Raw genomic sequence first — 54,955 nt, forward strand, 5'->3', positions numbered from 1 at the left:
AGCCCGGCATGAAGATCTCGAATGTGAGGTTCGGCGGCAGCCGGCCCGAGGCGATCTCGGCCCGGATCAGCGGTTTGAATTCGGTGCTCGTGACGACCGTCACCGCGTGGCCCAACCGCGCCGTCTCAAGGGCCCAGTTCCAGCCGATGCCGGCCTCCGAACCCTGGCCCGGGCCACACGAGAAAGCGCTCATCAGGATCTTCATCACCGTTTTCCAGGAGAGAGGCCGCGCCTTGCGCGAACCGATTCATCGCGCGCCGGAGCCGCCGATGACGGCGGGGATCGTCTCGAGAAGGATGTATAAGTCGAGCCAAATCGACCAGTTGTGAATGTAGAACTTGTCTTGGTTCTTCTGTACGGACAGGTCGCCATTGCTGCGCGAGGACACTTGCCATAGTCCGGTCAGGCCCGGCGGGACGCTCTGCCGGAGCGCTTGGAAAGGGGCGTCGAAGCCCTCGTAGTGGTAGGACGGGAACGGCCTCGGTCCGACGAGGCTCAATTCGCCGCGCACGACATTCCAGAGCTGCGGGAGCTCGTCGAGGCTTGTGCGGCGGATGAAATGGCCGATGCCGGGGAGGATCCGAGGATCGCGGGTGAGCTTGAAGTAGCGCTGCCACTCGTTGCGCGCCTCGGGGTCGGCGGCGAGATGGTCCCGCAGCCTATGTTCCGCATCACCGTACATGCTGCGAAGCTTCAGAACCTGGATCAGACGGCCCTGCCGCCCCACCCGCTGATGCGTGAAGAAGGCCGGACCGGGATCGACGATCCGGATCGTCACCGCGACCGCTGCGATCACGGGTGCGGCGATCAGAAGGGCGGGCCAGGCCAGCATCAGGTCGACGATCCGCTTGATGCGCCGGTTGCGGTGCCGATAGAGATCGCGTCGCAATTCGAGCCCGAGCCCGCTGCCCAGCGTCCGCGTCTGTATCCAGAGGCTCTGGAGATCCTGCGTCTGTTGAGCGACGACGACTCGGGGGAACGGCAATGGGCCGGAGCCGGCGAGATCGTTCAGGACGAGTTCGGTGCAGGAGCACACGACCGCGACCTCGATGTCGTCCCGCTGCGTCGCGTCGCCGATCGATCCCAGGATCGGCAATCTCGTCCGCGCCGCCTCACCCGGGTCGCCCGACGCATCGAGGACGAAGCCAATCGGCTTCAAGCCGAGTTCAGGCTGCGATAGCAGCGTATCGGCGAGGACGACGCCGCAGGCATCGGTGCCGAGGATCGCGGTCCGACCGCCCCACAGCCCGCGCCGGATCAGGAACGTCCGGGCCGCGACCTCGGCGTAGAAGCCGGCGACGAGAAGGAGAAGCCCGGTCAGAGCGAGGCCTGCGACCGACGCCGACGTCGCTCCGAGCCCAGCCGAGAAAACGAGGCAGCCCATCGTCAGGGCGAACACGCAGCGGGTGCGAAGGCGCAGCCGTTCGGCGGGACCGGGCCCGTAGCCGTCGTAGAGCCCGACGGCTGCGAAGGCTACGCAGGCGAGAACAGGCATTGCAACGACGTCCCACCCGCCGAAGCAGTCCATTCCCGTCAGGACGGACCCGGCGAGGACGGCGACCGCGGCAGCCGCGGCGTCGGTGGCCGCCAGGACGGCGATCACCTTGAGGCGCCGCGCGAATCCTGGCGGTGCCCGCGCAGCGAGGGCCTGCCGATCCGGCACGATGAATGGGCGGACGACGGCGTCCATCTGCGACTTCGCGGCGGACGTGCTCATGTCACGACATCTCCGTACGCGTGCGGCGTTCGTGGCGGGCGGCCCGGAACCGGAATCCCGGACCTGGGCGCCAGCTTCGTGCATGAGGCCGCGCCGAACGATGCGGGCGCGGCTACTCCGCCGCGACGGCCGAGATCGCCTGCGCGGGCTCGGACGGTACGCCGAGTTCCGACGCGATCCAGCGGTAGGTCGGCACAAGCCCTTCCGCGAGCAGGATGCGCGGCTCCCACCCCAGGACTTCCCGCAGCCGTCCATTGTCGCTGTTGCGCCCACGCACGCCCTGGGGGCGCGACAGGTCATGGCGCTTGGAGAGGTGCTTGCCGGCGATGTCGCTGACGAGATCGACGAGGCCGTCGACGGAGATCAGCTCGTCCGTCCCGAGGTTCAGCGGTTTATGGTAGCCGGATTCCATGATCCGATAGATGCCCTCAACGCAATCGTCGACATGCATGAACGAGCGTGTCTGAAGGCCGTCGCCCCAGATCTCGATCTCGCCACCGTCCGGGCTCAGGGCGACCTTGCGGCAGATCGCGGCGGGCGCCTTCTCCTTGCCGCCGTCATAGGTCCCGAGCGAGCCGTAGACGTTGTGGAAGCGCACCACCCGCGTCTCGAAGCCGTGATCTTCAGTGACGTACTGGCAGATCTTCTCCATGAACAGCTTCTCTAAACCGTATCCCTCCTCTGGATCGGCCGGAAAGGCATCGTCTTCCTTCAGCGGCGTCACATCGGCATCGCGCTGCAGGTATTGGGGGTAGATGCAGGCTGAGGACGAGAACAGGAACCGCTCGGCGCCTGACCTCCACGCCGCATCGATCATATGAACGTTGATCTTGGTGTTGTTGAGAGTGATGTCGGCGTGAGAGCCGGTGATGTAGCCGATGCCCCCCATGTCGGCGGCGAGGTGATAGACGTCTTGGACACCGGCAACCGCCATGGCGCAGGATTCCGCTTGGCGAAGGTCCATGACCCAAAACTCGTCCGCGGCCGAATCTTCGTATTCAGGTCGCTTAATATCGACACCTCGAACCCAGATATTCTTGCTCTTGAGAAATTTTACTAGGTGGTGCCCAATAAATCCACCGGCGCCGGTTACGAGTGCTCGCCTATCAGACATTTGGCATCTCCTCGGGCTCAAATAACAAGACTATGTATCTATAATCATTGGCGCTTTGCTATGGATTAGGGGTAGTAAGCCATTTTCGCTACTCTCCGCACCTGAGCGTAATACCGTCGGTTTTTGGGGTGGTACGCCTGCTCTACGGAAGACAGGTTTGGGTGCCACGTCGGACGGGAATCGCAATTCCCCCGGAAACCCCGTGGTGGAAGGGCGCGCGACCCTCCGGCGGGCAGCCGACGTCGCCTTGCCGGCACCGCTGCCTAACCTCTGATGCGGACCGCGCCACGCCGGTGGGCCAGTTGCGCCCCGGCCAAAACGAGGAAGCTCGGAACGATCGTGGCGTAGCGGCGCCAAAGCCGCCGCGGCTCGGAGGCGAGCCGGAAGGCCCATTCCAGACCGCTCCTCTGCATCCAGAGGGGCGCCTGCCGTTTGGTTCCAGCGAGGAAGTCGAAGGCGGCCCCGACGCCGATCATGACGGGAGCTTCGATGCGGTCGCGGTGGGCGCTCATCCACCGCTCCTGCTTCGGGGTACTGAGACCCACCCAGACGATGTCGGGCTTGGCCGCGTTGATCGCCTGCACCATCGCCTCGTCCTCCGCCTCGCTCGCGGGCCGGAAGGGGGGGCTCAAAGTCCCGACGACTTGGATGCCGGGATAGGCTGCGCGCTGCTGCGCCGCGAGTGCGTCGGCCAGCCCGGGCCCGCCCCCGAAGTAGAAGTGCCGGTACCCGCGCTCTTGAGAGAGCCAGCTGACCTCCCGCATCAGGTCCGGCCCGTAGACCCGGCGGACCCGATCGAACCCGAGCCGGTGCGCCATCCAAACCAAGGGCATCCCATCCGGAGTGACCAGCCCGGCCGCGCGCAGGATACCCCTCAGCTCGATGTCGCGCCGGCATTCCATGACGCCGTGCACGCCGGTGATGCACACGAACTGTCGCTGCCGCTGATCGATCCAGCGATCGATGGTGGCGACCGCATCCTCCATGTCGATCGCGCTGATGCCGACGCCGAGGATGTTGACGCGTATGGACGAGATCGACGCGCTCATCAGCTGGCCTGCTGGAGCGGGAGTACGGCCGACCGGCCACGCGTCAGCAAGGCTTCGAAATAGGCGATCGTGCGCTGCAATCCCCGGTCCAGCGGCACCCTGGGTTTCCACTGCAGCAGCTCGGTCGCCCGCGCGATGTCGGGGCGCCGCTGCATCGGGTCGTCCTGGGGGAGGGGGTGATATTCCACGACCGAACGCGAGTTGCACAGCGCGATGATGCGTTGCGCCAGTTCCTCGACGGTGATCTCGATCGGGTTGCCGAGATTGATCGGCGCAGCCGTCTGGCACTCCATCGCCATCAACCGAACGAGCCCTTCGACCAGATCGTCGACGTAGCAGAACGAGCGGGTCTGGCGACCAGTGCCGTACAGGGTGATCGGCTGCCCGGTGAGCGCTTGGATGATGAAATTGGACACCACGCGCCCGTCCTGCGGATGCATGTTCGGTCCGTAGGTGTTGAAGATGCGGGCGACCCGGATCGGCAGCCGGTGCTGCCGCTGATAGTCGAAGAACAAGGTCTCGGCGCAGCGCTTGCCCTCATCGTAGCAAGCCCGTGGGCCGGTGATGTTGACTCGGCCGTGGTATTCCTCAGGCTGCGGATGGACATCGGGATCGCCGTAGACCTCGCTTGTAGAAGTCTGAAGGATCCGCACGCGCAGGCGCTTCGCCAGCCCGAGCATGTTGATGGCGCCCATCACGCTCGTCTTCGTCGTTTGGACTGGATCGCGCTGGTAGTGAATTGGAGATGCCGGACAGGCGAGATTGTATATTTCGTCCACCTCGACGTAGAGGGGGAAAGTCACGTCGTGCCGGAGGATTTCAAAGGAAGGATTTTTGAGAAGCTCCGCAACGTTGCTGCGCGAGCCCGTATAGAAATTATCGACGCAGAGTACCTCGTTTTTCTCCCTCAGGAGCCGCTCGCACAGATGCGAGCCGATGAACCCCGCACCACCTGTCACGAGAACACGCTTCGCCATAACCAGTCTCCCAGCTTTGAAGCCGATCGAGAATGATCCTCAAATGCAGATCGATTTTCGATATCGAGATTACTCGCAAGCAGCCCGATCAACGATGCGCGATCCAGAGATCAGCCACCTCGACTTCGATCGATTTTTAGTGATGATCGTTCAAGCTGCAATGGATGCATCAGGATGCTACTGCTCTGGAAATGTACCATTGCGTACTAATGCTTTCAGAACGGGAATCCGTTGGTGTTCGGATCGTCAGCGCCATAGCGGCCAACACTGGGCGCACCAGCGTGAGGGCATCGCCCTAGGCTCGGTGGAAATTCTGGCTACAACCAATTTGCGCGACTGATATCCAATATTTACCCCCACATACCGGACTAATGATTTATCGATTTCGTATCGCGCAGTGAGCGATCGTAGAGTTCAGGTCAGACACCAAACTGTCTGTAGGCATTGTAAAAGATGCCATTTTGAAGAACCTGTTCCCATAATAACAATAACGATCGCATGCTACGCCCCGGACCGGGAGCAATATCGCTTGGTCCTGACTTCGCCCCAACCGAACACCGGTTCCACGCCAAATCCATCTCTCGACAGAGGGCCAGCCATGCAGCCCATAGACTTCTCCCTGGCGTTGTGCGGTTTCGGGCCGGCGAATTCGGGATTGCTCTTCAGCTTGGCGAAGAGCGGCACTCTCACCGCTGTCGCCCCTCGGGGCGTCCTGATCATCGAGCGCGGTCGCTCGCTCGGCAGCGGGAGCCTGTCACGCTACAAGATCCCGTCGAACACGCTCGCGGACGTCATCCTGGAATGCGTCTGCGATGAGCGCCTTCCGGCGGCCATGACGCGGCTGCGACAGCGATCCTCCACCATCGCGCGGCTCGAACGCATGAGGGGAGAGGCACCGGACCTCGATCTCGTTTCCGAATGTCTGTCGGACGCGGCCGAATTGCTCGTCTCCGACCTCTCGCAGCGCCACCGGATCGCCCTGCGGCGCGAGCATCGCATCGAGGCCGTCACCGTGCGCGATGATGGAATGTTCGATCTCGTGCTGCGGTCGCGCTCCGGCGAGCAAGTCAGCGCGCGGGTCGCTACCCTCGTCTTGAACCTCGGTGGGACGCAGGCCGACGAGAGCGGCGCGAGTCTACGGGATCTCCTCCACGGCGTCCCGCCCGGCAACGTGCCGGTCCTGCATTCCGACCCGATTCTGCAGTATTCCGAGTCCGATCTGCTCGCACGTCTCTCACCCCATATCGGGGCGCGGCGCACCCTCGTCGTCGCCGGAAGCTCGCACAGCGCCTTCTCGGTGATCGAGCGGCTGGCGCCGGTCTCCGAGAGGTTGGGCCTCGCACGCATCGTCCTCGCCCATCGCTCGCCCCCGCGCTTCTACTACCGGGATGTCGCGCAGGCGCAGGCCTTCGGCGAGCACGTCGATGTCCAGCAGGACGTCTGCCCCCTCAGCGGCCGGGTGAACCGACTCGGCGGCCTACGCTTCCGCACCGCCGATGTGGCGCGCCAAGTCTTCGAAACGCAGCGGTTGGATCGGCACCGCATCGCGATCGAGCCCAGGCACGTCGCCATCGGACGCAGCGCCCCCGGCGCCACCGGAGATCTCAGCGACGTGGCGGCCATCATCACCTGCTTCGGCTACCGGCCGCGGCTCCCGCTGCTATGGGACTCTGCCGGCGCGCCGTTGCGGCTGGCGGAGGATGAGCACGGCCTGACGACCGATGATGTCGGGCGCCCGATGCGCGACGACGGACGCGTCATCCGCGGTCTGTTTGCCTTCGGCCTCGGCTCCGGCATGAGCATCGGCACCGAAGTCGGCGGAGAACCGAGCTACCGGCGGCGGCTGGACGGGATATGGCTCTATCACAATCACGTCGGCGCCAAAGTGACGACAGGCATGCTGCGCGATATTCATCGAGACGATCGCGGTATTTCGGCAAATATTACGGTTGCCAGTCGCCTCGAGACGCGTTGAGGAGCGGCCGTGATCGGTCCCCACGGGGCCATCCGAGTCACAGAGCTGAAACAGGGCTGGTCCCTGCTCCACGGGCCGCTTGGCCGGCGGAGCCTATGGGGTGAGCGCAGCCGGCCAAGGCGTGGAAGCGGGCAGCAATCTCCCCGGGGCCGGCGGGCGGCAACACAGCGCGCCGTACGGCCTGACTGTGTTGTCGTGATGCCGCCAAATCTCGGTCAGGTCTGCGCCTCCATCAGGGTGCAGAACACTTCACCACCTGAGATTCCATTCCGCTGACGCGCGTTAAGCTTTCGTCGTAGCCATTCTCCCACGACGCTCCGACCCTGCGCGATCCGCACGTGTGCCTGCCGCAGCTGGGCGATGATACCTTCAGGCTTATGCTGCCGCACTCCCATCCGTCCGCTCTCGTCCTGGCCCAGCAGCCATGCCGCAAGGGCGGACCACGCACCGGGAGCGGATCGGTCCTAGGCCGATCTTCTGTTCGCTTCGCAGGGACAGGTGCGGGAACCGACCGACGGCTTGTCGGTTAGATCTGCAGATTGGATCTGTTCTAATTCGCATTGCGGTGGCAGGTCCGCCCACCAACTCCCGGAGCATCCCCATGGCGAACGCCAAGTGCGAGAGCTGCAAGTTTTTCGACGAGCACAAGGTCAACGGCGCGGTCGCGCAGCACGATGAGGGCTTGTGCCGCTTCAACCCGCCGGTCAACCAGCCTGGCCCGGATGCCCACGGCCTGTGGCCAGTGGTCGGCTCGTCTGACTGGTGCGGGCACTACACCCCCGAGATGACCGCCGCCGAATAAGGCGTCGCACCGCGTCAGCTCGCAAAGGGCTAGCCGAGAGGCTGGCCCTTTTTTCGTGGGCGGTCTCAACGAAACGGGCCGAACCGCATCCCATTCGACTCTATGGACCTTATCGACCGCTGATTATGCAGAGCATCGATCCATATTATGAAAACTGCCAATTTGATTCATGAGGCTACTGTCAGCACATTCCTCTTCACGAAGCGACGGCGCCCCGCCGCAAGAAAATGAAGAGGCTGAATGTCATGACCAAGCAGATCATTACGCGGGCCGCCGCCGGCCTGGCGCTGACCCTCCTCGCCACCGGCGCCTTGGCGGGCGAGCCGGCGAGCGTCGACAACACCAAGACGGTTGGTGCCCTCACCCTGGAGACCCAGGGGCTCGCCACTGACACCGGCTCGGTGCACCGTCAGGGTGGCTACGCCCTTCCCGGCGCCGTCCAGTGGAAGGTTCCGGCCGCCGACGATCGGGTGAAGCAGGCCGCTGCCTTCTAACTGCGCCTTATGGAAGCCCCAGCCCCGCCGCCCGATCTGCTCACGGGCTGGCGGGGCGTGTCGTGTCCGCACGACGCTGAGCCGATACGCGACGTGGCTCGGTGCCACCATGCCGAGGATGGGTTAGCCGGGGATCAACCCTGCCCCAACCCGCGCGTCCCATTTCTACCCCGCGGCCGTCATCATCTCGAGGATGCCCAATCTGTCCAAGGAGCCGTACACGCCCTATGCCAAAGCTTCAGGGTGCAGAGCCTCCGTCCCGTTGAAACGGCGCGGTATCAGGCGGCAACCGTCATGCAGCTTGCGATGCTGCAGGCTGATCCTGGGCTCGCTCGTGTAGCTGCCGGCGGTGATGACCATGCCGTGGCAACACGGACACCGCTTCGGCCTTTCCCGATGATTTCGATGCGCCTCATCGGCAGGGACGCGGAGCCACGTGCCCTCGACCTTGACCTCGCAGACAGGTGAGGAGCGCTTGACCATTTTCCACCCCATCATGAAGATCTCACGGCGCCGACGCCATCCGGTGAAACGACCTTCCGGGCGTTGAGAGGGCGACCCCTCAAGGCCTCAAGGGTCTGTAGCCGCCCGCGTAGGCGCGCCAAGCCGTCCAATTCGTGGAACAACGCTTGCTCGGCCCTTGCGGTGTCGCTTTCGGTCACCAACAAGGTCCGCACCGTCCCGGCTTGTATGGATGCCCTGTGCTCTGCAGCCGCAATCTCGGCACGCACGGTCGTCATCAACTCGATCCAGGGCATCGTCGCACGATCGTCCAACCGCCCACGAACTCAGGCGTCGGCCGGTAACGCATCTGAACGGCTAAGGTTCGCTCAAGCCAGCGATCCCGCCCTCTACGTATGGGACGAAGAACAGCCGCTCATTCGGTGTGGCCTCCGAGAATGTCGGAAACCCCAATTCGACAAGCTGTGAGAGTAGGGGCACGTCACGCACGCCCTGATGCTTGCCGACGCGCGTTATACAATCCGCTGGCACAGCCCGCCGCAGATGGTAGACGCCATTTTTAGGATGCTACCAAGAACGCGTCGTCACCAACGCCATTTGCACCACCCGTTAGTACTACTCGGGCAGCCCTAAATCGCTGATACTGTTGTTTGCTTTGGTAACTCAGCGGCTTAGCCAGCTGATGGTGCCCAGGAAAGGACTCGAACCTTCACCTCTTGCGAGACTGGTACCTGAAACCAGCGCGTCTACCAATTCCGCCACCTGGGCGCCGGGTCGTGTCCGACCGGCGATGGGGTTCGTTTAGGGGGCGGCGGCCGAGGCGTCAATCGCTGTTTCGCGTCGGTTTGCAAAAAGCTGAACCGCTGCGCCGGGACGGCAGACGCGCGTGGCTCTCACCCAACGGCATGCCGCGCGGGAAGAACAGTCGAGGCCCCGCGCGGCACGCCCATTCGTCTTCAGGCGTCCCCTCGGCGCCGAGGGTCACCCTGCAATCGGCGCGGGGCGTTCTCAGCCGCGCCAGTCGCGGATATCGACGAAGCGGCCGGCGACGGCCGCCGCAGCGGCCATGGCCGGGGAGACGAGGTGGGTACGCCCGCGCGGTCCCTGGCGGCCCTCGAAGTTGCGGTTCGAGGTCGAGGCGCAGCGCTCGCCCGGCCGGAGCTTGTCGGGATTCATCCCGAGACACATCGAGCAGCCCGGCTCGCGCCAGTCGAAGCCCGCATCCTTCAGGATGCGGTCGATCCCTTCGGCCTCGGCCTGCGCCTTCACCAGGCCGGAGCCCGGCACCACCATCGCCGAGACCCCCTCGTGGACCTTCCGGCCTTCGACGATCTGCGCGACAGCGCGCAGATCCTCGATCCGCCCGTTCGTGCACGAGCCGATGAACACTCGGTCGAGCGTCAGGTCGGTGATGCGCGTACCCGGAATCAGGCCCATATATTCCAGGGCTTTCTCCTTGGACTGGCGCTTGTTCTCGTCGGCGATGGCGGACGGATCCGGAACCGTGCCGGAGATCGAGACCACGTCCTCCGGGCTCGTCCCCCAGGAGACGATGGGCGGGAGATTGGCCGCGTCCAGCCGCACCTCGCGGTCGAAATGCGCCCCCTCGTCGGTGGCGAGGCTCTCCCAGTAGCGCCGCGCCGCGTCGAATGCCGCGCCCTTCGGAGCCTTTGGCCGGCCCTGAACATATTCGTAGGTGATCGCATCGGGAGCGACCATGCCGGCGCGGGCGCCGCCCTCGATCGACATGTTGCAGATCGTCATCCGCCCCTCCATCGAGAGGGCGCGGATCGCCTCGCCGGCATATTCGATGACGTGGCCGGTGCCGCCCGCGGTGCCGATCTCGCCGATGATCGCCAGGATGATGTCCTTGGCGGTCACGCCCGGCGGCAGGGTGCCGTCGACGGTCACCCGCATGTTGCGGGCCTTGCGCTGGATCAGTGTCTGGGTGGCGAGCACGTGCTCGACCTCCGAGGTGCCGATGCCGTGGGCGAGGGCCCCGAAGGCGCCGTGGGTCGAGGTGTGGGAATCGCCGCAGACGATCGTTTGCCCGGGCAGGGTGAAGCCCTGCTCCGGCCCGATGATGTGGACGATGCCCTGGCGCCGGTCGAGGGCGTCATAGAATTCGATGCCGAAGTCGCGCACGTTCTCGGCGAGCGCCTCGAGCTGCGTGCGGCTTTCCGGATCCTCGATGCCCTTGGAGCGGTCCGAGGTCTGGACGTTGTGATCGACGACCGCGAGCGTCTTGCCCGGGGCGCGGACCTTGCGGCCGGCCACGCGAAGTCCCTCGAAGGCCTGGGGGCTCGTCACTTCGTGCACGAGGTGCCGGTCGATGTAGAGGAGGGCGGAGCCGTCCGGCTGAACATCGACGACGTGGTCGTCCCAGATCTTGTCGTAGAGAGTGCGCGGCGCGGTCATGGCGAGACGTGTCTGACAGTTGCTGGACCCGCCTGGAAACGTCCCCTTCGAGTCGCCGGAGAGGGCGACGGGCAAGCGGGGACGATCCGGCAGGAGAACCCTTTAGTAATACCCCCGCACGGGTTTCGGAAGGGTGGAGGCGCACATCGCCTCCGCCCCTCCGGCGTCGGCCCCGCTCAGGCCGCTTCGTCCGGGAAGAGCGCGGTTTCCGGCACGCGCACCGCCTCCTCGATCGCGACGGGGCGGCCGAGCAGGTAGCCCTGGGCACAGGTCACACCGATGTCGCGGAGCGCCGCGAACTCGGCCGGCGTCTCGATCCCCTCGGCCACGACCTCGCAGCCGGTGCGACGACCGTAGGCGGTGATGGATTCAGCGAGCGCCCGCCGGGCCGTATCACGGTCGATGGCGCGGATCAGGCTCATATCGAGCTTGATGTATTCCGGCGACAGTTCGAGCACGTGCCGGAAGGTCGAATGCCCGGCCCCGACATCGTCGATGGCGAGCCGCAGCCCCTGCGCCCGCAGGGGCGCCAGCGCCTGCCGCAGCCAATCGTAGGATTCGACGCCCGCATGCTCGGTCAGCTCGAGCACGATACGGTCGAGCGGCGCGTCCGCGAACAATTCGGGGAAGCGCGGGCTCACGATCCGCGCCGGCGACAGGTTGACCGTGAGCTTGAGCCCGGGATCGAGCCAAGCGAATGCGGCTAGGGCGCGTTCGGCGGCCAGGAATTCCAGGGCTTCGTCGAGACCGAACTGGGCGGCCTCTGCGAACCACGCCTCCGGCCCGCGCATCGGCTCATCCGGGAATCGCGCGAGGGCTTCGAAGGCCTTCAATCGGCCATCGCGGAGGCTGTAGATGGGCTGATAGGCGATCTGGATGGCGCCGCCTTCGATCACCGCGTTCAAGCGTGCGCGCCGCATCTCCCATTCGGAAGCGGCACAGCGTTCCCGTTGCAGGATGGTCCCCACGAGATCCGCGCAGAGCCGCAGCAGGCCGAGATCGCGGGTGGTGAGCGAACGATCGGGGGTGAAGCTGAAACAGCAGACGGAGCCGTAGGTCGTCCCATCGGAATGCCGCAGGGGCACGCTGAGATGGGCCCCCACCGGAAGATCGTGGGTGACCGGCAGCTGGAGTGCGGTCGGATCCTCGCCGGCATCGTGCATCAGTTCCGGCATCATGCCGCGGGCCACGTAGTAGCAGAAGCTCTTGTCCAGCGGATCGGACGCGCCGACCGTGATCGGATGGCCGGACGCTTGGCCGTCTGTAAAGCGGAAGACGCGGCGTCCGCTGACGAATTCGGACACGAACCCGACATCCATCGCCAGATGGCGGCGTACCGCCTGCAGCACGGACTGAACCTGCTCGCCGGCCGTTCCGGGGCCAGCGTCGAAGAGGGGTGCGAGCGACACGCGGGTGGGTCCGAGCGGTGAAGGCCGGCATTTCCGAAGGCCCAGGCCGAACACCCGCGAAGCGTCCCGCCGGTCGGCGATCCGTCGGCGGGCAAGGCCGGAACACAACCACACGATAGCCTCAGGAAATCTCTTCCCGCAAGTGAAGCCCGAACGCTGCACGGCGCGGAAACTTGCTGGATTCGGATGGAAACGAGTTTTCAACGCAGATGAGCCGCGTCGGTCGGGTTTCTGAAAGGCGCTGGTGCTTCGCGCCCGAACCGCCGGTCCGACGACGAACTCTTTCGTCTGTCATAGAAATCCCGGCGCAAGCGTGCGGATGGCCTCACGCGTTCCCGGCCAGGCCATGAGCCCGCCTATACGATGTTGTGATCGCCTCTGCGGTCGTTTCGAAGCGCAGCTCTGACCGGACTGGAAATTGTCCCGTCCGACCCCTTCGACTGAGGGTACGCCGTCCGCCTCTCGCGGGAGGGAACGGTGCGGCGGGCGCTTCGGGCCGCGCCGCTTGGGAGCGGACCAGCGAGAGGGGGTCCTGACCGCTCGACCTGGCGATCGACCGCGACAAGACCGCCAGCGGCTGCGTCTGCAGCGGCTTCAGGACAGGGCGACGAGCATGACGCCTGCGATCATCAGGCCGCCGCCGACGAGACGCATCGGCCCGGCCGCATGGACCTCGAAGCCGACGAGACCGAAATGGTCGAGGGCGATCGAGGTGACGACGCCCGCGGTCACGAGGATGGCCAGGAACGGCGCCGCCCCCACCCGCTGCGCCACGAAGAGCTGCGCGATCAGGAGACCGACGCCGACCAAGCCGCCGATCCAGGCCCACCAGGGCGCCTGACTCGCCTGCTGCGCGCTCGGCACCGTGAGATGTCCCGAGATTAAGCCGATGGTGAACATGCCGAGGGTGCCGACGAACATCGAGATGAGCCCCGCGGTGAAGGGCTCTCCGAGCGACTTGGCGAGTTGTGTGGTCTGCCCGGGCTGGATCGCGTTGGCGATGCCGGCGATGAGGACGGCGCCGTAAAGGAGGATCATGGTCGCGGCATCCGTGCGGGGCCGCCACCGCGGGCGGTGCGATGGAGCGGCGAGGGGAGGGCGAGCTTTTCGCCCGGAGGCGCGGAAGCGGCGGGACCGGGGTAACCATGAAACCGGGGCGCGGCCTGGCCGTTTCCGCGGCAAAGTCCCTCAGCCCCGGTTCATCGAGCGTGGCTAGAACCGCCGCACGACCATCGGCGATTCGCCGGAAAAGCCGGTCGCCCTCGGCCGATCCTCTCGGAGCCCCTGCGTGCCCTCCGTTCTCGACACCGTCATCGCCGTGCCTGTCCGCAACGAGGCCGAACGGATCGTGGCCTGCCTGCGGGCGATCGATGCGCAGACCGGCCTCGCGCCGGGGCGTCTCGGGCTCGTGCTGTTCCTCAACAATTGCAGCGACGGCACGCCGGACATCGTCGCCGACCTTCTGCCTCGCCTCACGCTCCCGGTGCGGGTGATCGAGCGGACCTATGCGGGCGCCCATGCCGGCTGGGCCCGCCGGGCCGCGATGGACGCCGCCGCCGCTTGGCTCGACGAGGTGGGAGCGTCGGGCACGCTCCTGACCACCGACGCCGACAGCCGCGTGCCGCCGGACTGGGTCGCGGCCAATCTCGCCGCCCTGGATGCGGGCGCCGATGCGGTCGCCGGCCGGGTCGAACTGATCCCGGAAGAGGCGGCGCTGCTGCCGCCCTCGCTGCCCGCCCGCGGCCGGCTGGAGGATGCCTACGACGCGCTCATCACCGAGATGGAAGCGCGCATCGATCCCGATCCGTCCGATCCGTGGCCATGCCACCGCACCACCATCGGCGCCTCCCTCGCCGTCCGCCGCTCGGCCTATGGGGCGGTCGGCGGCATGCCGGAGATTCCCCTGGGCGAGGACGGCGCCTTCGTCGCCGCGCTCTTGGAGCAGGGCTTTCGCGTCCGCCACGACCGGGCCGTGATGGTGTGGATCTCCGCCCGTCTCACCGGCCGGGCACCGGGGGGCGTGGCCGACACGATCCGCTCTCGCTGCGAGGAGCCGGATGCGCTCTGCGACGCGCGGATGGAGGCGGTGCCCCGCGCGCTGCACCGCTACGCCTGGCGCGCGCGCCTGCGCCGCCTGCACGGGCAGGGCCGGTTGGCCCACGATCTCGCCTGGGCGCGCCGCCTCGCCATCCCCGATGCGGAGGCCCACCGCATCGCCGCCCTGCCGCGGGTCGGCGAGATCGTCGCCGCGGTGGACCGCGCCAGCCCGCGCCTCGCCTATCGCCCGCTGATGCCGCGCCAGCTGCCCGGCCAGATCCGCCTCGCCCGTCTCGTCCTGCCGGTGCTGCGACTGGCGCTGCGGCTGCGCCGCGCGACCCCGGCCCTCCCGCCGGTCGCAACGGTGCCCTCGGCCACCGCCGACGCCTGAATGCGAGGTTTCGAAAGGACACGTCCTTTCGCGGGTCCAGGGCGGAGCCCTGGCTTTGGAGGGAAACCGGGGCTTTGCCCCGATACCCCGGCAAAGGGATGATCCCTTTGCGATCCCAGATCTACGCTTCGTCCCGCGTCTCGCCGAAGATCGGCTCGAAGGCCGCGCGCAGGGCCATGTCGACCTCGGGCAGGCTCACGATGCGTCCGAGATCGGCGAGGCTGGTGACGCCGTGCTCGCGCACGCCGCAGGGCACGATGCCGGAAAAATGCGACAAGTCCGGCTCGACGTTGAGACTGAGCCCGTGCAGGCTCACCCAGCGCCGCACCCGGATGCCGATCGCCGCGATCTTGTCCTCGACATGCGGTCCCTTCTCAGGCCGGCGGACCCAGACGCCGACGCGGTCCTCGCGCCGCTCCGCACGAACGTTGAACGCATCCAGCGACGCGATCAGCCACGCCTCCAGGCTCGCCACGTAGGCCCTGAGATCCGGCCGGCGGCGGTTGAGGTCGAGCATCACGTAGGCGATGCGCTGGCCCGGCCCGTGATAGGTGTATTGCCCGCCCCGCCCCGTCTGATGGACCGGGAAACGTTCCGGCTCGACGAGATCGGCCGCCTTCGCCGAGGTGCCTGCGGTGTAGAGCGGCGGATGCTCGAGCAGCCAGACCAGTTCGTCCGCCTCGCCCAGGGCGATGGCCGCCGCCCGCGCCTCCATGGCGGCCACGGCCTCGTCGTAGGGCACAGGCGCATCCGAGACGCGCCACATCACGGGCGGAGCACCGGCCCGCGGCAGGAAGGCGGCGGGCGCCGTCGCGAGCCGGGGGGAGGGGGGAACGGGGGCGTCGTTTACCAAGGCTTCACCATCCCTCGTGAAGGATTCCCCGAGCGGTCGAGCTGGAGCATGCGCGCGTGGCGGTCCTGGACGAACTGAAGGTCGATCTCAAGGTCGTGCTGGGGCGCAGCCACATGCCGCTGCACATGCTGCTGCGCATGGGCCGCGGCGCCGTGATCGAACTCGACGCCACCGACAGCGATATGGTCGAGATCCTCGCCAACGACCACCCGATCGCCCGCGGGCAGATCGTGGTGACGGGCAACCGCATCTCGGTGGAGGTGACGGAATTGATCCGCAAGGCGGAGGTCGTGCGCACGCCCGGCGTGACCATCGGCGAGGGGGCGGTGCCGGTGCTGGAGCAGGCCGACCCCGTGGCCTGATCGGCCGAACGGGCGGCTCGCGGACAAAGAAGCGATCCGGCGCTTGTGCCGGCCCCAAGCTTCTGTTATCCGCTGCGCCGCCCACACGAAATGCCGGCCCGCCAGACGGACCGGCGGCAAGGGCGGCCATGGCGGAATTGGTAGACGCGCTAGCTTGAGGTGCTAGTCCCGCGAGGGGTGGAGGTTCGAGTCCTCTTGGCCGCACCACTCTCTTTCTCATCGAGACGGAGAGATGTGCTTTGAAAATCGCCGAATGACCGATTGTTGCTGGGTGATCTTCGAGCGATTGCTTCGATCACCTGATCGCCGACAGCCTGTCTCTCGGGTTGCGTGGTGCGCCTGAAGCCATCACCGCTGCGGCATCCTACTGATCCTAAGCCGTCCAGGTCTCGCACCGATGCGGACCGGGCAGTGCCATCGGCATCTCATGAACCGTGGATGCGCTGGAATCGGGCGGCGATGGGGTACCCGGCACATTTCGACGCTCACGCCTCAAGCGTGCTTGAGCCGTTCAACAGCCCTTCGCAACTCTTCGACGGCCAGCCCTGCGGCTCGGTTGCGCCTCCATGCCGGGCCCGGCGGATGCCCCCCCGCTCGACGGGAGGGGTCCGGGCCGAGCGCTCGGACGAACGCGGACGAGCCGCCCATGGCTCTCGCGACGACGGGGCCGGAGCGTTTCAGGCCCGGACAGTGCGGGCGTGACGCAGCCGGATCAGCAGGCCGAGGGCCACGGTGATGGCGAGGCCGGCGGCGGCGAAGGCATAGTGCAGGGCGTGCTCGTCCATCGGCACATAGGCCTTCACGTAGCTGTCCGAGGCGATGATGCTGCCCGCGACCCAGCCGAGCAGGGCGGCGCCGGCCCAGATGAGGATGGGGAAGCGCGCGAGGAGGCCCGAGATCAGCGCGCTGCCGGCGATGACGATCGGGATCGACAGCAGCACGCCGAAGGCCATGAGGTAGATGTTGCCGTGGGACAAAGCGGCGATGGCCAGCACGTTGTCGAGGCTCATGCCGGCATCGGCGATGGCGATGGTGGTGACGGCGCCGAGCAGCGTCGTGCTGGCCTTCGCCTCCTCGTCCTCCGCGCCGTGATCGATCACGAGCTTGGCCGCGACCCAGAGCAGGAACAGGCCGCCGATCAGGCTCAGGCCCGGCACCGCCATCAGCCACGCCACGCAGAACGCGAAGATGATGCGCAGGCCCACCGCCGCGGAGGCGCCGAGGATGATGCCCATCCGTCGCTGCGCCGGGGGCAGCCGCGAGCACACCATCGCGATCACGACGGCGTTGTCCCCCGAGAGCAGGAGATCGATCCAGATGATGCCCGCGAGGGCGGCCCAGAAATTGGCGTCCATTTCGGTCCCCTCGGGCAAGAAAACGGCGGCCCGAAGGCCGCCCGCGCCGAACCCGGCCTCGGCGCCGTCATTCATTATACCAAGCGCCGATGCAACCGGCCCCGACCGGAGTCGTGGGCTCCGCCGTTACAGCCGCCGCAGGGCGACACTCTCGATGCGATGGCTCGCGCCCTTGGCCAGGATCAGGCTCGCACGCTGGCGCGTCGGCAGGATATTGTCGCGCAGGTTGGGCAGGTTGATCGACGTCCAGAGCCGGTCGGCGATCTCGAGCGCCTCCGCCTCGGTCACCTCGGCATATTTGCGGAAATAGGAGAGGGGATCGCGGAACGCGGTCTGGCGCAGGCGCAGGAAGCGGTTGACGTACCAGCGGTGCAGGTCGTCCTCGTGCCCGTCGAGATAGATCGAGAAGTCGAAGAAGTCCGAGACGAAGGGGATCGCCGTGCCGTCCCGCGGCAGGCGGGCGGGCTGCAGCACGTTCAGCCCCTCGACGATGAGGATGTCGGGCGATTCGATCACCTGCTCCTCGCCGGGCACCACGTCGTAGACGAGGTGGGAATAGACCGGGGCGGCGACCCGCCGATGCCCGGCCTTGATGTCCGCCAGGAAGCGCAGCAGCGCCGTGCTGTCGTAGCTCTCCGGGAAACCCTTGCGCTCCATCGCCCCCATGCGCTGAAGCTCGGCATTGGGGTGCAGGAACCCGTCGGTGGTGATGAGATCGACCTTCGGCGTGTTGGGCCAGCGGGCCAGCAGGGCCTTCAGCACCCGGGCCGTGGTTGATTTGCCGACGGCGACGGAGCCGGCGAGCCCGATGATGTAGGGGACCTTGGCCTCGCGCTCCGCCAGTAGGAAGCGCTGGGTCGCCTTGAACAGGCCCTGGGTGGCGGCGACGTAGAGCGAGAGCAGGCGCGAGAGCGGCAGGTAGATCGCCACGACCTCCTCGATGGAGATCGGATCGTTGAGCGATTGCAGCCGGCCGATATCCTCGGCGGTGAGCGTCAGCGGCGTGTCGGCACGCAGTTGGGCCCACTCGTCGCGGGAGAAGATCCGGTAGGGGGAGAGGCGCCCCGGTCCCTCGCCGGTCACCGGGTTCTGCCGCTCCTCGGGCTCGATCCCGGACGACGGGATCGGGGCCCCGATCACGTGTGCCTCCGCGCCGCCTTCTCGGCCAGACCGCTCTGTGCCGTGCGGCGCTGCAACTCGGCCATCACGTCGGAGAGCGGAACGCCCCCCGCCTTCAGGGTCACGAGCAGGTGATAAAGGACGTCCGCGGCCTCCGAGACGAGGGCCTTGTGGTCGCCCTGCACGGCGGCGATCGCCGCCTCCACCGCCTCCTCCCCGAGCTTCTTGGCCGCCTTGGCCGGCCCCTCGGCGAGAAGCTTTGCCGTGTAGGAGCTGTCGGGGGGCTGGCCGGCTCGGCTGTCCACCAGGGCGGCAAGGTCGTCGAGGGTGAACTGTGTCATAGAGTCCGGCGCTTGGGCCCGTCCGCTGCGGCATCGAAGGGTCGGATGCCGGCTCAGCGGACCCTGCTCAGGGGCGGCGCCCCGGTCAAGGGCCGCGCGGCGGCGATGCTGACGGATCGCCGCGACTGATGTGGAAGTTCGCAAGGCCGGAGGACCTTTGGCCGCCATTCTCCCGCCCCGAGCGCCGGATGTCGGACCTCCGGCAGGCCGAGATCGGGTCGTCGGTCCGCTCGGACCAAAGCCGCCATGACAATTCCGGTTGATCTGTTCGGGACGCGGATTTGGGCCTCGATCGAGCGGAGAGCCGGATCAGACCGCCCGCAGTGGAAGCGAGCGGCTCGGCTCCCGGCCGTAGCCGCGGATGTCGATCCGATCGGTCAGGATTTCGACGACGGCGAAGGCCGATGTGTCGGGCGTGTCCACCATCCCCCTAAAATTGACGAAATGGATGCCGTGGGCCTGCCCGTAATTACCCGCGTGGTTGTGCCCGTTAAAATAGGCGACGACGTTGGGAAAGCGGGCGAGCAGCGCGACGACCTCGCCCGAATCCCACTGGTTGTGCGGATTCTCCGGCAGGACCGGATAATGGTTCAGGACGACGACCCGCTCGCCCGCCGCCTGCGCCGCGGTCAGCGTCCGCTCCAGCCAAGCGACCTGCGCCGGCCCGAAGGATCCGTTCCACGGCTTGGCGTTCGGCAGGTCCGCGGCCTTCGCCCGCGCGAGGCGATCCTGGGCGAGCTGCCACCGCGGGTCCCCCTGGGGCGGGGCGAAGAGCGACACGTCGTTGCCGTCGAGGACGACGAAGCGCAGCCCCAGTACGGCGAAGTCGTAATACGGCCCCGTCATGCCGAGCCGGCCGACGACCCGATCGAGATCCTGCGCGCCGACCTCGAAATCGTGGTTCCCGAGCACGAAGCGGGTCTCGTGCCGCAAGGTCCGATAGATCGGCAGGATGCGATCGAAGCTCGCGAAGTCGCGGTCGATCACGTCGCCGAGGGTCACGACGAAGCGGAGATCCTGCGCGTTCAGCACCTCCACCGCGGCGGCGAGCTTGCCCAGGCTCTCGGCGTAGTAGCGGCCCATCGCGGTGTTCGGCGGCGCGTCGGCATATTGCGGATCGGCGATCACGCCGAAGCGCAGCGGGCGCGGCTCGGCCCGCCCGGGCGCGGTGAAAAGCGCGGCGCTGCCGGCGAGGACGGATCGGCGGGACAGCATGGCGGCCTCTTGCGGCAACGATGATTGCGGAACGCTCGCGCCGCCGCATGACCGGGTGATGACGCGGGCGGGCGTTTCCGATGGCGGGGCATGCGACGACGCCCTTTCCCCGAGGGGCGGAACCACACTACAAGGCGGGCCGGACGGATCGATCCGTCGACCGACATCCAGGGCAGTTCTCGAACAGACGATGCGCAACGCCAGCATCAGCCGCCGCACGGCGGAGACCGACGTCTCCGTCACACTCGACCTCGACGGGACCGGCAAGGCCGCGATCGCGACCGGTGTCGGCTTCCTCGACCACATGCTGGAGCTGTTCGCGCGCCACGCCCTGTTCGACGCCGAGATCAAGGTGACGGGCGACCTCCACGTCGATCAGCACCACACCACCGAGGATGCCGGCATCGCGCTCGGTCAGGCCTTCGCGCGGGCGCTCGGCGACAAGCGCGGGATCAACCGCTACGCCGATCTCCACCTGCCGATGGACGAGACCCTGAGCCGGGTCGCCGTCGACATTTCCGGGCGTCCGTTCCTGGTCTTCCGGACCACGTTCCGCGTGGAGAAGATCGGGCAGTTCGACACCGAACTGGTGCGCGAGTTCTTCCAGGCCTTCGCGATGAACGCCGGCATCACCTTGCATGTCGAGACGCTCTACGGCGAGAACGCCCACCACATCGCCGAGAGCCTGTTCAAGGGTCTGGCCCGCGCCTTGCGGAAGGCGGTGGCGGTCGATCCACGCGAGGACGGGCGCGTTCCCTCCACCAAGGGCTCGCTCTGAGCCGCCACGCCGATGCAAGCGGCTCGGTGGCTTTCTGTTTTCGTCGCGATGCGCTTTTCTTCGACGAACCGGCCTCCACCTCGTCGGCAAGCGCTCTGAAGGGTCGGACCATGCGGATGCGAACCTACACGCTGCACGTGCCCGAGGGCGCCGTCCGCGGCGACGTGCACGCTCTCGATCGGGCGCAGCTCGTGCGCGACGGATTCTCGAGCCGCGCCTTCGCCTTCACGGTGCTGTGGTTCGCCTGGCACCGTCTCTGGCTCGCCGCCTTCCTCGTGCTCGCCGGCCTCGTCGGCCTGCGCTTGGCCGGCGAGGCGCTCGGTCTGCCGCCGGCGGCGGGTCTGATCGTGACCCTGCTGGCCGGCCTCCTGATCGGGCTGGAGGCCTCGTCCCTGCGCCGCTGGACCTATGGCCGCCGCGGCCTGCCCGCCCGCGACGCCGTGCTCGCGGCCTCGCAGGAGGAGGCGGAGATGAAGCTCGCGGCCCGCTGGCTCGACCGTGACTCGGCCCAGCGCCCGGCCTCTCCGGCCGCCTCCGGCGCGCGCACCGCCCCGCGCCGCGACGAGGAGACGGCGCTCGGCTTCTTTCCGGCACACGAGGGCGCGCGGTGAGCGGACCAGGGAACGGGCAAACCGTCGCGATCATCGATTACGGCTCGGGCAACCTCCACTCGGCGGTGAAGGCCTTCGAACGGGCCGCCCGCGAGGCGGGGCAGGACGACACCCGCATCCTCCTCACCGATGTGCCCGAGGCCGTGGCCTCGGCCGACCGGATCGTGCTGCCGGGCGTCGGTGCCTATGCCGATTGCCGCCGCGGCCTGGACGCGGTGCCCGGCATGGTCGAGGCGCTGACCCAGGCCGTGCGTCGCGACGGCCGGCCCTTCCTCGGCATCTGCGTCGGCATGCAGCTCATGGCGAGCCGCGGCCTCGAATACGAGGAGACGGCGGGGCTCGGCTGGATTCCCGGCGATGTCGGTCCGATCGTGCCGGCCGACCCGGCGCTCAAGATCCCGCATATGGGCTGGAACACGCTGGTGGCCGACCGCGCCCACGCCTTGCTCGACGGGATCGCGACCGGCGGCGAGGGCCTGCACGCCTATTTCGTCCACAGTTTCGCCCTGACGCCCGCCGAGCCGGCGGACGTGGTGGCGCATGCCGAGTATGGCGGGCGCGTCACCGCGATGGTGGCGCGGGACAACATGGCCGGCACGCAGTTCCACCCCGAGAAGAGCCAGCGGCTCGGTCTCGCGCTCATCGCCAATTTCCTGCGCTGGCGCCCCTGACCCGCCCCCCAATTTCTCCAACGACACGAGCTGACGCGTGATCCTGTTTCCGGCCATCGACCTCAAGGAAGGGCGCTGCGTCCGCCTCGTGCAGGGGGACATGGCCCAGGCCAAGGTCTTCAACGACGACCCCGCCGACCAGGCCGCCACCTTCGAGCGCCAGGGTTTCCCCTGGCTGCACGTGGTCGATCTCGACGGCGCCTTCGCCGGCGCGCCGCGCAACGCCGAGGCGGTCGAGGCGATCCTGGCGCGGGTGCGGATGCCGGTGCAGCTCGGCGGCGGCGTGCGCGAGATGCGCACCCTCGAAGGCTGGATCGAGAAGGGGGTGAGCCGCGTCATCATCGGCACCGCCGCCGTGCGCGACCCCGCCTTCGTCCGCGAGGCGGCCCGCCGCCATCCCGGCCGCATCGCCGTCGGCATCGACGCCAAGGACGGGCGGGTGGCGGTGGAGGGCTGGGCCCAGACCTCCAGCATGACCGCGGAGGATCTCGGCCGCCGCTTCGAGGATGCGGGCGTCGCCGCGATCATCTACACCGACATCGCCCGCGACGGCATCCTGAAGGGCCTCAACATCGAGATGACCCTGGCGCTGGCGCAGGCCGTGCGTATCCCGGTCATCGCTTCGGGCGGGCTCGCTTCCATGGCCGACGTGGACCGCCTGCTCGAGCCCGATTGCGCGGTGCTGGCCGGGGCCATCACCGGACGCGCCCTCTATGACGGCCGGATCGACCCGGCCGAAGCGCTCGCCGCCATCGCCCGCGCGGCCGAAGCGTCCTGACGGGCGGTCGACCGCTCCCGCCGCCCCGAAACAGCAGGCCGCCCGTGCTCAAGACCCGCATCATCCCCTGCCTCGACGTGAAGGACGGACGCGTCGTGAAGGGCGTGCAGTTCCTCGAACTGCGCGATGCGGGCGACCCGGTCGAGTCCGCCAAGGCCTACGACGCCGCCGGGGCCGACGAGCTCTGCTTCCTCGACATCACCGCGAGCCACGAGGCCCGCGGCACCCTGCTCGACGTGGTGAGCCGCACCGCGGAGGCCTGCTTCATGCCGCTCACCGTGGGCGGGGGCGTGCGCACCGTCGCCGACGTGCGCACCCTGCTGCTGGCCGGCGCCGACAAGGTCGGCATCAACACGGCGGCGGTGAAGAACCCCGAACTCGTGGCGGAGGCGGCGGAGAAGTTCGGCGACCAGTGCATCGTCGTGGCGATCGACGCCAAGCGCGTCTCCGCCGCCGGGGAGCCGGCGCGCTGGGAGATCTTCACCCATGGCGGGCGCAACCCGACCGGCCTCGATGCGGTCGCGTTCGCGCATCGGATCTCCGAGGGCGGGGCGGGCGAATTGCTGGTCACCTCCATGGACAAGGACGGCACCCGCTCGGGCTACGACCTCGCCCTGACGCGGGCGATCGCCGATGCCGTGCGCGTGCCGGTCATCGCCTCCGGCGGCGTCGGCGGGCTCGACGACCTCGTGGCGGGCGTGCGCGATGGCGGCGCGAGCGCGGTGCTCGCCGCCTCGATCTTCCATTTCGGGCAACACACCGTCGGCGAGGCCAAGGCCCACATGGCCGCCGCCGGGCTGGCGATGCGGCTCGACCCCTAGGGAGCCTTCCGGCGCGGATCGCCGCCCGTCTGCGGATCGCCGCCCGTCTCCTTGGCGGCGGACCGCAGGGCCTCCAGCAGCGCCCCCTCGAGGAGGAGCGCCGAGCCGTAGTGGAATTCGATATCGAAGGCGTGGCGTGAATTCATGGAGAGCGAGGCGCTCTGCATGGCGACGAGCCGGCCCGCCTCGTCGAACAGGCCCGAGCCGGAGCCGCCATAGCCGTCGTTGCAATCGTGGCGGGCGCGGCGGGTGCCGCCCTCCGTCGGCGGATCGACGCGGCGGATCGCGCAGGTCTCCAGGCTGCTGTCGCCACGGTAATTTCCATGGCCGCCCGGCGAGACCATGGTGACCGGCAGCGTCAGGTCCCCGGTCACCAGATCCGGCGGCGCCTCGGGCAGGGGCTGGGTCGGGGCCTCGGCGGGCTGAACGAGGCGCAGGAGCGCCCAGTCGTCGGTGATGTGCAGCCGCTCCGCGTCCCGCGCCACGCCGAGATGCAGGCTGTCGGGCACGAAGTCGTAATTGCGCCCGCCGATCTGGAAGTAGCAATCCGCGACGACCCGCGTGGTCTCGAGCTGGCGATTGCGGAAGTTGTGAGCGTTGAGCATCACCAGGGTCGGCGCACCGATCAGCCACGCCGCCGCCGCCTTGCGGGGCACCCCGTCGGCGCGGCGGCACCACAGCACGCCCGCCCCGGGGAAGCGGAGACGATCCTCCGCCAGCAGGTCGCGACGCCCGTCCCGCGGATAGAGCGCGCCGGTCGCGTCCACATCGGATCCCCGTATTCCGTCGGTCGCTCCGGCCGGCGGGAGGGAGAACCCGGCGGTCCATCCGGCCAGCACGACGATGGCCGCTCGGCTGTGATGCCGCCACAGGGCCGTTCCACCGCCTCCCATGGGCACCATGCCTCCCCCCGATCCGGTTCGGCCACGTCGACGAGGGCCTCTTGAGCCGAAGTCGTGGCGCGCGGAGCGATGTCGGTCAAGAGACTCCACACACTGCCTGACGGCAAACTTAAGTTTGCCATATGCTCCCGACAAGAAATGTCGGACCGACTAAAGACATATACTCCAATAAAAGCCTAGAAACTATAGGCGAAGGAGCGCTAATAAGTCTTTCATAAGGCCGCGCTGCTCTAATGGAATGCTTAGAGACTCTCTGCGGGCCGCAGCTGGACTTCGAAGCGTGCCTGAAACCTCGGACGTGAAATCTGAGTGGTCCCGCGAGGCCGAAAGGCGTGGCGGTTGAGCGAGGAGACGCAGGATGAGCAGATACGTGACATCGGTCTCGGCACTGGCGATGCTGGCGCTCGCGCCGGTGGCCCTGTCGAGCGGGGCTTTCGCCAACGACAAACTCGTCGAGCTGTCGAAGAGCGACGACAACTGGGTGATGCCCGGCAAGAATTACGACTCGAACAACTTCAGCGACCTGAAGCAGATCAACAAGAGCAACGTGAAGCAGCTCAAGCCGTCGTGGACCTTCTCCACCGGCCTGCTGAACGGTCACGAGGGTGCGCCGCTCGTCGTCGACGGCAAGATGTACATCCACACCTCGTTCCCGAACAACACCTTCGCCCTCGGCCTCGACGATCCGGGCACGATCCTGTGGCAGGACAAGCCGAAGCAGAACCCCGCCGCTCGCGCCGTCGCCTGCTGTGACCTTGTGAACCGCGGCCTCGCCTACTGGCCCGGCGACGGCAAGACCCCGTCGCTGATCCTCAAGACGCAGCTCGACGGCCACGTCGTGGCCCTCAATGCCGAGACCGGCGAGACGGTGTGGAAGGTCGAGAACTCGGACATCAAGGTCGGTTCGACGCTGACCATCGCCCCCTACGTCGTGAAGGACAAGGTGATCATCGGCTCCTCGGGCGCCGAACTCGGCGTGCGCGGCTACCTTACCGCCTACGACGTGAAGACCGGCGGCCAAGTGTGGCGCGCCTACGCCACCGGTCCGGACAAGGACCTGCTGCTGGCCGACGACTTCAACGTCAAGAACGCCCATTACGGCCAGAAGGGCCTGGGCACCGGCACCTGGGAGGGCGATGCCTGGAAGATCGGCGGCGGCACCAACTGGGGCTGGTACGCCTACGATCCGGGCACCAACCTGATCTATTTCGGCACCGGCAACCCGGCGCCGTGGAACGAGACCATGCGTCCCGGCGACAACAAGTGGACCATGACCATCTTCGGCCGCGACGCCGATACGGGTGAAGCCAAGTTCGGCTACCAGAAGACCCCGCACGACGAGTGGGACTATGCCGGCGTCAACGTCATGATGCTCTCCGAGCAGAAGGACAAGGACGGCAAGGCCCGCAAGCTGCTGACCCACCCCGACCGGAACGGCATCGTCTACACGCTCGACCGCACCGACGGCACGCTGGTCTCGGCCAACAAGCTCGACGACACGGTCAACGTGTTCAAGTCGGTCGACCTGAAGACCGGTCAGCCGGTGCGCGATCCGGAATACGGCACCCGGATGGACCACCTCGCCAAGGATATCTGCCCCTCGGCGATGGGCTACCACAACCAGGGTCACGATTCGTACGATCCGAAGCGTGAACTGTTCTTCATGGGCATCAACCACATCTGCATGGATTGGGAGCCCTTCATGCTGCCCTACCGTGCGGGTCAGTTCTTCGTCGGCGCGACGTTGAACATGTATCCGGGCCCGAAGGGCGACCGTCAGAACTACGAAGGTCTCGGCCAGATCAAGGCGTACAACGCGATCACCGGCGACTATAAGTGGGAGAGGATGGAGCGCTTCGCCGTGTGGGGCGGCACCATGGCCACTGCGGGTGACCTCGTCTTCTACGGCACGCTCGACGGCTACCTGAAGGCGCGCGACTCCGACACGGGTGACCTTCTCTGGAAGTTCAAGATCCCGTCCGGCGCCATCGGCTACCCGATGACCTACTCCCACAAGGGCACGCAATACGTCGCCATCTACTACGGCGTCGGCGGCTGGCCGGGCGTCGGTCTGGTGTTCGATCTCGCCGACCCGACCGCCGGTCTCGGCGCGGTGGGCGCGTTCAAGAAGCTCGCCAACTACACCCAGATGGGCGGCGGCGTGATCGTGTTCTCGCTCGACGGCAAGGGTCCCTACGACGATCCGAATGTCGGCGAGTGGAAGTCGGCCGCCAAGTAAGGCGAGCGACGCCCCCTCCCTCTCTCCTTCGGGGGAGAGGGACCTTCCCAGGACGGCGCGGCTCTCGTTCCCCCTCGGCGCCGCGCCGTTCCGGCCTCGCCTCCGACCATCGGAGGAACGGCCGAACGAGACCGGATCGCGGCAGCATAAGCCGGCACCGGAACCGTCCTTCGGGACGACGACCCCAAGAAGAATCCCAGAGGAAACGAACGATGCCGCTCGCGAACGGACGCCGCCGCGCGACCGCCCACGCTGTCGCCCTGGCCGCCCTCCTGGCTCTCGCCGGCCCCGCCCTGGCCCAGGATCAGAAGGCCGCCCAAACCCCCGCGAAATCCGATCCCGGCTCGCTGCGCATCTGCGCCGCTGAGCAGCCGCCGCTCTCGATGAAGGACGGGTCGGGCCTAGAGAACAAGATCGCCACCGCCGTCGCCGAGGCGATGGACCGCAAGGCCCAGTTCGTCTGGATCGGCAAGCCCGCGATCTACCTCGTACGCGACGGCCTGGAGAAGAACGCCTGCGACGTGGTGGTGGGGTTGGACGCCGACGACGAGCGCGTGCTGACCACCAAGCCCTATTACCGCTCCGGCTACGTCTTCATCACCCGCGCCGACCGCGACCTCGACATCAAGTCCTGGAGCGATCCGCGGCTGAAGGAGATCGACCACATGGTGGTCGGCTTCGGCACGCCCGGCGAGGCGATGCTCAAGGATATCGGCCGCTACGAGGAGGACATGGCCTACCTCTACTCGCTGGTGAATTTCCGCGCGCCCCGGAACCAGTACACCCAGATCGATCCCGGCCGGATGGTCAGCGAGGTGGCGAGCGGCAAGGCCGATGTCGCCGTCGCCTTCGGGCCCGACATCGCCCGCTACGTGCGCGATTCCTCGACCAAGCTGCGCGTGACCCCGGTGCCGGACGACACCCTCCGCAGCGACGGCCGGAAGATGCCGCAGAGCTTCGACCAGGCCATGGGCGTGCGCCGCGCCGACACCGCCCTCAAGGACGCGCTCGACGCCGCGATCGCCAAGGCGAAGCCCCGCATCGAGGCGATCCTGAAGGAGGAGGGCGTTCCGGTCCTCCCCGTCTCGAACTGACCGGCGCGGCCGTCGGCCCTGCGGGGCCGGTGGGCCGAGCCGAGCGACGGCATCAAGAAACACGAAAAAACTCCCTCTCAGGAAACGACGAACAGCCCGATGATGCGAAAGACGACGACCGCAACCGCGTTTGCCGCCCTGTTCACCCTCGGCGCCGCAGGCTTGACCGCCCTCGCGCAACCGCAATCGGCCCCGCAATCGGGTGTCGTGTTCCGCAATACGGTGACCGGGGAAAGCCTCGACGTCAGCCAGGGCAAGGAAGGTGGCCGCGATACCCCAGCGGTGAAGAAGTTTCTCGAGACCGGAGAGAACCTCTACATCGACGACAAGTCCTGCCTGAGGAACGGCGAGAGCCTGTTCGCAACCTCTTGTTCCGGCTGCCACGGACACTTGGCCGAGGGCAAGCTCGGGCCGGGCCTCAACGACAATTACTGGACCTACCCGTCCAACACGACCGATGTCGGCCTGTTCGCCACGATCTTCGGCGGCGCCAACGGCATGATGGGTCCGCACAACGAGAACCTGACGCCGGACGAGATGCTCCAGACCATCGCCTGGATCCGGCACCTCTATACGGGGCCGAAGCAGGACGCGCTTTGGCTCAACGACCAGCAGAAGGCGAACTACACGCCCTACAAGCAGGGCGAAGTCATCCCGAAGGACGCCAAGGGCCAGTGCAAGCCGCTGGAGGAGTGATCCGTTCGGGGTTCGGGGCCGGCTCTCGACCGGCGCGATCGAGGGGGCGGGTCACCGCTCGCGACACACGCATCAAAAAACGGAGGAAACCATGAAGACCGTGCTCATCGCCGCCGCGACCGTCATCGCCGCCGCCGGCTTCGTCGCCCCGGCCGCCGCCTATGACGGCACCAAGTGCAAGGCCCCGGGCAATTGCTGGGAGCCGAAGCCCGGCTTCCCCGAAAAGATCGCCGGCTCGAAGTACGATCCGAAGCACGACCCCAAGGAGCTGAACAAGCAGGCCGATTCGATCAAGCAGATGGAAGAGCGCAACAAGAAGCGCGTCGAGGCCTTCAAGAAGACCGGCAAGTGGGAATACGACGTCAGCAAGATTTCGTCGAACTGATCCGCCGCTTCTGAACCCTCCCCCCGTTGCGGGGGAGGGGATGCGCGCAGCGCTCGAAAGAACGAAAAAGGCCCATCCGGCGAATGAACACCCTGCGCCCCGGCGACGCGATGCTCACCGATTGGCGGGAGGCCGCCACGCGCTTCGAGCGCGAGATCGCCAAGGCGGTGGTCGGGCAGGAGCGGGCGATCCGCCTCGTCACCATCGCGATCTTCGCCCGCGGCCACGTCATGCTCGAAGGCGATGTCGGCGTCGGCAAGACCACGCTGTTGCGCGCCGTCGCCCGGGGCCTGGGCGGTGCCTACGAGCGGGTCGAGGGCACGGTCGACATGATGCCCACCGACCTGATCTACCACACCTATCTCGGCGAGGACGGGCGCCCGCGGGTCGAGCCCGGCCCGGTGCTGCGGCAGGCCGAGGATCTGTCGGTCTTCTTCTTCAACGAGATCAACCGGGCGCGCCCCCAAGTGCACGCCCTGCTCCTGCGCCTCATGGCCGAGCGGAGCGTCGCGGCGTTCAACCGGGAATACCGCTTCCCCAATCTCCAGGTCTTCGCCGACCGCAACCGGGTCGAGCGCGAGGAGACCTTCGAGTTGCCGGCCGCCGCCCGCGACCGCTTCCTCATGGAGATCGGCATGGAGGCCCCGCGCGACGTCGAAGCCCGCCGCGCCCTGGTGTTCGATCCCCGCTTCCACGACACCGACCGCCTCACCAAGGAAGTCGCCACCGGTGTCCTCGACCACACGCGCATCGGCGCCATCGCCCGCGCGATCCAGCACGCCGTACGGGCGGAACCCCCGATCGAGCGCTACGTCGTCGGCCTGTGGGAGGCGCTGGTTCGCCCCGCCGCTGCGGGAATTCGGCTGTCCGGGATCGACATGGAGCGGCTGGTCCAGGGCGGCGCCTCGCCCCGCGGCGTCGCCTTCCTGGTTCGCGCCGCGCGCGTCCGGGCCTGGCTCGAAGGGCGCGACTGGTTGGTGCCGGAGGATCTCCGCGCGGCCTTTCCCGAGGTGATGGCGCACCGCGTCTTCCTCGAACCCGTCTACGAGATGCGCCGCTCGGAGATCGTGCCGGAGCTGATCCGGGCCGTGTTCGACACGGTGCCGGCCCCGTGAGCGGATCCGGAGACGGAGCCGACATCGTCTATCGGCCGCGCTGGCGGCCGGGCGGCCACCGGATCGGCGCCCATCGCGGACGCGACGCCGGGGGCCTCGGCACGTTTCGCGACACCGTGAATTTCCTGCGCCTGCCGGACGCCCGGCGCATCGACATCCGCGCCTCCCTGCGGGATCCGTTCGAGGGCGTGGCGGTGCGCCGGTTCGAGGCGCGCAGCCCGGTCGAGACCTACGCGCTGATCGACCTCTCCGCCTCCATGCGCTTCCGCGGCCGGGCCGATCGGCTCGGCCTCGCCGCCGCGCTCTGCACGGGTCTGGCTCGGTCGGCCACGCGGATCGGTGACGGCTTCGGTGTCATGGCCGCCGACGGTGCCTTTCGCGACGAGCTGTACCTGCCCGCTACCCGCCATCGTGCCGCGGCGACGCTCGCCGCCGCCCGGATCGGCGACGCCGCTTGTGCGGGGACGAGCGCCGAGGGGATGATGGAGGCCGCACGCCGCCTGGCGGGCCGGCCGAAGCTGGTCTTCCTCGTGTCGGATTTCCGCTGGCCCGCGGCGCTGGTCACGCAGGTCTTCTCCGCCCTGGCGCTCCACGACGTGACGCCGGTGCTGCTCGCCGACACGGCCGAGGATGACGGGCTGCCGGCCTTCGGCCTCGTCGAGCTCGACGATCTGGAGGGCGCCGGCCGCCGGCTCGTTCTCCTGCGCCCCTCCCTCCGGCGCCGCTGGCGCGAGCGCGAGGCCGCCCGGATCGAGACCCTGCGCAGCCTGTGCGCGCCCTTCACCCGTCCCCCGTTCCGGCTCGCCGACCGCTTCGATGCGGAGGCGCTGACCCGTCACCTGCTGACGACGTGACGATGCGCGCGCTCCTCCTCGTCCTCCTGCTCTCGGCCGTTTCGGCGGCGATGCCCGCGCTCGCGCAGGTGCGCGGCGTCGAGCTGCGGGTGCCCCGCGCCTTCGGCTACTTCCTCGGCGATCTCGTTCCGGTGCAGGCCGACATCCGGGTCGATCCCGGTTTCACGCTGCAGCGCCCCTCGCTGCCGAAGCCCGGCCCGGTCACCTACTGGCTCGACCTGCGCTCGGTCGCGATCGAGGAGCGGCGCGAGGGCGACGCGACCCTGATCCGCCTGCGCCTGACCTATCAGAGCTTCTACGCGGCGCTGGATTCCCGCACCCTCGAAGTGCCGGGCTTCCCCGTGACGATCCAGAGCGACGGCCAAGAGGGGCTCACCACCGCGACCGTACAAGTGCCCGCCTGGAAGCTCGGCGTCTCCCCCCTGCGCGAGGTGCAGCCCGAACGGCGCGACGATCCGGCCGAGTACCTGCTCCCGGACGGACGCGCCCCGCGCCTCGATCCAAACCCCGCGACCGCCGCCGCGCTGACCCTCCTGGCGCTCGCCGCCCTCGCCCTGGTGCCGCTCGCCCGCGACCGGGCATGGGGGATCTTCGCGCCTCGGCGCGGGCGGCCCTTCGCCCTCGGCCTCAAGGCCCTGCGCCGGACGCGGCGGAAGACGGCGGGCGATGCGCGCGATCGCGAGGCGCTCCTCGTCCTGCACCGGGCCGTCGACGCCACCGCCGGCCGCCGGGTGCTCGCTGACGATCTGCCGCTGTTCCTCGACCGGCACCCCGCCTTCCGGGGTCAGGCGGACGACCTTGCACGCTTCTTCGCGGCGTCGCGGCGCGCGTTTTTCGGCCGGGAGACGGAGGCCGCCGCCCGGACCCTGCCGCTGCCCGAGATCGAGACCCTGCTCGCCCGCCTCGCCGCCGCGGAACGGAGCGCCTGAATGGGCGGGATCCTGCCGCCTCTCGGCGTGGCGACGCCCTGGCTCCTCTGGCTGCTGCCGCTGGCGCTGCTGCCGCTGCTGCGCTCGGCCACCCGGCGCAGCGCGATCTCGGCGGTCTCGGCCGCCCCCGCAGATCCGCTCTCGGCGGCCTTGAACGCGATGTTGACGGGCGCGGGCATCCTGGCGCTCGCCGGCCTCATCCTCGCGCTCGCCGGCCCCTACCGAGCCGGCGAGAGCGTAACCCGCACCGGCATCGGCGCCCAGATCTCGATGCTGATCGACCGCTCGGGCAGCATGAACGAGACCTTCGCCGGCCGGCAGCCCTCGGGCGCGGAGGAATCGAAGGCGGCGGCCTCGCGCCGCATTCTTGGGGCCTTCGTCGGCGAGCGCGCCTACGATCTCTTCGCCGTCACCGCCTTCTCCACGGCGCCGATGCTGGTGATGCCGATGACCGACCGGCGCGACGCCGTGCGCGCGGCGATCGCGGCGATCGACCGTCCGGGCCTCGACTACACCAACGTCGCGCGCGGGCTCGGTATGGCGCTGTCGCAGTTCGGCCCCTCCGCGCCCGGCGTGTCCCGCGCGCTGTTGCTGGTCTCGGACGGGGCGGCGGTGATCGATCCGCGCATCCAGGCGCAGCTCCGGGCCGAGTTCGCCAAGGTGCGCCCGAACCTCTACTGGCTGTTCCTGCGCACCAAGGGCTCCCCCTCGATCCACGACAAACCGGCGGGGGAGGACACGCCCCAGGCCGCGCCGGAGCGCCATCTCGACCTGTTCTTCAAGAGTCTCGCCGTGCCCTATCGCGCCTTCGAGGCGGAGGGCGCCGAGGCCGTGGCCGGCGCCGTCCGCCAGATCGAGGCGCTGGAGCGCGATCCGATCCCCTACACCGAGATCCGACCCCGCCGGGATCTCACCGGCCCCGCCTACGCGCTCGCCGCCTTCGGACTGCTCCTGCTCGTTCTCGCCAAGCTCGCCGAGGCCGATTTCCGGACGGTCGCGCCGCGCGGCGACAGCGCGCAGGTCCGGCCGACGGAGCGAGACCCGGTGGAGCGGAGGAACGCCGCATGACGCCGCCCGCCCGCTCGCAACCGATCCCCCTGCAAGCCGCCCCCTCCCGGCGCGGAGGTCTGGCCGCCATTCTCGGCACCGGATGGCGGGCGATCCGGCCGCACCTGCTCGTCCTGCTGCCGATCCTGCTGTTGGCGGGCGCGGTCGCGACGGGCGTCTCGGCCTGGAACGCCGTACGGACCAACACGCGCATCGCGGCGTTGGAAGCGGGGCGTGACGAGATCGTATCGCCGGACGATCCCACCGCGCTTCTGGTCGCGCGAGCGACGTTCCTGGCGGCGCGCGACCGGCTGGACGAGGCCGAGCCGCTGCTGGACGGCCTCGACCGGCGCGGCGCCACCGACGCCGCTTCCCGGGTGCGGTACGTGCGCGCCAACGCCCGCCTGCGCAAAGCCTTCGACCTGATCGGGCGGGGCGATCTCGACAGGGCCGGCCCGCAGGTGACGCTGGCGCGCCAGGATTACCGCCGGGCGCTCCAGGCCCGGCCGGATTTCTGGGACGCGAAGTTCAATTTCGACGTGGCCTCGCGGCTGATCCGCGACTTCCCGGAATTCGATCGCAAGTTCGGCGACGAGCTGAAGGCCGAGCCGAAGCAGATCTGGACCGACATCCCCGGCCAGCCCAGGGGTGGACCATGACATCGCGGCCCGAGACATCGCGGCCGATGAACCCGCTGCATCACCTGCCGCTCCGAAGGAACCTGCGCGACCGCCGCTTCCAGGCGCTCGCCGCCGCCCTCGCGCTCGCGCTCGCCGCCGCCCTCGCCGGACCCGTGGCGCTGATCCGATCGGGGGCCGCGGTGCTCGCGGTCGTCGACATCACCGGCAGCATGAACGTGCGCGACTACGCACTCGAAGGGAAACCGGCGAGTCGGCTCGACATCGCCAAGGCCGCCCTGCGCCGGATGGTGTCGGAACTGCCCTGCGGCTCGCGCCTCGCCCTCGCTCTGTTCACCGAGCGGCGTCCGTTCCTGCTGTTCGCGCCGATCGAGGTCTGCGCCGATTTCGCCCCCCTCGACGGCGCCCTGGCCGGCCTCGACTGGCGCATGGCCTGGGAGGGCGACAGCCGCGTCAGCGCCGGGCTGCACCGCGCCATCGCCATGGCGGGCGAACTCGACACCGACCTCCTCTTCATCACCGACGGGCAGGAGACGCCGCCGCTGCCCTCGACCGGTCTGCCCCCCTTCGACGGGCGGCCGGGCGCCGTGCGCGGCCTCATCGTCGGTGCCGGGGGATACGGGCTGTCGCCGATCCCGAAATACAACGACCGCGGTCGCGAAGCCGGCTTCTTCGGCGAAACCGACGTCAGCCAGGAGAACCGCTTCGGCCCCCCGCCGGCGGATGCGGAATCGCGCGAGGGCTACAATCCGCGCAACGCACCGTTCGGTGCCTCCGCGGCCAAGGGCACCGAGCACCTCTCGTCCGTACGCGAGCCGCATCTCAAGGCCCTCGCCGCCCAAACCGGACTCGCCTACGTCCATCTCGACGGGCCGGACGGCCTCGCCGCCGCGCTCGGCTCAGCCGCGACGCCCCGCCCGCTCCCCGGTCAGATCGACCCGCGGCCCCTTCTCGGCGGGCTCGCCCTGGCGCTGGCGCTGTCGGCCTTCCTGGCGGGCCTGGTTCCGGCCCGCTTCCTTCGCCCCAGCAGGATGTAACGCATGCGTCTCTCCCACCTCGCTCGTCCAGCGACCTTTGCTCTGGTGCTCGCCGCCACAATGGCGCTCGCCCACGGCCCGACCCCGCAGAAGGTGAATCAGTCGATCGCGATCAAGGCCAGCCCCGACGCGGTCTGGAAGGTCGCGGGCGATTTTGCCGGCATCGGCCGGTGGCACCCGGGCGTCGCCAAGGCCACGGGCGAGGGCGGCAACAAGGAGGGCGCCGGCCGCACCCTGACGCTGAAGACCGGCGGCACGCTGAAGGAGGGCTTGGACGAGTGGAAAGGGGAGGCGCGGAGCTATTCCTACCGCATGTCGGGAGAGCCGGATCTGAAGGCGCTGCCGGTCTCCTCCTACTCGGCCACCCTGACGGTCTCACCCGACGGCGACGGCGCCAAGGTCGAGTGGATGGGCCGGTTCTACCGCGGCGACACCGGCAACGAGCCGCCGGACACGCTCAGCGACGAGGCCGGCCGCGAGGCGATGAACCGCTTCTTCGCGGAAGGGCTCAAGGGCCTCAAGGCCGCCGCGGAGGGGGGCAAGGCCACGCAATGACCGGCCCGGCGCAGCTTCTCGTCGCGCTTCTTCTCCTCGGCGGCGGCGGGCCCGCCTGGGCCGGCACGGTCTGGGTCGTGAGCCAGCAGGGTGCCCGGCTGTCGCGGATCGAGGCGGGCGCCGGGACGGTCGCCGGTCCGACCGCCGTGTCGGCAGCCCCGGCCACGGTCGCGGCGGGCGGGGGACTCCTGTTCCTCAGCCATCCCGACGGGCACGCGATCACGGTGGCCGAGGCCGCGTCGGGCCGCGTGCTGCGGCGCCTGCCCTATGCCGGCCAAGTCTTCGGCCTCGCGGCCGCACCGGACGGCAGGACCGTGTTCGCCACCGACTGGTCGGGCCACCGGGTCGACCGGATCGCCGCCGCCGATGGCCGGGTCGAGGCTTCGGCCCCCACCGGGCGCGATCCGGCCCATCTCGTCCTCGACCGAGCCGGGCGCCTGTTCGTCGCCGACCGGGAGAGCCGGCAGGTCAGCGTGATCGATGCCGCCCGGATGGAGCGCGTCGCGACGATTCCCGTCGGCGAGGCACCCTTCGCCCTGGCGCTCGACCCGGCGGAAAGCCGCCTCTACGTCGGCAACGTGCGCAGCAACGATCTCACGGTGATCGACACCGCCGGGCTCAAATCGATCGCGACGGTGCCGGCGGGCGCCATGCCCTACGGCGTCGCCGTGAGCCCGGACGGGGCACGGGTGCTGGTGACCAACCAGGGGGCCGGGACCGTGACCGTGCTCGACGCGTCGTCCCTGACGATCGCGGCGACGGTCGGCGTCGGGCGCTATCCCGAGGGGATCGTGGCGACGGAGACAGGCCCAGGACCGAGGGCCTACGTGGCCAACTGGTTCTCCGACGACGTGACGGTGATCGACCTCGCCACGCTCCAGGCGGTCGCCCGGCTTCCCGTGGCCGAGGGGCCGCGCAGTCTCGTCACCGTCAAAGATGCCCCGGGACATCCGTCGGGGGAGGGCGGCCAATGAGGCGCGCTTTCCTCCTCACGACCTTGCTGCTCGCCGCCTGCGGCAGCGAGGAGCCCCGCGAGGAGAGCCAATCGGTGGTCGCCCGCACCGCCGAGGGCGACCTCCCCGGTTGGCTCACCCCGACCGACGGCACCGATCCGGCCCGCTGGCTCGCCGGCCGCGAAGCGGGGCATCCGCTCCCCGACGACGCCCCCGAGGTCGCGGCGATGCGCGCCTCGCTCAAGGCAGCCCGGACCGGCTTCGTCGAGGATCCGCGCATGATGGCCAACCGCACCGTTCAGCTCGGCCAGATGCTCGCCGAGATCGGCAAGACCGAATCCTATCGCAGCCTGATCGACGGCCTCGGCGGCATCGCGTTGCCGCGGGGACGCCACAAGAGCCTCTACGGCGAGATGGTTCAGCACTATTACAACGCCCGTGCCCAGGGGGCCGACCATGACGGCGCCCTGGCCCAGCTTGCCTCCCGCGAGAAGCCAGCCGCTCCGTGACCCTCCGCAAACCCGTCGCCGCCGCTCCCTCCTCCGAACCTGCCGCCCAGTTCGCTCCGATGGATGTCGCCCTCTCCGCCGCCCATGCCGCGATCCGCCCCGCCCTCGGGCCTGCCGCGCCGGCCGCCGTGACGGGTGCCCTCGGGCGTGCGGCCGCCAATACCGGCGATTCCGTCACCGGCCGTATCAACGCGGTGGCGGGCGAGCCCGATGCTCTGCTGATCGTCGACGACCATCCGATCGTGTTGAGCGGCCTGCGCCGGCTCGCCGAGACCGCCGGTTTCTCGACGGTCCACGAGGCAAGCGACGTCGTCTCGGCCTATCGGCTGTTCCACCGCCATCGGCCCGGCCTCGTCGTGGCCGATCTCAGCTTCGAGGGCAGCGGCTTGTCCGGCCTGTCGCTGATCCGCCGCATCAAGGCCCTGGAGCCGGAGGCGCGCATCCTCGCTTTCAGCATGCATGCCGATCCCGTCGTCGTCGCCCGCGCGCTGGAAGGCGGCGCCCTGGGTTTCGCGCTGAAGGATGCGGGCAGCGCGACGTTCCTGGAGGCGTTGGCGTCGGTGCGCGCCGGGCGCAGCTCGCTGCCGCACGCCCTCGCCACGGAAGTGGCGATGCTCGACCGCAGCGCACGGCCGGCGCCCCTCGCCACCCTGAGCGCCCGCGAATTGCAGATCCTCTCGCTGATGAGCCAGGGCAAGTCCTACGAGGCCATCGCCCGAGCCCTCTCGGTGAGCTACCGCACCATCGTCAATGCCAGCGCGACCATGCGGGCGAAGCTCGGCGTCGGCTCACGGGCTGGCCTGATCCAGATCGCCGTCGGCCAGCGGGCGGGCGGCGCGTTCTTCGACTGACGTTCCGTGGCCCGGCCGCGAGCGGCGATGAGCCGAGCCGGCGGTGCCCATCGATTCCGGATTTGCACCCGAGCGAGGGGTTATCCGCCGTCCCCTCTCGGCGGAGAATTGACGCCGGTCGTTATATGGGTGAGAGGAACACATTATAACAGAGGTTAATTTCTCCGATGATCGAAGGGGACATGCTCGCGGCCACGCTGACGGACATCCGTCGTCGCTTGGCCGATCTTCAGAGCCAGTCCGATCGGATCTCGGAGGAGTTGAGCAAGTTGCGTCTCGCCGAGCGCTCCTTGGCCGCCATCGTCGAGGGCACGCCCCCGAGTGAGCCCATCGCGGCGATGCCGCAGGGCGACTCGGGTGGCGGTGACGAGGCTCCCCGCGACGAGGCCCCCCGCGAGGCCCGAACCGGACGGGTGAGCCGCATTCCGCGCGCGAATTCCGCCAAGGGGCGCCTGAGAACGGTCCTGGAGAATGCGGGCCCGCAGGGTCTGTCGCAGGCCGAGATCGCCCGGCGCCTGCCCGACATCGCTCCGAACACCCTCGCCTCCTATCTCAGCATGATGGTGTCGAGCGGCGAGGCCCTGCGCAAGGGTGACTTCATCACCGCCCGTCCGGGTCCGCGCGCAAAGGCTCAGACCGAGTCGGACGCGCCGCAGGACGGCACCGTCGCGGACGAGGCTCCGACCCGGCGATCGAAACGCGCCAGAACGGCGTGAAGCCCGTCCCGCTTCAAGTAGGATCGGCCTCCGCCGGCACGGACACGGCCGGTGCGGCGTCCCGCAAGGCGGCGCGCCGGCTGCTGCCGTTCCTGATGCTGTGCTACTTCTGCGCCTATCTCGACCGGGTGAATGTGAGCTTCGCCGCGCTCACGATGAACCGCGACCTCGGCCTGTCGGCCTCCGCCTACGGCTTCGGCGCGGGGTTGTTCTTTCTCGGCTACGTCGCCTTCGAGATTCCGAGCAATCTGATCCTGGAGCGGGTGGGGGCGCGGCTCTGGATCGCGCGGATCATGGTGACGTGGTCGCTCATCTCGGGCGCCACCGCCTTCGTCACGGGCGAGACCACGTTCTCTCTCGCGCGCCTCGCACTGGGCTTGGCGGAAGCCGGGTTCTTCCCCGGCATCATTTTCTATCTCACCCTGTGGTTTCCCGCGGAGCAGCGGGGGCGGATCATCGGGACTTTCATGGTGGCGGTGCCGCTCTCGGCGGCGGTCGGCGGCCCGGTCTCGGGCCTGATCCTCACCGCGACCGACGGCGCGCTCGGGCTTGCCGGCTGGCAATGGCTCTACCTGATCGAGGCGGCGCCGAGCCTCGTCCTCGGCGTCTTGACGCTCACCGTGCTGACCGACCGGCCGGCGGATGCCGCATGGCTGACGCCGGCCGAGCGGACCGCGCTCGCGGCGCGCCTCGCCGCGGATGCGCGACCGGATGCGGCCGAGCCCCGGGAGCATCTGCGGGCATCGCGATTGTCAGCGCTGCGGCAGCCGCGCCTCTTGGGCTTGGCGCTGGTCTATTTCGGGCTCAGCACCGGGCTCTACGCCGTCGGCCTCTGGCTCCCGCAGATCGTCGCGGGATTCGGTCTCGCCCCCCTCGCCACCGGTCTCGTCAGCGCGCTGCCCTATTGCGCCGCCGCCGCCGTGATGGTGCCCTGGACCCGGCGCTCGGACGCGACCGGCGAACGGGCGTGGCATACCGGCGGACCGGCGATCTTGGCCGGGATCGCCCTCGTCGCGGCGAGCCAAGCACCGGGCCCTCTGGTCTCGATTCTGGCGCTCAGCGCGGCGAGCATGGGCGTGTTCGCCGCGCTTCCGACCTTCTGGACGTTGCCGACCACGCTTCTCGATGCCCGGGCGGCAGCCGGCGGCATCGCCCTCGTCAACGCGGTGGGCGGGCTCGGCGGCTTCGTCGGTCCCGCCCTGATGGGCTGGATCCGGGACGCGACCGGCCGGTTCGACCATGCCCTCGCCGCGGTGGGTCTGTTGCTCGTCGCCACCGGCCTCTTCGCGGCCCGGCTCGGGCGCGGGTTGAGGAAACCCGCAGCCTGAGGCGGCGCTCGGGCCGAGTGAAGCGCCCTGGGTTTCGGATCCAGGACGGTTCTCCAAGATCCGGTGCCGCATCGGCTTCGTTGAAGAGCCGGCCGATGCCTAGAGCATCGGCCCGAAAGGTGGGAGCCGGCTTTCGAAAAAAGCCGATGCGTCACAATAACCTAGAGCATCGTGCCGGATCCGATATCCGACACGATGCTCTAGCCGATCCAAGCGAGCAACCCGTCGGCCGTCCGAAAATCCTCCAGGGCATGGACCCGCGCATCCGGCAGGGCCGCGCGGGCCATGGTGGCGAGGGCGTGGCCGGGGCCGAGTTCGATCACGCGCTCGGCGCCGAACTCGCGGCAGGCGTCGAGGCAGGCGGCCCAGTCGATGGTCTGCGCGATCTGGCGCGCCAGCTTATCGAGGCCCCGCCCCGCGGCGAACACGGGCGCCCCGTCGAGGCCGCTCAGCAGGCGCGGCGCGCCGGGGGGCGGGCGCTGCAGGCTCTCCCCAGCGAGCGCGGCGGCGAACGCCTCGGCAGCGGCCGTGAGACGCGGCGTGTGCGAGGGCGTGTGCACCGGCAGCACCACGGCGCGCTGGGCGCCGGCGGCGAGGGCCTCCGCGCAGAGTGCGTCGAGGACGGCGCGCGGGCCGCCGACGACCCCGCTCTCCGGCGCGTTGCGGATGGCGAGATCGGCGCCATGGCGCTCCGCCAGGGTCCGGATCGTCTCGAGGGGCAGGCCGCGAATGCCCGCGAGGCCGAAGCCCTCGCCGGAGGCCGCATCCATCGCCTCGGCGCGGCGGGCGGAGAGGCGCAACACGGCCTCCGGCGCGAGACGCCCGGCGACGCCCCAGGCGGCGAGATCGCCGATGCTGTAGCCCGCCACGATCGAGCGCCCCGCGCGCGGCGCGATCACCGCCCAGGCGGCGAGCGCGGCGGTGCAGCACAGGATCTGCCCGGTGCGGTTCTCGTGCAGGCGCCCTCCGCCGGTCGCGGCGAGATCGCGCGGATCCTCGCCCCCGAGCAGCGGCCGGGCCGCCGCGAACACCGCCTGCGCCTCCGGACGCGCCTGCGTGAGGTCGAACATCGCCGGATGCTGGCCGCCCTGGCCGGAGAGGAGGAGCGCCAGGGTCACGCCGGACGCTCCAGCCGATCGACGAACAGGGTCATGGCCAGGAGGTCGGCGGCGCCGCCGGGGCTGAGGCGACGGGCGACGAAGGCGCGGTGCAAGGCCTCCGCGCGGGTCTTCCAATCGCCGCGGGCCACACCCCCGGCCTCGATGAAGGCGGCGGCTTCCGCGCGGGCGAAGCGAGCACCGGCCTCGCCGCCGCGATGGAGCAAATTGGTGTCGTCGAGCGCGGCGATGAGGGCCAGGCAGGCCTCGACCCGGGCGGCCTCGTCGTCGCCGGGCCGGACGCGACGCCCGCGGCGCAGGGCCGGCAGGCCGACGCGGTAGAGGGTCGGGAAGCCGGCGGCGGCTTCCGCCGGCGCTCCGCCGACGCCGTACCGGCGGCGCACCCGGGCACCGGGGGCGTGCAGGAGCACCGGCCCGTCGAGGATGGCGCGGGCGTGGCGGGTGCGCACATGGGCGCCGAGCGCCTCCGGGGTGAGGGGGTGCCCCGGCGCCCCGAGGGCTCCCGCCGCCGCGACCAGCAGGCCCAGGCCGAAGATCGCGCCGCGATGGGTGTTCACGCCGCCGGTCGCCCGTCGCATCGCGGCCTCCGCGTCGAGACCGATGCGGCGCAGGCCCTCCATGCCGACGCCCCGTGCTCCGGCCTGGGCGAGGGCGGCGAAATGCGGTTCGAGCGCCGCCGCGCTCGCCGCGAAGGTGGCGGCGTCCATGTCGGTGTGACTGCCGCTATCGACAGGGCTGACGAGACCCGGCTTCGGATAGGTGTCGAGTTCGAGCCGCAAGGCTTTAACCGCGAAGCGGGCGAGGGCGGCCGGGTCGCAGAGGGCGGGTTCGGGGTGGGCGGGGAGGGCGCTCATGGTGGCGTGCGCTCTGGCGAAGCGACCTCGCACAGAAGCGATGCTTCGATCTCTCCCATCCCCGCCCTCATCCTGAGGTGCTCCGCGAAGCGGAGCCCCGAAGGAGGGCTCCCGATGTCTCCGTGATCTCTGGAGCCCTCCTTCGAGGCTGCTTCGCAGCACCTCGGGATGAGGGGGTTTGATGGGACGAGCCCTTCGGGCAGGCTCGGAGACAGCCCCGCGGACCGCATCTCCAGCCGATCGCGATATTTGACCAGCACGGATCCGGCGCCGGCCCCATGCCACTCCCGCCACTGCACCCCACCGCCATCGGCCAGGACGATCTCCCCGTCGATGACCATCGGTGCCGCCGCAGCCAGGGTGGCGAGCGCATCGAGGAATGTGTCCGGCAGCAGTCCCGCGAGCGGCCAGAGCAAGTCGAGATCCGAGGTCGACGTGAGGTAGGGGAGGCCGGTCAGCGCCTGCCAGAGCAGGGCGCCGAAGGGGCGCGGGACGAGGCCGTGGCGGGCGCCGAGGGCGACCAGCGCGTCGAGGGTCGAGTGCCACGCAAGCGGGGCGGCGGTGCGGGCTTCGGCCAGACTCGGCGCCGGGCACGGGGCGAGAACGTCCACGGGCAGAAGGACACCGACGCGGCGCTTGCCGAGGGCCGGCGGCAGCGGCAGGCCGAGCGGCACCCGCGCCCGATCCTCGCCGGGCGAGAAGCGGCGCACGATCAACGGCCACCCGGCCTCGGCCCAACCGGCAAGGATCGGCACGCCCGCGAGATCGGGGCGATCGGCGAGGAGAGTGGCCCAAGCGGCGGGATCGACCCGGACGAGAGCGTGTCGACGAAGGCCCAGGACGTCGATCTGTTCCGCACCCTCATCCCGAGATGCGAAGCGAAGCGTCGCCTTGAAGGAGGGCTCCGGCCCATCGCGCGATCCCTGGAGGCCTCCTTCGAGGCTGCGTTGCGGCTCCTCAAGGTGAGGGTGCGAGTTGGACATGCGGTCAGGTACCGCGAGCCTGCGACACCACCCGCTCGGCGATGACCTGCGCCACCGGGCGCCCGCCGCGCTCGCGGCCGAGGCGGTCGCGGATATCCCCCGGAGGCAGATCGGCGATCAGCGCGCGCAGCTGCGCATCGAGGGGCTGCCCGGGGTCGAGCACGACGTGCACCGCCCCCGTCGCCACCATGTTATCGAGACCCGGCGCGAAGACGGGGGTCGAGGCCGCCATGGCCTCCAGTTTCTCCAGCGGCAGCTTGGTGACGCGGGCGACCGAGGGCAGATCCATCACGCTCGGATCCGCCCCCGGCAGGGCGGCGAGCACGCGGGTCGCGAGGGCCGTCGCGATGAAGGCGCCGGCCGCCGAGTGGCCGTAGATCAATCCCACGGTCGGGTGGCCGAGGTGATCGGCGAGCAGCAGCGCCTTCGCCAGATGCGCGAGACACTCGTTCAATCCCAGAAGTTCGTCGCGCCGGCTCATCCGCTGGCTGTCGGAATCGACCGCGACCAGGATCGGCGCCCGGGAACCCGAGCTTTCGCCGGCCTTCACCGCGTCGAGCACGGCGCGGGAGAGCATCAGCGCGCCCTCGACGCCGAGCGCGGTGTCGCCGTCGATCCCGACGACGACGAGGCGGCCGTCGCCGAACGGACCCTCTCCGGTGATCAGGCCCTCCGCCACCGTCACGGCATGGCCGGCGGGGAACAGGGCGGCGAGGATGGCGTCGAGCGGCATCTTAGCGGGCATCGTGCGAAGCCTCCGGCACGCCGGCCACCGTCTCGGCGAAGGCGGCATCGGTCATGGCGGGGACGGCGTCGGGGTCGTTGACCCCGAGCCGCACCCAGATCTCGGCTCCGTCCCGGCACGCACCGAAACGGGCGAGGCGCGCTTCGAGCCGCGCCTGCTCGGCCTCCAGCGTCGCCAGATCGAAGGCGGGCGCCCGGTCGATCAGGGCGAGGGCGGCCTGACGGAACGCCGCGACCGTGTCGGCGACATAGGCATCGGCGCCGCCGGTGAGGCGACGGTGCTTCCCGCCCATGGTGCGCCACACGAGGGCCCGGTCGCGGGAATCGAACTCCTCCGCGCCCTTGTTGGTCTCGATCACCTCGGGGCCCGAGACCGAGATGCGGCCCCCTTCCGAGACGGCGAGCCGGGCGCAGGTGCCGGCGATGAGGCCGCCGCCGCCATAGGCCCCGGCCCGCCCACCGATCAGGCCGATCACCGGAATCCCCGCGGCGCGGACCTCCGCGATCGCCCGCATCGCCTCGGCGATGGCGGTCTCGCCGGCATTGGCCTCCTGCAGCCGCACGCCGCCGGTGTCGAACAGGATCAGGACAGCCGCGGGCGTCACCGCCCCGGCGGCGCGCAACAGGCCGACGAGCTTGGCGCCGTGCACCTCGCCGAAGGCCCCGCCCATGAAGCGGCCCTCCTGCGCGGCGACCAGAACCGGCCTGCCGTCGAGGCGCCCCCGGCCGACGACGATGCCGTCGTCGAAGGCGCGCGGCAGCTCGAACAGCGGCAGGTGCGGACTCATCGCCCGTTCGGCCGGACCGACGAATTCCTGGAACGTGTCCGCGTCGAGAAAGGCGGCGACGCGCTGGCGGGCGGAGGCCTCGTACCAGCTCAGCCGCGTCGGGTCGGCAGAAGCCGAAGTCACGGCCATCTCAGTCCTCCATCAGGCGCACGCCCTGGAGCAGGCGCAGGGACACGGTGTCGGGGCGGGCGCCGCCGTCGTTGACGCTGATGCGCAGCCCCCCCGGCTGGGCACGGGCGACGAAATCGGCCACCACCGCCTCCCAGACGTCGCCGTAACCGTTGATCGCGGTCTCGATCGCGATCTCGCAGGCATCCGGCGCCAGGACGCGCTCCAGCAACACTTCGAGATTGCCCGAGGCCACGACGCCGATGATCGCCTCGCGCTTCGTGCCGGGAAGGGCCTTCTGGGTCGTGTGGCGGAAGGTCAGGGATTCCATCGGGGCTCCGAGAGAACGTTGTTCGATCCGAACAGATCACCTCATCCTGAGGTGCGTAGCCAAAGGCGGAGCCTCGAAGGAGGACTCCAGTGCGCTCGACGATCCCTGGAGCCCTCCTTCGAGGCCGCTTCGCGGCACCTCAGGATGAGGGGGGAGGGTGGGGCCAGGGGTGGCATGAGGGCTCACCAGTTCCGGAACTTCGCGGGCGGCTCGTAGAGGCCGCCCGACCAGTGAACCAAGTCCTTGATCGAGCGCGCGGCGAGCAGCGAACGGTCGGCGTCGAGCGGCGAGATGCCGAGATCCTCCGGCCGCCGGATCACGCCGCGGGCGCGCAGCGCCTCGACCTTGGCCCGATCGCGGCCCCGGCCGATCTCGGTGTAACCGGCGATGCCGCGGATCGCCTGCTCGCGCTCGTCGGCGTCGCGGCAGAGAAGAAGGTTGGCGATACCCTCTTCCGTGACGATGTGGGTCACGTCGTCGGCGTAGATCATGACGGGGGCGAGTTCGAGACCGGTCTTGCGCGCCAGCTCCATCGCGTCGAGCCGCTCGACGAAGGTCGGCACCAATCCCTCGCCGAAGGTCTCGACGAGCTGCACCACGAGTTTGCGCCCGCGCATCAGCGCCGGATCGCCCACGATCTGCGCCTCCCGCCCGGCCTTCATCCAGGTCTCGGACGGGTGGCGGCGCCCGTGCGGGTCCGAGCCCATGTTCGGCGCACCGCCGAAGCCCGCCACCCGCGACTGGGTCACGGTGGAGGAATGGCCCATCAGGTCGATCTGCAGCGTCGCGCCGATGAACATGTCGCAGGCATAGAGCCCGGCCGTCTGGCAGAAGGCGCGGTTCGAGCGCAGGGACCCGTCGGAGCCCGTGAAGAACACGTCGGGCCGCTCGCGGATGTAGCGGTCCATGCCGACTTCCGAACCGAAGCAGTGAACCTGCGTCACCCAGCCCGACTCGATCGCCGGGATCAGGGTCGGATGCGGGTTGAGCGCCCAATGGGTCGCGATCTGACCCTTGAGCCCCAAACGCTCGCCATAGGTCGGCAACAGCAGCTCGATCGCCGCCGTGCCGAAGCCGATGCCGTGATTGAGGCGGCGCACGCCGTACTCGGCATAGATGCCCTTGATCGCCATCATGGCGATGAGGATCTGCGTCTCCGTCATCGCCGCCGGATCGCGGGTGAAGAGCGGCTCGACGTAGAACGGCCTGTCGGCCTCCACCACGAAATCGATGCGGTCGCCGGGGATGTCGACCCGGGGCACCCGTTCGACGATCTCGTTGACCTGGGCGATGACGAGCCCGTTCTTGAAATGGGTCGCCTCGACGACGGTGGGCGTGTCCTCGGTGTTGGGGCCGGTATAGAGGTTGCCGTCGCGGTCCGCCGAGACGCCCGCGATCAGCGCGACATGCGGCGTCAGATCGACGAAGTAGCGGGCGAAGAGCTCGAGATAGGTGTGCACCGCGCCGAGCGCGATCTGGCCGCCGTAGAGCATGCGGGCGATGCGCGCCCCTTGCGGGCCCGAATACGAGTAGTCGAGGCGGCGCGCCACGCCGGTCTCGAACACATCGAGATGCTCGGGCAGCACGATGCCCGACTGGACCATGTGCAGATCGTGGATACGGGCCGGGTCACAGGCCGCCAGGCCGCGGGCGAGACAATCGGCCTGCTTCTGGTTGTCGCCCTCCAGGCAGACCCGATCGCCGGGGCGCAGAACCGCTTCGAGCAGGTCGGTGACGGATCCGGCCGCGACGACCTTGCCGTCGGCGAAGGCTCGGCCCGCCTCAAGGCGCGCATCCCGCGCCGCCCGCTCGTTCCGCCACGCCACCATCGGCCTCGCCTCGCGTATACAAAACCGGCGACGATTGCCCTTTTTGGGGTTGATCACCGTGATCGACCGTCAAACTGTATCTCGTGTTGCGGCCTGTCAATCACCATGCATACTGAATGCGAAACAGAATGCGCCCGGCGGAGGGATGTGCATGGACGCGGGGGAGGGTGCGGAAGCGCGCGGTCTGATCTCGGATCGCATCCGCACGGCTTTGGCCGACGCCATCACGGGCGGCATCCTGTCCGCCGGTACGGCGCTCGACGAGCAGGAACTCGCCGACCGCTTCGGCGCCTCGCGCACCCCCGTGCGGGAAGCCCTGCGCCAACTCGCCTTCGCCGGCCTCGTCGAGCTGCGCCCGCGCCGGGGCGGCGTGGTGGCTCGCACGACGCCCGAACGCATCGCCGAGATGTTCGAGACGACCGCCGAGATCGAGGCGATGTGCGCCCGGCTCGCGACCTACCGGATCACGCCGCTGGAGCGCAGCCGCCTGATCGACCTGCACGAGGCCTCCGCCGCGATGGTCGCGGCGGGGGATGTCGAGGCCTATGACGGGTTCAACCGCGCCTTCCACGAGACGCTCTACGCGGCAACCCATAACGGCTTCCTCGCCGAACAGGCCCTCGCCATCCGCGAGCGGCTCGCCGCGTTCCGCCGCACGCAGCTGCGCCAGCCGAACCGCATCGACGCGTCGCGCGCCGAGCATGGCGCGATCCTCGCGGCCATGGCCGAGGGCGACGGTGAGGCCGCCGCCCGGCGGATGCGGGCGCATATGCTCAACGCTTCGAGCGCGCTCGGGCGTTACATCGCCGGGCAGGGCGAGCCGCGGGACGGCTAGATGAGAGCGTGCCGCTCCTGCATCTGCACGACCCAGCCGATCGTCTCATCCCGGACATCGCCCTGAGACGGCCCAACCCACCGCGATGCCGGCAAAAAAGTCACACCAATGTTTTGGCACCTGTGGACGGCAAGACGAGGCTTGTCTTCGTCAATCGCTGCATACACGCTCCCATCATTGAATCGTATTTTAGCCCTGCATCGACAGCAAACATCTTGCACTTTCGCTGTGCAGATATCCCCTGGATCGCTCGAATGCCGTGCAAGCCGGTGGATCGGGCAGCCGGGTACGCTGTGGCACGGGCGCGCTCGGGGCGGCGGGGATGCCGAACCCGAATGGGGGCGGGCGGATGGGCCGGATCGCGAAGTCGCTTCTCTCGGGCACGGCGCTGCTCGCCGTCGTCGCCCCCCCGGCGCGGGCCGCCGACCTACCGGTGAAGCAGGCGGTTCCGATCGAGTATGTCCGCGTCTGCACCGCCTACGGCGCGGGCTTCTTCTATATTCCCGGCACCGATACCTGCCTGCGGGTCTCGGGCCGGGCCCGCTTCGAGGCGGGCTACATCCCGGTCCAGAACCGCAACAACAGCGGCGGTGACCTGTCGCAATATCGCGGGCTGATGCGCATGAACTTCGATGCGCGCACCCAGACCGGTTACGGTTCGCTCCGGGCCTTCCTGCGCGTGGAGGCGGCGAGCCGCACCGGCGTCTTCATGGCCTCGGGCACGCAGCAGCGCATCGGCAACGCGTTCCCGGCGGTCGGCCAGGATCAGCTCGGCCGGGTCCAGAACTTCATCGTCACCGACAAGGCTTTCGTCCAGTTCGCCGGGCTGACGGCGGGCCGCGCCTCCTCGTTCTTCGACTTCTACGCCCACGATTACGAGCTGATCGGCTCAACCGCCGGCTCCGACGTCCCCTCGACCAATCTCCTCGCCTTCACCAAGACCTTCGGCGAGGGCTGGTCCGCGACCCTGTCGATGGAAGATCCGAACTTTCGCAAGAACCCGTTCTACGCCGCCTCGTTCAGCGCCCCCGCGACGGGGCCCGGCCAGAGCGGCGTGAACAACGTCTTCAACACGGCCCCGAGCCCGGTGATCCTCGGCACCAATGCCGACGGCACCGCCAACACCGTCGTCTTCGTCGACACGGTCCAGCGCTCGCGCATGCCCGACTTCGTGGGCGCCCTGCGCTACGACGCGCCCTGGGGCTCGGCCCAGCTCTCGGCGGCGGTCAAGGACGTGAATATCGGCGGCTTCATCGCCAATTCCGCCGTCTCGACCCTGACGCCGGTGGCGGGGGCCGCCGGGCCGGTCGGCCCGGGCACCGCCGCGGCACTGCTGGCAGCCCGCAACCTGCGCTCCGGCGCGCAGACGGAGTATGGCTGGGCGGTGCAGGGCGGCCTCAAGCTCAACATGCCGTGGATCGCCCCCGGCGACGGTCTCTACCTGCAGGGCGCCTACGGCGAGGGCGCGCTGATCTATACCGGCTTCTCGATCTTCACCGGCACCTATGCCAGCCAGCTCACCCCCGTGCAGGGCGCGCCGTTCGCGCACGTGCTCGCCGACGCGGTGGTCAACCCGCTCACCGGCCGGATCGATCTCTCGAAGAGCTTCACCGCCACCGCGTCCTTCCTCCATTACTGGACGCCCGAATGGCGCTCGGCCTTCTTCGGCAGCTACGGCGAGGTCAGCTTCCCGCGCGGCACCCGCGAAGCGTTCAGCCTCGTCAACAACCTCGTCGGAACCTCGGCCCCGCCGACCGGCGCGGGCTTCGCGGTGAGCCCGATCCTGCGGGACAATTATCAGATCATCGCCGGGACGAGCCTGATCTGGTCGCCGGTGAAGGACCTCGATATCGGCATCGAAGGCACCTACATCGGCACCGGTCCGCTGAGCGGCCGCATCACCGATTCGACCCGCCCCGTCACGGTGAACGGATTGCCGGCCTTCACCGAGAAGCGCTACGACACGACGCAGATCCGCATGCGGGTCCAGCGCGATTTCTGATCGGCCCGGTCGGCTCCGAAATGTCGGCCGCCCTCTCCAATCTCACACATCTGTCGCCATCAACCGTGGACGGCACACGCCTTGCCAAGGCACCGGCGCCGGTCGACGGATGACAAGTCCAGCGGCCGGCCTCACTATGGGTTTCATTGATGACATCCGGCCGCCATCGGCCGTCCACGGAAGAAGGTCCGCCGCATGCGCCTGAGAGACGCGTTCCTCCTCGCCGCCGTTGCCGCCCTGGCCTCGGGCGCGCCCGCGCGGGGGCAGGAGCTGACCGGCACACTCAAGAAGGTGAAGGATGCGGGCGCGATCACCATCGGCTATCGCGATTCCTCGGTGCCCTTCTCCTATCTCGACGGCAACCAGAAGCCGGTGGGTTACGCCTACGAGATCTGCCTCAAGGTCGCCGATGCGGTGAAGGCCCACCTGAAGCTCGACAAGATGGAGGTGAAGCTCAATCCCGTGACCTCGGCGACGCGCATTCCGCTGATCGCCAACGGCACGATCGACCTCGAATGCGGCTCGACCACCAACAACCCCGACCGGCAGAAGCAGGCCGCCTTCACCAACACCCACTTCCTCACCGCGACGCGGTTCGTCGCCAAGAAGGACAAGGGGCTCGACAAGACCGACGACCTGAAGGGCCGCACCGTGGTCTCGACCTCGGGCACCACCAACATCCGCCAGATCAACGAGATCAACACCGCCCGCTCCCTCGGGATGAAGATCCTCCCGGCCAAGGACCACGCGGAGGCCTTCCTGATGGTCGAGACCGGGCGCGCCGACGCCTTCGTGATGGACGACGTGCTGCTCGCCTCGCTCGTGGCCGGCTCCAAGACGCCGGACGCCTACACGATTTCCTCCGAGGCCCAGTCGAAGCCCGAGCCCTACGGCATCATGCTGCGCAAGGACGACGCCCCGTTCAAGGCCGTGGTCGATGAGGCGACCGCCGCGCTCTACAAGAGCCCGGAGGGCAAGGCGCTCTACGAGAAATGGTTCACCCAGGCGATCCCGCCGCGGGGCATCAACCTCAAGCTTCCGATGAGCGAAGCCATGCAGAAGGCCTTCGCCAACCCGAGCGACAGCCCGGACCCGGCCGCCTATTGAGGCGTCGGGCGGGGGGCTGAAGCGCGATGAACTACACCTGGAACTGGGGCATCTTCCTCGAGCCCTCGCCCGAGGGCGTCGGCACCTATGCCGACATGCTGCTCTCCGGCCTCGGCTGGACGGTGGCCACGGCGCTCTCGTCCTGGGTGATCGCCTTCACCCTCGGCTCGGTGATCGGCGTGCTGCGCACCCTGCCTTCCAAGGCGGCCAACGCCGTCGGCACGGCCTATGTCGAGCTGTTCCGCAACGTGCCGCTGCTGGTGCAGATGTTCCTGTGGTATTTCGTGCTGCCGGAAGTCCTGCCGGTCGGCCTCGGCACGGCGGTCAAGCAAATGCCCGACGCGCCGTTCTACACGGCGGTCCTGTGCCTCGGCTTCTTCACCGCCTCGCGGGTGGCCGAACAGGTGCGGGCGGGCATCCAGTCGCTGCCACGGGGGCAGCGCATGGCGGGCACGGCGCTCGGCTTCACCACGGCGCAGACCTATCGCCACGTGCTTCTGCCCAATGCCTACCGCATCATCCTGCCCCCGCTCACCTCCGAATTCCTGAACAATCTCAAGAACACCTCGGTGGCGCTCACCATCGGCCTCCTCGAACTGACGGCCCGCGCCCGCTCGATGCAGGAATTCTCGTTCCAGGTGTTCGAGGCCTTCACCGCCGCCACGATCCTCTACGTGCTGATCAACCTCGTGGTGATCCTGGGCGCGACCCTCTTGGAGCGGTTCGTCGCCGTGCCGGGGGGGCGGTAGATGTTCGCGAATTTCGACTTCTCGGTCATCGCCGCGTCGCTGCCCTACCTATTCGGACAGGGTATGGTGTTCACCGTGACCCTGACGGCGCTGGCGGCAAGCGGCGGCATCGTGTTCGGCACCGCGCTCGCGATGATGCGCCTGTCGGGCATTCCCGGCGTCACGCATGCGGCCAAGCTCTATGTCGAGCTGATGCGCTCGCTGCCGCTGGTGCTCGTCATCTTCTGGTTCTACTTCCTCGTGCCCTATATCGGCGCCTGGGTGACGGGCTCCACCACGCCGATCCAGGTCGGTGCCTTCGCCTCCGCGCTCGTCACCTTCACGCTGTTCGAGGCAGCCTATTTCGCCGAGATCATGCGGGCGGGCATCCAATCGATTTCCAAGGGGCAGACCGCCGCGGCGTCCGCGCTCGGCATGAGCTACTGGCAGACGATGCGGCTGGTGGTGCTGCCGCAGGCACTGCGCAACATGCTGCCGCTGCTGCTGACCCAGACCATCGTGCTGTTCCAGGACACCTCGCTCGTCTACGTCCTCTCGCTGACCGACTTCCTGGGCGCGGCGTCGAAGGTCGCGCAGCGCGACGGGCGCCTCGTCGAGATGTACCTGTTCGCGGCCGTCGTCTACTTCGCCGTCTGCTTCACGGCTTCGCTCCTGGTGCGCCGCCTGCAGGCCCGCGTCGCCATCATCCGCTGAGGTGAGTGCAACGATGACCTCGACTTCGATGCCGGCACCCACGACCGGAACACAGGCGGCCTCCGCGAGCGAGGCGCCCGCCGATGAGGGCCTGCGCGCCGGTCCGCTCGTGACACCTCCGCCCGCCACCGCGACCGGTCAGCCGATGATCGCCATCGACCGGGTGTCGAAATGGTACGGCGAGTTCCGCGTGCTCACCGACTGCTCCACGAGCGTGGCCCGCGGCGAGGTGGTGGTGGTCTGCGGACCTTCGGGCTCGGGCAAGTCGACGCTGATCAAGTGCGTGAACGCCCTGGAGCCGTTTCAGGAGGGACAGATCACCGTCGACGGCACCCGGGTGAAGGAGCGGGGCACCAACCTGCCGAAGCTGCGCGCGCGGGTCGGCATGGTGTTCCAGCATTTCGAGCTGTTCCCGCACCTGTCGATCACCGACAATCTCACCATCGCTCAGCGCAAGGTGCTCGGGCGGCCCGGCGCGGAGGCGAGGAAGCGCGGCCTCGACCTGCTCGACCGCGTCGGCCTGTCCGCCCATGCGCAGAAATATCCGGGCCAGCTGTCGGGCGGGCAGCAGCAGCGGGTGGCGATTGCCCGGGCGCTCGCCATGAATCCGGTGGTGATGCTGTTCGACGAGCCGACCTCGGCGCTCGACCCCGAGATGGTCGGCGAGGTGCTCGACGTGATGGTGGAACTCGCCCGCGACGGCATGACCATGATGGTCGTCACCCACGAGATGGGATTTGCCCGCAAGGTCGCCGACCGGGTCATCTTCATGGATCGCGGCGAGATCGTCGAGGACGCCACCAAGGATGCCTTCTTCGGCCAACCGCGGAGCGAGCGGGCCCAGCAATTCCTGTCGAAGATCCTCGCCCACTGAGAGCGGTGCGACCGGGGCGCCCCTCGCCATCGCAAACTCGATTGCATACAACATTCATAAATATTCCGTCCGATACCGTACCAATCCTTCCGATATGCGTTCATTTTGGGCGCATGCGGCGCCGATCGAAGGAAGCCGGCGCCGAACATTCGTTAAGAAGTTTTCAGACCGATGCCGCGCTTCTTTTTCGATATCCACGATGGTGCGGACCTGCGCGACGAGGTGGGCCGTGAGATCAGTGAGCCCCTCGCGCTGCGCCGCGAGGCGTTGCGGGTGATGACCACGCTGATGGCGGCAGAGGCCGAGGACAGCCAGGATTGCGCGTTGACGCTCAGCGTGCGCAACGAGAACGGCGATTGCGTCATGACGATTCGCCTGGTGTGCCAGATCGATGATCGGTGAGGGATGGCCTTCCGCTCGGATGCTGCAGCCCGGGGCCACCGCCGCCGTAACCTGAGGGGGCCCGGCCCGATGCCTCAGGATGACCGGGCGGGCGCATCGCGTCCCGGCCCGCCGACGGTGGAACGATCAAGGGGTGGTCCGGCGTCCAGCGCGCAAGCGGCGCGCTCCAGCGCGCCGAACAATTCTTCGGCCTGCGCGCCGCCGAGATCGTGAAAGCCCAGTGTGCGGCCCATGACGAGGCCGAGAATCGCGAAGAACAGCATCGCGCCCGCGCCCGGCGGCTCCGCGTCCGCCAGCCGCTCCAACCGCTCCGCGACGAAGGCGCGGTAGCCCGCGAGCGCTTCCGGATTCTCGGCCGCGGCGATCAGGAGGGCGCGTGAGAAATCGTCGTCCTCGCAATAGGCCTCGCGCAGATGCGCCACCATGGCGAGCGCCAGTCCGGACGGCCCCGGCTGCGACAGCGCCTCGCAGGCGGCGATGCCCTCGCGCAGCTCGGCGAGCTTGCGGGCGACGAGGGCCAGGATCAGTGCGTCCTTCGAGGCGTAATGGTGCAGCACGCCGCCCTTGCTGAGCCCCGCCTGGGCCGCCACGGCGTCGATGGTGAGCGCCCGCCCGCCGCCCCGGCGCAGAACCGCGCCGGCCGCGTCGAGGATCGTCTCCGCCCGGTCGTCGCGGCGACTGCGCGTCCTCTCCCCCATCGCTCCCTCGAACCCATGTCTCGGAGCATCGCCCCCGCATGCTGGCGATCGCCGGCTCGATGCTCAATAAAAACCGTCTGGACGGTCGGTAAGATACACGGTAAGCCTGCGCCGCGATAGCGTCCTGTCCCGCCCGTCCCCGCGACGCCGCCGGGACCGGCGCTCGGAAGGCTCTGCCGATGTCTCCTAACGCATCTCTTCTGGTTTCCGTTCGACGCGCGCTTCCGGTCCTCGTCCTCCTGCTTGCATCGCCGGAAGCGCATGCCGTGGGGGAGGCTCGGGAAACGGGTGCGAGCGAGGATCCGACCGTGGCCCTGGTCCGGATCGTGTCGGCGCAGAAGAGCCAAGTCGCGACCGACGTGGCCCTGACCGGCGACATCCAGGCTCAGGCCCAGACCAACGTCGCGTTCCGGACCAACGGCAAGGTCTCCGAGCGGCGGGTGGAGGTCGGCGACCATGTCGCCGCCGATCAGGTGCTCGCCGTGCTGGAGCCGCTGGTGCAGCGGGCCAATCTCGACAATGCCCGCGCCGCCCTGGTCTCGGCGGAGGCGCAGCTGACCCAGGCCCGGGTGACCTTCGACCGCCAGAAGCAACTCCTGGCCGGCGGCTACACCACCCGGCCGAGCTACGACAATGCCGAGCAGCAGCTGCGCACGAGCCAGGCCGCGGTCGATTCGGCCAAGGCCGCCCTCGGCACGGCGGAGGAGCAGCTCTCGTATATGGAGCTGCGCGCGGGCGTCGCCGGCATCGTGCTGAGCCGCACCTTCGAGGTCGGGCAGGTGGTGCAGGCCGGGCAGGCCGTGATGGTGCTGGCCCAGGACGGACCGCGCGACGCGGTGTTCAACGTCTATGAGGCGCTCACTGCCCACCCGCCGGACGAGAAGGCGATCGAGGTCATCCTACAATCGGATCCGACGGTGACCGCGATCGGGCGGGTGCGGGAGATCTCGCCGACCGTCGATCCGCAGAGCGGCACGGTGCGGGTCAAGATGGGCCTCGTGTCCACGCCCCCGGCGATGACCCTCGGCGCCGTGGTGATCGGGCGCGGGCGCTTCGCCGCGCGCGACGCCGTGGTGCTGCCCTGGTCGGCCCTCTACCGCTTCGACAACCGGCCCGCGGTCTGGATCTACGATCCGGCCACGGCGGCGGTCTCGGTGCGCCCGGTGGAGATCGAGCGCTACGGCGGCGCCGATATCGTGCTCAAGACCGGCGTCGAGCCGGGCGAATCGGTGGTGGTCGCCGG

58 protein-coding genes and 2 tRNA genes (2 of these 60 cut by a window edge) are annotated in these 54,955 nt (G+C 68.9%); 36 read left to right on the top strand and 24 right to left on the bottom strand.

Translation table 11 applies throughout. The annotated features are described in order from the left end of the window. The 5 genes from MFF26_RS11105 to MFF26_RS11125 all read right to left on the bottom strand — a co-directional run. Positions 1-193, bottom strand: the start of a protein-coding gene (locus MFF26_RS11105; protein ID WP_171015550.1) for a glycosyltransferase. The gene continues 1,070 nt to the left of window position 1, outside the view; the window shows 193 of its 1,263 coding nt (coding positions 1-193); it begins with the start codon at positions 191-193; its stop codon lies off the left edge, out of view. A 54-nt stretch (positions 194-247) separates the two neighbouring features. Beyond that, entirely contained in the window at positions 248-1,717 is a 1,470-nt protein-coding gene (locus MFF26_RS11110) for an exopolysaccharide biosynthesis polyprenyl glycosylphosphotransferase (protein WP_171015551.1), read from the bottom strand. A gap of 112 nt (positions 1,718-1,829) precedes the next feature. Continuing rightward, positions 1,830-2,831, bottom strand: coding sequence for an NAD-dependent epimerase/dehydratase family protein (locus MFF26_RS11115; RefSeq protein ID WP_137831048.1), 1,002 nt, complete (start codon positions 2,829-2,831; stop codon positions 1,830-1,832). A 263-nt stretch (positions 2,832-3,094) separates the two neighbouring features. After that, positions 3,095-3,880, bottom strand: a complete 786-nt coding sequence (locus tag MFF26_RS11120; protein WP_238307986.1) for a WecB/TagA/CpsF family glycosyltransferase — start codon at positions 3,878-3,880, stop codon at positions 3,095-3,097. Beyond that, entirely contained in the window at positions 3,880-4,857 is a 978-nt protein-coding gene (locus MFF26_RS11125; protein ID WP_137831050.1) for a UDP-glucuronic acid decarboxylase family protein, read from the bottom strand. Before MFF26_RS11125 ends, MFF26_RS11120 begins: the two co-directional genes overlap by 1 nt. Before the next feature lie 43 nt (positions 4,858-4,900). Between MFF26_RS11125 and MFF26_RS11130 the strand changes: the two genes are divergently transcribed. The 4 genes from MFF26_RS11130 (at position 4,901) to MFF26_RS11145 (ending at position 8,128) form a co-directional block, all read left to right on the top strand. After that, positions 4,901-5,197: a hypothetical protein gene (locus MFF26_RS11130; RefSeq protein WP_137831051.1), complete on the top strand. Its 297-nt coding sequence runs from the start codon at positions 4,901-4,903 to the stop codon at positions 5,195-5,197. A 258-nt stretch (positions 5,198-5,455) separates the two neighbouring features. Beyond that, positions 5,456-6,832, top strand: a complete 1,377-nt coding sequence (locus MFF26_RS11135) for a hypothetical protein (protein ID WP_137831052.1) — start codon at positions 5,456-5,458, stop codon at positions 6,830-6,832. 601 nt (positions 6,833-7,433) lie between these two features. Next, the gene (locus tag MFF26_RS11140; protein ID WP_137831053.1) at positions 7,434-7,634 is read left to right on the top strand and encodes a hypothetical protein; all 201 of its coding nucleotides are present in this window, start codon (positions 7,434-7,436) and stop codon (positions 7,632-7,634) included. Between the two features lie 245 nt (positions 7,635-7,879). Next, on the top strand, positions 7,880-8,128 hold the full coding sequence (locus MFF26_RS11145) for a hypothetical protein (RefSeq protein ID WP_137831054.1): 249 nt from the start codon (positions 7,880-7,882) through the stop codon (positions 8,126-8,128). 225 nt (positions 8,129-8,353) lie between these two features. Here MFF26_RS11145 and MFF26_RS26715 read toward each other — a convergent pair whose 3' ends face one another. The 5 genes from MFF26_RS26715 to MFF26_RS11165 form a co-directional block, all read right to left on the bottom strand. Next, positions 8,354-8,626, bottom strand: a complete 273-nt coding sequence (locus MFF26_RS26715) for a hypothetical protein (RefSeq protein ID WP_505744334.1) — start codon at positions 8,624-8,626, stop codon at positions 8,354-8,356. A 647-nt stretch (positions 8,627-9,273) separates the two neighbouring features. Beyond that, a tRNA-Leu gene (locus MFF26_RS11150) sits at positions 9,274-9,358 on the bottom strand. Between the two features lie 240 nt (positions 9,359-9,598). Next, a complete protein-coding gene (gene leuC, locus MFF26_RS11155; protein WP_137831060.1) occupies positions 9,599-11,008 on the bottom strand; it encodes a 3-isopropylmalate dehydratase large subunit in 1,410 nt (469 codons plus the stop codon). A gap of 176 nt (positions 11,009-11,184) precedes the next feature. Beyond that, positions 11,185-12,417, bottom strand: a complete 1,233-nt coding sequence (locus MFF26_RS11160; RefSeq protein WP_238307987.1) for a sensor domain-containing phosphodiesterase — start codon at positions 12,415-12,417, stop codon at positions 11,185-11,187. A 594-nt stretch (positions 12,418-13,011) separates the two neighbouring features. Next, positions 13,012-13,455 carry a DMT family transporter gene (locus MFF26_RS11165; RefSeq protein WP_137831062.1) on the bottom strand — a complete coding sequence of 148 codons (444 nt, stop codon included), beginning with the start codon at positions 13,453-13,455 and terminating at the stop codon, positions 13,012-13,014. A 250-nt stretch (positions 13,456-13,705) separates the two neighbouring features. On the opposite strand from MFF26_RS11165, the gene MFF26_RS11170 reads away from it, so the two are divergent. Next, on the top strand, positions 13,706-14,845 hold the full coding sequence (locus MFF26_RS11170) for a glycosyltransferase family 2 protein (protein WP_238307988.1): 1,140 nt from the start codon (positions 13,706-13,708) through the stop codon (positions 14,843-14,845). A 121-nt stretch (positions 14,846-14,966) separates the two neighbouring features. On the opposite strand, the gene lipB is transcribed toward MFF26_RS11170, so the two are convergent. Then, positions 14,967-15,611, bottom strand: a complete 645-nt coding sequence (lipB, locus tag MFF26_RS11175) for a lipoyl(octanoyl) transferase LipB (protein WP_238308027.1) — start codon at positions 15,609-15,611, stop codon at positions 14,967-14,969. 143 nt (positions 15,612-15,754) lie between these two features. Between lipB and MFF26_RS11180 the strand changes: the two genes are divergently transcribed. Together MFF26_RS11180 and MFF26_RS11185 are read left to right on the top strand one after the other, a co-directional pair. Continuing rightward, on the top strand, positions 15,755-16,060 hold the full coding sequence (locus tag MFF26_RS11180; RefSeq protein WP_137831531.1) for a FliM/FliN family flagellar motor switch protein: 306 nt from the start codon (positions 15,755-15,757) through the stop codon (positions 16,058-16,060). Between the two features lie 122 nt (positions 16,061-16,182). Continuing rightward, positions 16,183-16,267: transfer RNA gene (locus MFF26_RS11185), tRNA-Leu, on the top strand. A 470-nt stretch (positions 16,268-16,737) separates the two neighbouring features. On the opposite strand, the gene MFF26_RS11190 is transcribed toward MFF26_RS11185, so the two are convergent. The 4 genes from MFF26_RS11190 to MFF26_RS11205 form a co-directional block, all read right to left on the bottom strand. Continuing rightward, entirely contained in the window at positions 16,738-17,415 is a 678-nt protein-coding gene (locus MFF26_RS11190; RefSeq protein WP_137831530.1) for a TerC family protein, read from the bottom strand. 126 nt (positions 17,416-17,541) lie between these two features. Continuing rightward, on the bottom strand, positions 17,542-18,555 hold the full coding sequence (gene coaA, locus MFF26_RS11195) for a type I pantothenate kinase (protein ID WP_137831529.1): 1,014 nt from the start codon (positions 18,553-18,555) through the stop codon (positions 17,542-17,544). Beyond that, positions 18,552-18,875, bottom strand: a complete 324-nt coding sequence (locus MFF26_RS11200; RefSeq protein ID WP_137831528.1) for a phosphoribosyl-ATP diphosphatase — start codon at positions 18,873-18,875, stop codon at positions 18,552-18,554. Before MFF26_RS11200 ends, coaA begins: the two co-directional genes overlap by 4 nt. A 309-nt stretch (positions 18,876-19,184) precedes the next feature. Beyond that, positions 19,185-20,090 (bottom strand): metallophosphoesterase, encoded by a 906-nt coding sequence (locus MFF26_RS11205; RefSeq protein WP_137831527.1) that lies wholly within the window; start codon positions 20,088-20,090, stop codon positions 19,185-19,187. Positions 20,091-20,280: 190 nt separating this feature from the next. On the opposite strand from MFF26_RS11205, the gene hisB reads away from it, so the two are divergent. The 5 genes from hisB to hisF all read left to right on the top strand — a co-directional run bounded on the left by hisB (position 20,281) and on the right by hisF (position 23,749). Further along, positions 20,281-20,868, top strand: a complete 588-nt coding sequence (gene hisB / locus MFF26_RS11210) for an imidazoleglycerol-phosphate dehydratase HisB (protein ID WP_137831526.1) — start codon at positions 20,281-20,283, stop codon at positions 20,866-20,868. Positions 20,869-20,984: 116 nt separating this feature from the next. Continuing rightward, complete coding sequence (locus tag MFF26_RS11215; protein ID WP_137831525.1) at positions 20,985-21,479, top strand: DUF2628 domain-containing protein; 495 nt, start codon at positions 20,985-20,987, stop codon at positions 21,477-21,479. Further along, entirely contained in the window at positions 21,476-22,150 is a 675-nt protein-coding gene (gene hisH, locus MFF26_RS11220) for an imidazole glycerol phosphate synthase subunit HisH (RefSeq protein WP_137831524.1), read from the top strand. The genes MFF26_RS11215 and hisH overlap by 4 nt, the downstream gene beginning before the upstream one ends. A gap of 37 nt (positions 22,151-22,187) precedes the next feature. Further along, positions 22,188-22,928 carry a 1-(5-phosphoribosyl)-5-[(5-phosphoribosylamino)methylideneamino]imidazole-4-carboxamide isomerase gene (gene hisA / locus MFF26_RS11225; protein ID WP_137831523.1) on the top strand — a complete coding sequence of 247 codons (741 nt, stop codon included), beginning with the start codon at positions 22,188-22,190 and terminating at the stop codon, positions 22,926-22,928. A gap of 44 nt (positions 22,929-22,972) precedes the next feature. After that, entirely contained in the window at positions 22,973-23,749 is a 777-nt protein-coding gene (hisF, locus tag MFF26_RS11230; protein ID WP_137831522.1) for an imidazole glycerol phosphate synthase subunit HisF, read from the top strand. On the opposite strand, the gene MFF26_RS11235 is transcribed toward hisF, so the two are convergent. After that, positions 23,746-24,651, bottom strand: a complete 906-nt coding sequence (locus tag MFF26_RS11235) for a S1 family peptidase (RefSeq protein WP_137831521.1) — start codon at positions 24,649-24,651, stop codon at positions 23,746-23,748. The two genes, hisF and MFF26_RS11235, sit on opposite strands and share 4 nt — an antisense overlap. Before the next feature lie 358 nt (positions 24,652-25,009). Here MFF26_RS11235 and MFF26_RS11240 point away from each other — a divergent pair, with 358 nt between their 5' ends. From MFF26_RS11240 to MFF26_RS11315, 16 genes are all read left to right on the top strand, one after another. Then, a complete protein-coding gene (locus tag MFF26_RS11240) occupies positions 25,010-26,890 on the top strand; it encodes a methanol/ethanol family PQQ-dependent dehydrogenase (protein ID WP_137831520.1) in 1,881 nt (626 codons plus the stop codon). Positions 26,891-27,102: 212 nt separating this feature from the next. Next, a complete protein-coding gene (gene moxJ / locus MFF26_RS11245; RefSeq protein WP_137831519.1) occupies positions 27,103-27,984 on the top strand; it encodes a methanol oxidation system protein MoxJ in 882 nt (293 codons plus the stop codon). Between the two features lie 99 nt (positions 27,985-28,083). Then, on the top strand, positions 28,084-28,680 hold the full coding sequence (gene moxG / locus MFF26_RS11250; RefSeq protein ID WP_137831518.1) for a cytochrome c(L), periplasmic: 597 nt from the start codon (positions 28,084-28,086) through the stop codon (positions 28,678-28,680). A 91-nt stretch (positions 28,681-28,771) separates the two neighbouring features. Beyond that, a complete protein-coding gene (locus MFF26_RS11255) occupies positions 28,772-29,065 on the top strand; it encodes a methanol dehydrogenase [cytochrome c] subunit (protein ID WP_137831517.1) in 294 nt (97 codons plus the stop codon). A gap of 83 nt (positions 29,066-29,148) precedes the next feature. Further along, the gene (locus MFF26_RS11260; protein WP_137831516.1) at positions 29,149-30,180 is read left to right on the top strand and encodes an AAA family ATPase; all 1,032 of its coding nucleotides are present in this window, start codon (positions 29,149-29,151) and stop codon (positions 30,178-30,180) included. Then, positions 30,177-31,034, top strand: a complete 858-nt coding sequence (locus MFF26_RS11265) for a DUF58 domain-containing protein (protein ID WP_137831515.1) — start codon at positions 30,177-30,179, stop codon at positions 31,032-31,034. Before MFF26_RS11260 ends, MFF26_RS11265 begins: the two co-directional genes overlap by 4 nt. A gap of 2 nt (positions 31,035-31,036) precedes the next feature. Beyond that, positions 31,037-31,963 carry a nonribosomal peptide synthetase MxaA gene (locus MFF26_RS11270; protein ID WP_137831514.1) on the top strand — a complete coding sequence of 309 codons (927 nt, stop codon included), beginning with the start codon at positions 31,037-31,039 and terminating at the stop codon, positions 31,961-31,963. Then, on the top strand, positions 31,964-33,031 hold the full coding sequence (locus MFF26_RS11275; protein WP_238307990.1) for a vWA domain-containing protein: 1,068 nt from the start codon (positions 31,964-31,966) through the stop codon (positions 33,029-33,031). It begins immediately after the preceding gene. Then, positions 33,028-33,669: an MxaK protein gene (locus MFF26_RS11280; protein ID WP_238307991.1), complete on the top strand. Its 642-nt coding sequence runs from the start codon at positions 33,028-33,030 to the stop codon at positions 33,667-33,669. The genes MFF26_RS11275 and MFF26_RS11280 overlap by 4 nt, the downstream gene beginning before the upstream one ends. Positions 33,670-33,695: 26 nt before the next feature. Then, positions 33,696-34,685: a vWA domain-containing protein gene (locus tag MFF26_RS11285; protein WP_171015617.1), complete on the top strand. Its 990-nt coding sequence runs from the start codon at positions 33,696-33,698 to the stop codon at positions 34,683-34,685. A 3-nt stretch (positions 34,686-34,688) separates the two neighbouring features. Beyond that, on the top strand, positions 34,689-35,240 hold the full coding sequence (locus MFF26_RS11290) for an SRPBCC family protein (RefSeq protein WP_137831764.1): 552 nt from the start codon (positions 34,689-34,691) through the stop codon (positions 35,238-35,240). Further along, positions 35,237-36,214, top strand: coding sequence for a YncE family protein (locus tag MFF26_RS11295; RefSeq protein ID WP_137831763.1), 978 nt, complete (start codon positions 35,237-35,239; stop codon positions 36,212-36,214). Before MFF26_RS11290 ends, MFF26_RS11295 begins: the two co-directional genes overlap by 4 nt. Beyond that, the gene (locus tag MFF26_RS11300) at positions 36,211-36,702 is read left to right on the top strand and encodes an MxaH protein (RefSeq protein ID WP_137831762.1); all 492 of its coding nucleotides are present in this window, start codon (positions 36,211-36,213) and stop codon (positions 36,700-36,702) included. The genes MFF26_RS11295 and MFF26_RS11300 overlap by 4 nt, the downstream gene beginning before the upstream one ends. Before the next feature lie 185 nt (positions 36,703-36,887). Next, the gene (locus tag MFF26_RS11305) at positions 36,888-37,553 is read left to right on the top strand and encodes a response regulator transcription factor (protein WP_238308029.1); all 666 of its coding nucleotides are present in this window, start codon (positions 36,888-36,890) and stop codon (positions 37,551-37,553) included. A gap of 167 nt (positions 37,554-37,720) precedes the next feature. After that, entirely contained in the window at positions 37,721-38,269 is a 549-nt protein-coding gene (locus MFF26_RS11310) for a hypothetical protein (protein ID WP_137831761.1), read from the top strand. A gap of 95 nt (positions 38,270-38,364) precedes the next feature. Then, on the top strand, positions 38,365-39,597 hold the full coding sequence (locus tag MFF26_RS11315; protein WP_137831765.1) for an MFS transporter: 1,233 nt from the start codon (positions 38,365-38,367) through the stop codon (positions 39,595-39,597). 200 nt (positions 39,598-39,797) lie between these two features. On the opposite strand, the gene MFF26_RS11320 is transcribed toward MFF26_RS11315, so the two are convergent. From MFF26_RS11320 to mdcA, 7 genes are all read right to left on the bottom strand, one after another. After that, a complete protein-coding gene (locus MFF26_RS11320; RefSeq protein WP_137831760.1) occupies positions 39,798-40,715 on the bottom strand; it encodes an acyltransferase domain-containing protein in 918 nt (305 codons plus the stop codon). Beyond that, positions 40,712-41,569, bottom strand: a complete 858-nt coding sequence (gene mdcB / locus MFF26_RS11325; protein ID WP_238307993.1) for a triphosphoribosyl-dephospho-CoA synthase MdcB — start codon at positions 41,567-41,569, stop codon at positions 40,712-40,714. Before mdcB ends, MFF26_RS11320 begins: the two co-directional genes overlap by 4 nt. Beyond that, entirely contained in the window at positions 41,566-42,552 is a 987-nt protein-coding gene (gene mdcG, locus MFF26_RS26570) for a malonate decarboxylase holo-[acyl-carrier-protein] synthase (RefSeq protein ID WP_137831803.1), read from the bottom strand. The genes mdcB and mdcG overlap by 4 nt, the downstream gene beginning before the upstream one ends. Positions 42,553-42,556: 4 nt before the next feature. After that, positions 42,557-43,285: a biotin-independent malonate decarboxylase subunit gamma gene (gene mdcE, locus MFF26_RS11335; RefSeq protein ID WP_137831808.1), complete on the bottom strand. Its 729-nt coding sequence runs from the start codon at positions 43,283-43,285 to the stop codon at positions 42,557-42,559. 1 nt (position 43,286) lies between these two features. Then, positions 43,287-44,213: a biotin-independent malonate decarboxylase subunit beta gene (locus tag MFF26_RS11340; RefSeq protein WP_137831804.1), complete on the bottom strand. Its 927-nt coding sequence runs from the start codon at positions 44,211-44,213 to the stop codon at positions 43,287-43,289. A gap of 1 nt (position 44,214) precedes the next feature. Continuing rightward, positions 44,215-44,523 carry a malonate decarboxylase acyl carrier protein gene (mdcC, locus tag MFF26_RS11345; protein ID WP_137831805.1) on the bottom strand — a complete coding sequence of 103 codons (309 nt, stop codon included), beginning with the start codon at positions 44,521-44,523 and terminating at the stop codon, positions 44,215-44,217. A gap of 182 nt (positions 44,524-44,705) precedes the next feature. Further along, complete coding sequence (gene mdcA / locus MFF26_RS11350) at positions 44,706-46,352, bottom strand: malonate decarboxylase subunit alpha (protein ID WP_137831806.1); 1,647 nt, start codon at positions 46,350-46,352, stop codon at positions 44,706-44,708. Positions 46,353-46,503: 151 nt separating this feature from the next. Between mdcA and MFF26_RS11355 the strand changes: the two genes are divergently transcribed. The 7 genes from MFF26_RS11355 (at position 46,504) to MFF26_RS11385 (ending at position 53,014) form a co-directional block, all read left to right on the top strand. Further along, a complete protein-coding gene (locus MFF26_RS11355) occupies positions 46,504-47,187 on the top strand; it encodes a GntR family transcriptional regulator (protein WP_137831807.1) in 684 nt (227 codons plus the stop codon). A gap of 349 nt (positions 47,188-47,536) precedes the next feature. Then, positions 47,537-49,189, top strand: a complete 1,653-nt coding sequence (locus MFF26_RS11360) for a porin (protein WP_137828600.1) — start codon at positions 47,537-47,539, stop codon at positions 49,187-49,189. A gap of 195 nt (positions 49,190-49,384) precedes the next feature. Next, positions 49,385-50,296, top strand: a complete 912-nt coding sequence (locus MFF26_RS11365) for an amino acid ABC transporter substrate-binding protein (RefSeq protein WP_137828601.1) — start codon at positions 49,385-49,387, stop codon at positions 50,294-50,296. A 26-nt stretch (positions 50,297-50,322) separates the two neighbouring features. Beyond that, a complete protein-coding gene (locus tag MFF26_RS11370; RefSeq protein WP_137828602.1) occupies positions 50,323-51,045 on the top strand; it encodes an amino acid ABC transporter permease in 723 nt (240 codons plus the stop codon). Next, positions 51,046-51,738 carry an amino acid ABC transporter permease gene (locus MFF26_RS11375; protein ID WP_137828603.1) on the top strand — a complete coding sequence of 231 codons (693 nt, stop codon included), beginning with the start codon at positions 51,046-51,048 and terminating at the stop codon, positions 51,736-51,738. 145 nt (positions 51,739-51,883) lie between these two features. Further along, on the top strand, positions 51,884-52,612 hold the full coding sequence (locus MFF26_RS11380; protein ID WP_137828699.1) for an amino acid ABC transporter ATP-binding protein: 729 nt from the start codon (positions 51,884-51,886) through the stop codon (positions 52,610-52,612). A 171-nt stretch (positions 52,613-52,783) separates the two neighbouring features. Continuing rightward, the gene (locus MFF26_RS11385) at positions 52,784-53,014 is read left to right on the top strand and encodes a DUF6894 family protein (RefSeq protein WP_137828604.1); all 231 of its coding nucleotides are present in this window, start codon (positions 52,784-52,786) and stop codon (positions 53,012-53,014) included. A 74-nt stretch (positions 53,015-53,088) separates the two neighbouring features. Here the strand turns inward: MFF26_RS11385 and MFF26_RS11390 are convergent, their stop codons facing one another. Then, positions 53,089-53,712: a TetR/AcrR family transcriptional regulator gene (locus MFF26_RS11390; RefSeq protein ID WP_137828605.1), complete on the bottom strand. Its 624-nt coding sequence runs from the start codon at positions 53,710-53,712 to the stop codon at positions 53,089-53,091. A 179-nt stretch (positions 53,713-53,891) separates the two neighbouring features. On the opposite strand from MFF26_RS11390, the gene MFF26_RS11395 reads away from it, so the two are divergent. Continuing rightward, positions 53,892-54,955 carry the 5' portion of an efflux RND transporter periplasmic adaptor subunit gene (locus MFF26_RS11395; protein WP_238307994.1) on the top strand. The gene runs 85 nt beyond the window's last position, so only the first 1,064 of its 1,149 coding nucleotides appear in the window; its start codon is at positions 53,892-53,894; its stop codon lies beyond the right edge, outside the window.

Origin of the sequence: Methylorubrum suomiense (assembly GCF_022179765.1) — a bacterium.
Taxonomy (GTDB): domain Bacteria; phylum Pseudomonadota; class Alphaproteobacteria; order Rhizobiales; family Beijerinckiaceae; genus Methylobacterium; species Methylobacterium suomiense.

Excerpts from the sequence above, each read along its gene's own strand:
- MFF26_RS11355 (WP_137831807.1), top strand. The coding sequence starts at position 46,504 with ATGGACGCGGGGGAGGGTGCGGAAGCGCGCGGTCTGATCTCGGATCGC.
- MFF26_RS11290 (WP_137831764.1), top strand. The coding sequence starts at position 34,689 with ATGCGTCTCTCCCACCTCGCTCGTCCAGCGACCTTTGCTCTGGTGCTC.
- MFF26_RS11390 (WP_137828605.1), bottom strand. The coding sequence starts at position 53,712 with ATGGGGGAGAGGACGCGCAGTCGCCGCGACGACCGGGCGGAGACGATC.
- MFF26_RS11280 (WP_238307991.1), top strand. The coding sequence starts at position 33,028 with ATGACGCCGCCCGCCCGCTCGCAACCGATCCCCCTGCAAGCCGCCCCC.
- MFF26_RS11130 (WP_137831051.1), top strand. The coding sequence starts at position 4,901 with ATGCAGATCGATTTTCGATATCGAGATTACTCGCAAGCAGCCCGATCA.
- mdcA (WP_137831806.1), bottom strand. The coding sequence starts at position 46,352 with ATGGTGGCGTGGCGGAACGAGCGGGCGGCGCGGGATGCGCGCCTTGAG.
- MFF26_RS11375 (WP_137828603.1), top strand. The coding sequence starts at position 51,046 with ATGTTCGCGAATTTCGACTTCTCGGTCATCGCCGCGTCGCTGCCCTAC.
- leuC (WP_137831060.1), bottom strand. The coding sequence starts at position 11,008 with ATGACCGCGCCGCGCACTCTCTACGACAAGATCTGGGACGACCACGTC.
- mdcG (WP_137831803.1), bottom strand. The coding sequence starts at position 42,552 with ATGTCCAACTCGCACCCTCACCTTGAGGAGCCGCAACGCAGCCTCGAA.
- MFF26_RS11380 (WP_137828699.1), top strand. The coding sequence starts at position 51,884 with ATGATCGCCATCGACCGGGTGTCGAAATGGTACGGCGAGTTCCGCGTG.
- MFF26_RS11190 (WP_137831530.1), bottom strand. The coding sequence starts at position 17,415 with ATGGACGCCAATTTCTGGGCCGCCCTCGCGGGCATCATCTGGATCGAT.
- MFF26_RS11270 (WP_137831514.1), top strand. The coding sequence starts at position 31,037 with ATGCGCGCGCTCCTCCTCGTCCTCCTGCTCTCGGCCGTTTCGGCGGCG.
- MFF26_RS11235 (WP_137831521.1), bottom strand. The coding sequence starts at position 24,651 with ATGGTGCCCATGGGAGGCGGTGGAACGGCCCTGTGGCGGCATCACAGC.
- moxG (WP_137831518.1), top strand. The coding sequence starts at position 28,084 with ATGATGCGAAAGACGACGACCGCAACCGCGTTTGCCGCCCTGTTCACC.
- MFF26_RS11200 (WP_137831528.1), bottom strand. The coding sequence starts at position 18,875 with ATGACACAGTTCACCCTCGACGACCTTGCCGCCCTGGTGGACAGCCGA.
- MFF26_RS11295 (WP_137831763.1), top strand. The coding sequence starts at position 35,237 with ATGACCGGCCCGGCGCAGCTTCTCGTCGCGCTTCTTCTCCTCGGCGGC.
- MFF26_RS11370 (WP_137828602.1), top strand. The coding sequence starts at position 50,323 with ATGAACTACACCTGGAACTGGGGCATCTTCCTCGAGCCCTCGCCCGAG.
- MFF26_RS11135 (WP_137831052.1), top strand. The coding sequence starts at position 5,456 with ATGCAGCCCATAGACTTCTCCCTGGCGTTGTGCGGTTTCGGGCCGGCG.
- MFF26_RS11315 (WP_137831765.1), top strand. The coding sequence starts at position 38,365 with ATGCTGTGCTACTTCTGCGCCTATCTCGACCGGGTGAATGTGAGCTTC.
- MFF26_RS11340 (WP_137831804.1), bottom strand. The coding sequence starts at position 44,213 with ATGGCCGTGACTTCGGCTTCTGCCGACCCGACGCGGCTGAGCTGGTAC.
- MFF26_RS26715 (WP_505744334.1), bottom strand. The coding sequence starts at position 8,626 with ATGATGGGGTGGAAAATGGTCAAGCGCTCCTCACCTGTCTGCGAGGTC.
- MFF26_RS11275 (WP_238307990.1), top strand. The coding sequence starts at position 31,964 with ATGGGCGGGATCCTGCCGCCTCTCGGCGTGGCGACGCCCTGGCTCCTC.
- MFF26_RS11125 (WP_137831050.1), bottom strand. The coding sequence starts at position 4,857 with ATGGCGAAGCGTGTTCTCGTGACAGGTGGTGCGGGGTTCATCGGCTCG.
- MFF26_RS11165 (WP_137831062.1), bottom strand. The coding sequence starts at position 13,455 with ATGATCCTCCTTTACGGCGCCGTCCTCATCGCCGGCATCGCCAACGCG.
- mdcB (WP_238307993.1), bottom strand. The coding sequence starts at position 41,569 with ATGAGCGCCCTCCCCGCCCACCCCGAACCCGCCCTCTGCGACCCGGCC.
- mdcC (WP_137831805.1), bottom strand. The coding sequence starts at position 44,523 with ATGGAATCCCTGACCTTCCGCCACACGACCCAGAAGGCCCTTCCCGGC.
- MFF26_RS11385 (WP_137828604.1), top strand. The coding sequence starts at position 52,784 with ATGCCGCGCTTCTTTTTCGATATCCACGATGGTGCGGACCTGCGCGAC.
- MFF26_RS11145 (WP_137831054.1), top strand. The coding sequence starts at position 7,880 with ATGACCAAGCAGATCATTACGCGGGCCGCCGCCGGCCTGGCGCTGACC.
- MFF26_RS11260 (WP_137831516.1), top strand. The coding sequence starts at position 29,149 with ATGAACACCCTGCGCCCCGGCGACGCGATGCTCACCGATTGGCGGGAG.
- MFF26_RS11205 (WP_137831527.1), bottom strand. The coding sequence starts at position 20,090 with ATGCTGTCCCGCCGATCCGTCCTCGCCGGCAGCGCCGCGCTTTTCACC.
- MFF26_RS11120 (WP_238307986.1), bottom strand. The coding sequence starts at position 3,880 with ATGAGCGCGTCGATCTCGTCCATACGCGTCAACATCCTCGGCGTCGGC.
- MFF26_RS11300 (WP_137831762.1), top strand. The coding sequence starts at position 36,211 with ATGAGGCGCGCTTTCCTCCTCACGACCTTGCTGCTCGCCGCCTGCGGC.
- mdcE (WP_137831808.1), bottom strand. The coding sequence starts at position 43,285 with ATGCCGCTCGACGCCATCCTCGCCGCCCTGTTCCCCGCCGGCCATGCC.
- MFF26_RS11115 (WP_137831048.1), bottom strand. The coding sequence starts at position 2,831 with ATGTCTGATAGGCGAGCACTCGTAACCGGCGCCGGTGGATTTATTGGG.
- MFF26_RS11310 (WP_137831761.1), top strand. The coding sequence starts at position 37,721 with ATGATCGAAGGGGACATGCTCGCGGCCACGCTGACGGACATCCGTCGT.
- MFF26_RS11140 (WP_137831053.1), top strand. The coding sequence starts at position 7,434 with ATGGCGAACGCCAAGTGCGAGAGCTGCAAGTTTTTCGACGAGCACAAG.
- MFF26_RS11110 (WP_171015551.1), bottom strand. The coding sequence starts at position 1,717 with ATGAGCACGTCCGCCGCGAAGTCGCAGATGGACGCCGTCGTCCGCCCA.
- MFF26_RS11360 (WP_137828600.1), top strand. The coding sequence starts at position 47,537 with ATGGGCCGGATCGCGAAGTCGCTTCTCTCGGGCACGGCGCTGCTCGCC.
- MFF26_RS11240 (WP_137831520.1), top strand. The coding sequence starts at position 25,010 with ATGAGCAGATACGTGACATCGGTCTCGGCACTGGCGATGCTGGCGCTC.
- MFF26_RS11365 (WP_137828601.1), top strand. The coding sequence starts at position 49,385 with ATGCGCCTGAGAGACGCGTTCCTCCTCGCCGCCGTTGCCGCCCTGGCC.
- MFF26_RS11255 (WP_137831517.1), top strand. The coding sequence starts at position 28,772 with ATGAAGACCGTGCTCATCGCCGCCGCGACCGTCATCGCCGCCGCCGGC.
- MFF26_RS11285 (WP_171015617.1), top strand. The coding sequence starts at position 33,696 with ATGAACCCGCTGCATCACCTGCCGCTCCGAAGGAACCTGCGCGACCGC.
- hisB (WP_137831526.1), top strand. The coding sequence starts at position 20,281 with ATGCGCAACGCCAGCATCAGCCGCCGCACGGCGGAGACCGACGTCTCC.
- lipB (WP_238308027.1), bottom strand. The coding sequence starts at position 15,611 with ATGTGGCGCGTCTCGGATGCGCCTGTGCCCTACGACGAGGCCGTGGCC.
- moxJ (WP_137831519.1), top strand. The coding sequence starts at position 27,103 with ATGCCGCTCGCGAACGGACGCCGCCGCGCGACCGCCCACGCTGTCGCC.
- MFF26_RS11215 (WP_137831525.1), top strand. The coding sequence starts at position 20,985 with ATGCGAACCTACACGCTGCACGTGCCCGAGGGCGCCGTCCGCGGCGAC.